The sequence below is a fragment of the Azospirillum lipoferum genome (assembly GCF_024170005.1).
Classification (GTDB): Bacteria; Pseudomonadota; Alphaproteobacteria; order Azospirillales; family Azospirillaceae; genus Azospirillum; species Azospirillum lipoferum.
Genome location: NZ_JALJXJ010000004.1, coordinates 1 through 55,710, shown reverse-complemented (window position 1 = coordinate 55,710; position 55,710 = coordinate 1). Strand labels below are relative to the sequence as shown.

Below are 55,710 nucleotides of genomic sequence, written 5' to 3'. Positions count from 1 at the left end.
ACCGCCGAGCCTGCCCGCCGGACAGCATCAGCTGCCCGGAACGGAGGATCGGGCAAACGGATGGTCCTATGGCCGCGCTTTTTGGTCGTTACGCGAGGAGGACCCTTTGGCCACCCAGGAACTTCAGGAACAACCCCGACGCAATACCCCTGAGTCTCGGCGGGGCCCAGGTTCCGTCTCCCCCGGGATCTCCTATGATCTGTCGGCCAGCGCCGCCAGCGCCGTGCGCCGGACCACGGGGCTGTTGCGCCGGCACAAGCTGCTGATCGGTGCGGTGATAGTGGTCGGCACCGGGTTGGCGGCCCTGGTCGCCTTCCGGATGACGCCGCTCTACACCGCCGAAACGCTCATCATGGTCGAGCACCGCAAGAACACCGTCCTCAATTTCGAGGGCGTGGTGTCCGACATGACCCCCGACATCAGCGCGCTGCAAAGCGAGGTCGCGATCCTGAAGTCGCCGGCCTTCGCTGAAAAGGTTGTAGCGAAACTCAAACTGATGAGCGATCCGGAATTCAACGCGTCGCTGCGTCCCCCGCCCCCCGGCTGGGTGTCGGCGCTGAACCCGCGCAACTGGATTCCCGACAGCTGGAAGCACGGCAACGACGTGCCGCTGTCTCCGGAGGAGATCGAGCGCAACCACATGACCTCCGTGGTCAATGCAGTGCTCGACAACACCTCTGTCCGGCCGCAAGGCCGTTCCTACGTCATTGCCGTCAGCTTCGACAGCGAGGATCCGCGCAAGGCGTCGCTGATCGCGAACACCATGGCCGACCTCTATCTGGTCGACCAGCTGGACGAGAAGTTCAAGGCGTCCAAGCGCGCCACCCAATGGCTGGAGGAACGGCTGACCGACCTGCGCAAGGAAGCGCAGACCACCGGCGACGCGGTGGAGAAGTACCGGACCCAGCATGGTCTGACCACCTCGTCCAACAACGAGAGCACGGTGGTCGGCCAGCAGCTGAGCCAGCTGAATGCCGACTATATCCTGGCCCGCACCAAGCGGCAGGAGGCGGAGACCAAGCTGCGCGACGTCACCGCCATGGCGAATTCGCCGCGTGGCGCCTCGGCGGTCGGCGACGTGATGGGCTCGCCGCTGATCCAGGCGTTGCGGGAACGCGAGGTCGACCTGCAGCGCCAGATCGCCGACGCCACCAACCGCTACGGCAGCAAGCATCCGATGCTGCAGGCCCTGCAAAGCCAGCTGCGCGATCTGCAAGGCCAGATCAAGGCCGATGTCGGCAAGATCGTCTCCAATCTCAGCAACGAGGTGGAGCTGGCGAAGGGGCGCGAACAAGGGCTGAAGGCCAGCCTGGATCAGGCCGAGGCCAAGCAGAACGAGCAGCAGCAGGCGACCGTCGGCCTGCGCACGCTGGAACGCGACGCCAACACTGCCCAGTCGATGTACGAGGCGCTGCTGACCCGTTCGCAGCAGATCGCGGCACAGACCGACATGCGCCAGCCGGACGCCCGCGTGGTGTCGGAGGCGGCGATCCCCCTTGACCCGTCGCAACCCAACCGCAAGCTGATCCTGCTGCTGGCGCTGGTGACGTCGGGCACGCTGGGCGTGCTGCTGGCCATGCTGCGCGAACGGTCAGACGGCGGCTTCCGCAGCCCGCACCAATTCGAGATGGCGACCGGCGTGCGCAGCCTGGGTATCGTGCCGCGCATCCCGCGCTTCGGCGGCTCGCCGGCGGCTTACGTGGTCGACAAGCCGATCTCCGCCTTCGCAGAATCGATGCAGAACCTGCGCACCTCGCTGCTGCTCGCCAATCCGGACGGGCGCCACCGGGTGATCCTGTTCAGCTCCTCCGTTCCGGGAGAGGGCAAGAGTTCCGTCGCGGCGGCCTTCGCCCGCACCTGCGCCAACGCCGGCCAGCGGACGATCCTGGTCGACTGCGACCTGCGGCGGAAGAGCCTGCACGAGATGCTGGGCATGTCCAACGGCCGCGGCCTGTCGGAGGTGCTGGCCGGCACCGCGACGCTGGAGGAGGTGATCCAGGTCGATCCCCGCACCGGCCTGCACGTCATCCCCGCCGGCCATGGCCGCACGCTGCCGCAGGACACGCTCGGCTCGTCGGGCATGCACCAGCTGCTGTCGCGCCTGTCGGTCAACTATGACCGCATCGTGCTGGATTCGCCGCCGGTGCTGGCGGTATCGGAAGGCAAGCTGCTGGCGGCCCTCGCCGACCAGACGGTCTTCATCGTCCGCTGGGGCATGACCAAGCGCGGCACCGCGATGGCCGGCCTGAAGGAGGTGATCGAGGCCGGCGGCGAGGTGGTGGGCGTCCTGTTCAGTCAGGTCGATACCCGGCGCCACGCCCAGTACGAGTTCCCGGACAGCGGGCGCTACCACGGCTACCGCCGCTACTACGCGAACTGAGGACAATCCCCCTTTCCCGCTCTCGGCTGGCCGGAGGCCGGTCCGATTGGCCGGCCGAGGCGGGAGAAGGGCTTTTCACTGCGCGTCACGATGTTTTCAACCACCGAAGAGCCCATGAATGTCGGCTGGACACCGCATCTTCCGGAACATCCGTGCCCTTGCCGCCGCGAAAGCGGCGACGATGGCGAGCGGGCTGGTCACCGCCGCCTGGACCGCGCGGGTTCTGGGACCGGACAGTTTCGGCGTGCTGGGCTTCGGCACCTCGCTGATGGCCTATGCTGCGCTGTTCGTGAACATGGGGCTGTCCACCTACGCCATCCGTGAAATCGCCCGCAATCGCGAGCAGGAGGACCACCGCGATCGGGCGGCCGAGTTGTCGGAGCATGTGCTGACCCTGCGTACCGTGCTGGCCCTGGTGGTCGGCGCCCTCTATGCCGCCTTCGTCCTCTCGCTGGATAAGCCAATGGAGGTGAAGGCGGTTCTTCTGGTGCAGGCGGTCCAGCTGCTGGGGAACGCCCTGGTGCTCGACTTTGTTTACCAAGCGACCGAGAAGATGGGGGTGATCGCCACGCGCGAGATCGGCACCTCCATCGGCTCGATGCTTCTCGTCTTCCTGCTGGTGCGTGGGCCTGAGGACGCCATCACCGCGGCCGCCATCACCGGCGGTTCCATCACCGTCAACGCGCTGGTGATGATTGGCCGCTTCCGCCGCGACTTCGGCCACCTGCGCCCCAGGGTCGACCTGAAGGTGTGGCGGGAGATCCTGACGGCGGCGACGCCGATGGCGGTCGGCGTCTTCGCCTGGGCGATCTTCACCCATCTCGACGTGGTGATGCTGGGTTTCCTGGCTCCGCACACCGAGGTCGGCTGGTACAGCGCGGCGGTGAAGATCCAGACGCTGGCCAATCTGGTCGGCAACATCGTGATGAACGCCTTCCTGCCGCAGCTGGCAGCCGCCTATGGCGAGCTTGGGCCGATGCGCGACCGGATGCGGGCCTATGCCTCCGTCATGCTGGCGGTCGGCGGGCTGGTCATCGCCGGCGGCTTCGCCCTGGCGCCGTCCATCCTCGGCACGCTGTTCGGCGATGCCTACGCCCCGGCGACGCTGGCGCTGCGCCTGCTGATGCTGGCCTCGGCGGTGGTCTACGCCAACATGATCCTGGGCAATCCGCTGCTCGTCTGGCACCGGCAGACCGGCTACATGGTCGCTATGCTGTCGGGCGGCGCGCTGAACGCCCTGCTGAACATCTGGTGGATCCCCCGCTACGGCATCGAGGGTGCCGCAATGGCGACCTTCACCGCGGAGCTGGCCGCCACCGTCGCGATCGCCTGGATCCACCGGCAGGCGGTCGGAGAGTTGTATGGCGGGATCGCCGCACGGGCTCTGCTGTGCGCCGGTGCGGCGATCGCCGCCGCATTCGCGCTCGACCGCGTCGCCGCTCCGCTGTTCGACCGCATGCCGGCACTGGTGCATTTCGTCGCCGGCAGCGTGGCGATGGTCGCGGTCTATGGGGCGGTGGCGGTGCTGACGGGATTGGTCCACCTGAAAAGGTTGCGCCGGCTGACCAGCGCCACAGCCTGAGGGGGCGGGACGTGGCCGGATGGATGGTTCAACCCTCAATTCTGCAAGGCCGGGTAGATAGACACCGGCAGCCGGAACAGAATGCGCCTATTGCACCACTTTCGAACGTCTCTGTTGGTGCCTCCAAGCATTCATTTAGCCGCGACGGGGGTTAGTACCATTAATACGGTGGAGAGCGGCAATCATAGTCTTTTCATCGGACGGTGATTTCTGGAACACTTCGCGCTGCACAACGCCGGTAACGAGGTACTTCATCGTCACGGCGAAGTCACAATAAGAAAACAATTTCGAATTTCGAGGTTTCTCCGTCTGCATGCTTGGCAACAGGGCATGACACGCGGGGCGTCTCCAAACTCTCGGCAGCCCGCCACCGGTGGCGGGGCCTCAGCAAACGGCAGGAGCGACGATGCTTCCCAAGACTTTTTCCGATCGTAACGTCTGCGTCCTCGGGCTCGGCTATGTCGGCCTGACGCTGGCGGTGGCGATGGCGGACGCCGGCTTCCAGGTGCATGGGGTCGAGGTGCGGCAGGACGTGCTCGACAAGCTCGCCCAGGGCAACCCGCACTTCCACGAGCCGGGCCTGACGGAGAAGCTGCGCCACGTCATCGCGCGCGGACGGCTCACCTTCAGCCGCAATCAGGAGGATTGCGGCAAGGCCAGCGTCTTCATCATCACGGTCGGCACGCCGCTGAGCAAGAACGGCCGGGTCCGCACCGACATGATCGAGGCGGCGACCCGTCAGGTCGCCGCCAGCCTGCATGACGGCGACTTGGTCATCCTGCGCTCCACCGTGAAGCTGGGCACCACCCGCAACATCGTGGCGCCGATCCTGCGCGCCACCGGCAAGCAGTTCGACATCGCCTTCTGCCCGGAACGCACCCTGGAAGGCCAAGCACTGCTGGAACTGAACCAGCTGCCGCAGATCATCGGGGCGGAGAGCCTGGACGTCGCCACCCGTGCGGCGCAGATCTTCGGCTTCCTGACCCCGACCACCGTCAAGGTCTCCACCCTGGAGACGGCGGAGCTGATCAAGCTGGTCGACAACACCTACCGCGACGTCACCTTCGCCTTTTCCAACGAGATCGCCAAGCTGTGCAACGCCATGGAGATCTCGGCGGTCGAGGTGGCGCGTGCCGGCAAGCTTGGCTATCCGCGCACCAACCTGCCGCTGCCCGGTCCGGTCGGCGGCCCCTGCCTGGAGAAGGACCCCCACATCCTGATCGAGGCGGCGCGCGAGGTCGGGGTGGAGATGGCCATCACCGCCGCCGGCCGTCTGGTCAACGAAAGCCAGCCGGTCGAGGTCGCTGACTTCCTCGGAAAGCTCGCCAATTCGATGCAAGGCTTCCCGCAGGCGCCGACCATCAGCCTGATGGGCCTCGCCTTCAAGGGCCGGCCGGCGACCGACGACCTGCGCGGCACCATGGCCAAGCCGGTGCTGGAGGAACTGCGCCAGCGCTTCCCCACCGCCCGCCTGCGCGGCTTCGACGCGGTGGTGCGGCCGGACGACATCCGCTCCTTCGGGCTGGAGCCGGCGGCCAACATGGCCGAGGCGGTGTCCGGCGCCAATCTGGCGGTGATCCTGAACAACCACCCGGTCTTCACCTCCATGCCGCTGCCCGATCTGGCCCAGCGGATGGATCGTCCGGGCGTGATCTACGACTTCTGGAACAACTTCAACAGCCGCGATGTCGACCTGCCGGACGGCACCGCCTACGTGGCGCTCGGCAGCCATGGCGCCGCCCGTTACGCGCATGTGGCCTGAAGAAATCCGGGCGTGAAGGGCTTTGGCCAAGCGGTTTGGGAAGAGGAATTTGACCGATATGAAACACTATCTCGTCACCGGCGGCAGCGGCTTCATCGGCGCCGCCCTGGTCCACCGTCTGGTCCATGACGGCCACCGCGTCCGCGTGCTGGACGACAACTCGCGCGGTCATACCGGGCGGCTGGCCGGCGTGCTGGACGACGTGGAGTTCGTCCAGGGCGACATCCGCGACGCGGTCGCCGTGCGCGAGGCGGTGCGCGGCGTCGACGGCGTGCTGCATCTGGCCGCCGTCAACGGGACCAAGCATTTCTACGAGAAGCCGGAGGTGGTGCTGGACGTCGGCGTGCGCGGCATGCTGAACGTGCTGGACGCCTGCCGCGCCGACGGGGTGGGCGATCTGGTCGTCGCCTCCTCCTCCGAGGCCTACCAGACCCCGCCGATGGTGCCGACACCGGAGGACGTGCCGCTGGTGGTGCCGGACGTGCTGAACGCCCGCTACAGCTATGGCGGCTCCAAGCTGATCTCGGAGCTGCTGGCGGTCAACTGGGGCCGCAGCGGCTTCGACCGTGTGGCGATCTTCCGTCCGCACAATGTCTACGGCCCCGACATGGGCTGGGAACATGTGGTGCCGGAATTCTCCCGCCGCGCGGTGGAGGCGATCGCCGGCCACCCGAGCGGGGCGGTGCCCTTCAAGATCCAGGGCGACGGCCGCCAGACCCGCGCCTTCGTCCATATCGACGACGCCATCGACGGCATCGTGACGGTGATCGACAAGGGCGCGCATCTCGGCATCTACCATGTCGGCAACCCGGAGGAGGTCACCATCGCCGACCTCGCCCGCCAGACCGTCGCCTGCCTCGGCCGCGAGGCCCAGGTGCTCCCCGGCCCGGCCGCCCCTGGCGGCACCGACCGCCGTAGCCCCGACATCGCCAAGCTGACCGCGCTGGGCTTCACCCCGCGCATCCCGCTCTCCGCCGGCCTGCAGGGCGTGGTGGAGTGGTACGCCGAGCGTGCGCGGGCTGACCTGGGTCGCATGGGGCAGGCGGCGGAGTAGGGGGGAGGTGACGCGCAGTCACGTTCCCATGCGTCATCCCCGCAGAGGCGGGGATGACGGCCGATGAGGCATTCGTTCGCACGCAAGATCTCAAGGAGACGGCCCGCATGGACCGCAACAGCCGCATCTTCGTCGCCGGCCACCGGGGACTCGTCGGATCCGCCATTCTGCGGCGGCTGACCGAGGCCGGGCACACTGACCTCGTGATCCGCGACCGCTCGCAGCTCGACCTGACCGATCAGGCGGCGGTGCGCGCCTTCTTCGACCGCGAGGGCATCGATCAGGTGATCCTGGCCGCGGCGAAAGTGGGCGGCATCCTCGCCAACGACCGCTTCGGCGGCGATTTCATCCGCGACAACCTGCTGATCCAGAACAACGTCATCGACGCCGCCTGGCGCGCCGGCGTGAAGAAGCTCCTCTTCCTCGGCTCCTCCTGTCTCTACCCGAAGCATGCGGAACAGCCGATCAAGGAGGAGGCGCTGCTGTCCGGCCCGATGGAGCCGAGCAACAAGCCCTACGCCGTCGCCAAGATCGCCGGCATCACCATGTGCCAGGCCTACCGGCGCCAGTACGGCTTCAACGCGATCTGCGCCATGCCGTCGAATCTCTACGGCCCCGGCGACCATTTCGATCCGGAGACTTCGCACGCCCTGCCGGGCATGATCCGCCGCTTCCACGACGCCAGGATGGCGGGCGACCCGACGGTGACGCTGTGGGGCACCGGCAAGCCGCGGCGCGAGTTCCTCTATGTCGACGACATGGCGGACGCCTGCCTGCACCTGATGGACCATTACGACAGCGAGGAGATCATCAATGTCGGCCCCGGCGACGACATCGCCATCGCCGACCTCGCGGCACTGATCCGCGACACCGTCGGCTATGCCGGCACGCTGACCCACGACCTGAGCAAACCCGACGGCCACCCGCGCAAGCTGATGGACGTGTCGCGCCTGTTCGCCACCGGCTGGCGCCCGAAGGTGTCGCTGGAGGAGGGGCTGCGCCGCACCTACGACTGGTTCCTGGAGAATGCCGCTCCGGAGCGCCGCCCAGTCCCCAAGCAGGCAGCGGAGTAAAGCCCGATGCCGGACGATTCCATCCATCTGCGGCCGCCGGCCTTCGACCGGCCGGCTTCCAAGGCTTCAGCGGGCGCGCTGTCCCTGGCGGACGTGCCCGTGCCGGAAGAACTGCTGCTCGTGGCGCAGAGCTATTGGCCGGAACCGGCCGGCAGCGCGCCGATGATGACCGACCTCGCCACCGCCTTCGCGGCGGCCGGGGCCGAGACCACGGTGCTGACAGCGCGTCCCAACTATCCCGGCAACACGGTCTATGACGGCTACGCCGACGGGTCGCAGGACAGCAGGACGGTGGACGGGGTGCTGATCGAGCGTCTGCACACCATCCCGCCGGCCGGCGGCGGCATGAAGGCGCGGCTGATCCATGAGGGCGTGCTGCATGCCGGCTTCGCCGCCGCCCGCGCCCGCGGCCGGGTCGGGCGGCATGCCGCGGTGCTGTCGCTCTGCCCGTCGATCCTGTCGGTGGCCATCGCCAACCGCTTCAAGGCACCGGGCGGCCGCCACGTCGCCATCGTCCACGACATCCAGTCCGGCCTAGCCGGGGCGCTGGGGATGGGCGGCAAGGCGGCGGTCAAGGCGATCCGCGCCATGGAGCGCGCGGCGCTGAACCGCGCCGACGCCATCGTCGTCCTGTCGGAGCCGATGCGCGGCGTGCTGGAGGAGCTGGGCGTCACCCGGCCGATCCACGTGATCCCGCCCCATGTCGATGCCGACGCGGTCTATCCGCTGCCGCGCCCCGACCAGCCGCCGACCGCACTCTACAGCGGCGCCTTCGCCCGCAAGCAGGGGCTGGAGCAGGTGCTGGACATGGCGGGTCACTTGGCGGCGCTGATGCCGCAGGCCCGCATCAAGCTGCGCGGGCAGGGCGGGCTGGAGGAGGAGCTGAAGTCGCGCGCCCGCGCCATGGGGCTGGGCAACGTGATCTTCCAGCCGCTGGCGCCGAAGGACCAACTGAACGAAGCGATGGCGGAGGGCGACGTCCATCTGGTGCCCCAGCGGCCCGAGGGGGCGGCCTTCGCCATGCCCGGCAAGGCTGTGACCATCCTTGCCGCCGGCCGGCCCTTCGTCAGCACCTGCCTGCCCGGATCGGCGCTCGCCACGCTGGAGGCGCAGGTCGGCGCCTTCCTGTGCACCCCGCCGGAAGAGCCCCGCGCCATGGCCGAGGCGGTGGCATCCCTGCTGTCGGACCCCGCCCGCGCCACCGCCATGGGCCGCCGCGGCCGGGCCTGGGTGGAGGCGAACGCCACCCGCGCCGTGGCGCTCGACCGCTACGCCCGCCTTCTGTTGGGAGACGCAGCATGAAGAAGCCCGCGCTGGTCTTCAGTTGGGAGATGTTCGGCCCCTACCACATGGACCGGCTGGAAGCGGTCGGCCGCCGGCTGGGCCATGTCTATGATGTGATCGGGCTGGAGGTTGGGTCGAAGTCGCACACCTATGCCTGGGATTCGACCGGGTCGGGCCAGAATTTCCGCAAGATCACCCTGTTTCCCGGCCAGTCGAAGGCCGACCTGTCGAAGGCCGCGGTCTACCGCGCCCTGCTGCGCGAATGCCGGCGCGCCGACGCGCGCTATGTCTTCCTCTGCCATTACGAGGACCCGGACGTCTTCGCGCTAGCCCTGACCATGCGGCTGATGGGGCGCAAGGTCATCAACATGAACGCGTCGAAGTACGACGACAAGCCGCGCATCCTGTGGCGCGAGATGGTCAAGAGCGTCTTCTACTCCCCTTATCAGGCCGGGATCGGCGGAAGTCACCGCACGGTGGATTACTTCCGCCTGCTGGGACTGCCGAAGGACAGACTCTATATCGGGTATGACACGCTGTCGCTGGACCGCATCCGTCGGCTGTCCGGTATGGAGCCGGCCCCTGGGGGAGTACCCTTCGCCGACCGCCACTTCACCATCATCGCGCGCTTCGTCCCGAAGAAGAACTTGTTCCGGGCGGTCGAAGCCTACGACATTTACCGGCGGCTGGCCGGTCCGGCCGCCCGCCCGCTGCACCTCTGCGGGTCCGGTCCGCTGGAGGCGGAATTGCGGGCCGAGGTGACGCGGCGCGGGCTGGACGGGTCGATCATCTTCCGCGGCTTCCTTCAGGAGAAGGGGATCGCCGAGACGCTGGGGTCGACGCTCTGCCTGCTTCTGCCGTCGCTGGAGGAGCAGTTCGGGCTGGTGGTGAACGAGGCGCTCGCCATGGGCGTTCCGACCATCCTGTCCGACCAGTGCGGGGCGCGCGACGTGCTGATCCGCAGCGGGTTGAACGGCCACATCGTGGAGCCGGACAACCCCGAGGGGCTGGCGCGCTACATGCTGTCGGTGGCGGGGGACGAGGACGAATGGCGCCGCCTGAGCCTGAACGGGCGGCCCTTCCAGGCGTTGGCCGACGCCAGCTTCTTCGCCCTGTCGGTGGAGAAGGCCGTGGTGGCGCTGGGCGGCCCCAAGGCGGAGCGCAGCGCGGACACGGACTATGTGTCCGACTATTCCGCCGACCCGGAGGGTGGCCAGCACGGCCGGTCGACCGGAGCGGCATTGACCGGGAGTTGACGATGGAACGGAACGCGCGCACCCATGTGGTCGTCTCCGGGCGCCTGCCGCCGCCGGTGGACGGGATGAGCCGGGTGACGGCCCTGGTGCTGGAGCGTCTGCAGGACCGCATGCGGGGGCGCGGCCGCGTGGAGGTCGCCGACCTGTCGCCCGGCTGGAACGGTGGCGGCGCCGCCTATCATCTGCGCAAGATGACGCGGGTGTTCGGCGCCATCGGCCGGCTCGCCGCGGGACTGCGCAAGCCCGACCGCCGCTTCTACATGCCGGTGGATTCGGGTTGGGGCGCGCTCTACACCGCAGCATTGGCCGGGACCGCGCGGCTGTTCGGCTATGAACGGGTGCTGCACCATCACTCCTTCGCCACCATAGCCAAGCCGACCTGGCGGATGCGGCTGCTGACCCGCATCGCCGGCAGCGACTGCACCCATGTGCTGCTGTGCCCGGCGATGCAGATGCGTTTTCAGTCGGTCTATCCGGCGGCGCGCAGCTGCATGACCATGTCGAACGCCATCTTCTCCGTTCCGGACGCCGCCCCGCGCCCGCGACGCGACGGTCCGCTGCGCATCGGTCACCTGTCGAACCTGTGCAGCGAGAAGGGGTTGGACACGCTGTTCGCCCTGCTGCGCGCCCTTCAGATCGAGGGGGTGGACACCAGGCTGGTGCTGGCCGGTCCGGGGCTGAAACCGAAGGACAACGCGATGATCGCCGCCGGGCTGATGGCCTTCGACGGGGCGGTGGAGTATCACGGCCCGGTCCACGGCGAGGCCAAGGATGCCTTCTACCGCGACATCGACGTCTTCGTCTTCCCAACCCGTTACCGCAACGAGGCGCAACCGCTGGTGCTGTTCGAGGCGATGGCCGCCGGTGTTCCGGTTCTGGCCTATGAGCGGGGTTGCATCGGTTCCGACATCCCGGCCGACGGGCTGGTGCCGCAGAATGCCGACTTCGTGAAGGCGGCGCTGCCGATCCTGGCCGCCTGGGCCGACGACCGCGAGGCGCTCGCCGCCGCCTCGGCCCAGACGCTGACCCGCGCGCGTGTCGCCTACGAGACCAGTCGCACCGGCCTGGACCTGCTGCTCGACCGCATCGCCGGCCCGCATCCGGCAGCCGCGGCGGCCGCCGTGCCGGCCAAGCGCCGCGTGGCGGGGTAGGGGGGAGGCAACGGGGGAGGAGGTGCTACGCCCCACCCCCCGGCGGCATCCCCAATGGCAATGCCGTTTCGAACTTGATTTCCTTCAGGGCGAAGTTGGAGCGGATGCGGACCTGAAAGGGCAGCTGGAAGACGAACTCCTCCAGAAAGCGGTTGTAATCGGCGATCGCCCGCACCGCGACCCGTAGCAGATAGTCCGCATCGCCCGACACCGCGTAGCATTCCAGCACTTCCGGCCGCCTGCGCACCGCGTCGATGAAGACGGCGGCGGTTTCGGCCGAATGATGGTCCAGCGTCACATGGGCGAAGACGCATTCGCCGACCGACGCCGCTTTCGGATCGACCAGCGCCGTGTAGCGCCGGATCACCCCGGTTTCCTCCAGCGACTTCAGACGGCGCCAGCAGGAGGACGGCGAGGTGCCGACGCGGTCGGCCAGCTCCTGCACCGTCAGGCGCGAATCCTCCTGCAAGGCAACCAGGATTCTGATGTCGATTTCCGATAGGACGGCGGACAACGGAAAATTTCTCCGATCCTAGTGGCTTAGAAGGGAAATCCTGCCAAAATCATAGGTGCACCTGCCCCACTTTGAAAGCTATTTCCACCGACAGTCCGGCATACTGATCGCAGAATGAACCAAGGGAGAGGCGATCATGGCCGACATGTGGGAAAACCCGATGAAGACCGACGGGTTCGAGTTCATTGAATTCACCGCACCCGACACGGTGGCGCTGGGCCGCCTGTTCGAGCAGCTGGGCTTCACCGCCATCGCCCGCCACCGGTCCAAGGATGTGACGCTCTACCGCCAGGGCGATGTGAACTTCATCGTCAATGCCGAACCGTCGGGCTTTCCGCGCAACTTCGCCGCCCAGCACGGCCCGTCGATCTGTGCCATCGCCTTCCGTGTCGCCGATGCCGCCTTCGCCTACCGCCGCGCGGTGGACCTCGGGGCTTGGGGTGTGGAGAACCGCGTCGGCGCGATGGAGCTGAACATCCCCGCCATCAAGGGCATCGGCGATTCGCTGATCTACCTCGTCGACCGCTATGGCGAGCGCGGCAGCATCTATGAGGTCGATTTCGTGCCGCTGCCGGGGGTGGACCAGCATCCGATGGGCGCCGGCCTGACCTACATCGACCATCTCACCCACAACGTCCACACCGGGCGGATGGAGGAGTGGGCCGACTTCTACACCCGCCTGTTCGGCTTCCGCGAAATCCGCTATTTCGACATCGAAGGCAAGCTGACCGGCCTGCGGTCGAAGGCGATGACCAGCCCCTGCGGCAAGATCCGCATTCCGATCAACGAGTCAGCCGACAACAAGTCGCAGATCGTCGAATATCTGCGCGACTACAAGGGCGAGGGCATCCAGCACGTGGCGCTCGGCACCAGCGACATCATCCACACGGTGGAGACGATGCGCGGCATGGGCACGCCGTTCCAGGACACGCCCGACACCTATTACGAACGCATCGACAGCCGCGTTCCCGGCCACAACCAGGACCTGAAGCGCCTTCAGGCCAACCGCATCCTGGTCGACGGGGCTCCGACCGAGGGCCAGGGACTGCTGCTGCAGATCTTCACCCAGAACGTCATCGGTCCGATCTTCTTCGAGATCATCCAGCGCATCGGCAACGAGGGCTTCGGCGAGGGCAACTTCAAGGCCCTGTTCGAATCCATCGAACTCGACCAGATCCGCCGCGGCGTGCTGAGCGAGGATGCCGCCTGACGCCTGACCGCTAGGCGATTTTGCTGGCAAGGTTCCGAACGCCGTCCGGTCGCAGCGCCGGGCGGCGTTTTCGCGTTCAAAAAGCCCATTTTGGTTATAATTTCCATAATAATGCTTATGCGCTTCAGCTTTGTAAGCGCAATGTCAGAATGTCAGTCCCTCGCAACATAGAACTGTCAGTCTTCCGTCAGGTTCCTTGTCATCTCGTCATCAGGCAAAAGGGAATGGCCCGGCGAACGTCCCGATAGGCACTGTATGGGTAATGAGGTCTCTGCCGGCTGTCCAATGGTGAAGGAGAAAGGCAGGTGGCTCGATATGGGAGGCCGGGACCGCATCGGGCTGAAGGCGGAGCGCGATGGCTGTGGTCGTGCTCGGTGCCGTGCAGAGCAGCGTGCCCCCGAATCGCAATTGCATGAACCGGTGAATATGCCCGCACACGATCCGCTCGACGGCAGGATATTTCCCGACGATGGCGGCAAGCCGTTCGCCTCTTCTGCAGCAATACTCGTCAATGTAGGGGATTCCGCTGAGGAAGGGATGCTGATGCATCATGATGATGGTGGGCCGGGCCGGTTCCGATGCCAGCGCCTCCTCCAGCCAAGCCGCGGCGGCGTCATCCATGTCCCCATGGTGGTGGCCAGGGATGGTCACATCCAGTCCGATCACCCGGACGGGACCACGGTCTCGAACGTTGAAATGGAGCGGCCCCGTTGCGGGCAGGTAATCGTGATGGGCGAAGCTTGACCGGAAAGCCTCGCGTTCGTCGTGATTGCCGGGAATGAGCAGCAGTGGCGGCTGGAGTTCTCCAAGCAGTTCCCGTGCGACGGCATACTCGGCCATCGTTCCCCCATCCACCACGTCACCGCTCAGAAGCACAAGGTCGGGCCGGGGCGTCAGGCGGTTGATCTGTTCAACCGCCGTCCGGAACATCCCGTTCGAGTCCGCAACTCCCTGATAGAGAACGCCATGCGGTTGCAGATGCGGGTCCGACAGCTGTGCAATGATCATGGTGCGCCATTCCCAGGCATCGGATGATGCTTGAGCCAAGCACGCATCCCCATGACCTGTCCAATGGCAAGCTTGCTGGTGATGATGAGGGCCAGGACCGGCATGCCATATGCCCTATCCGTCCGCCGGCGCTCACTCCGGACGGGCGGGCGCGTGGACTGGACGCGGAATCGAGGCTCCCGGTTCCATTCGTCCGGTGTGATGCGGTGACGGCGCTCGGGACGGCTGTCCGCAAGTCGACACTCCCAAAAAGACAGCCTGCGCTCCTTCATCTACAAACATGCTGGCGAACAGAAACCGCAAAGCCCGAGTCAGCCGGGCAAAAACTGCCGGTCAAATTCTGCCGCTTCTGCCGAAGAGGCGGAGTTTCATTTTTCACTGATTCGCCTAAAAAACAATCGTCCGTTTTTTGTCTCATTCATGCCACGGGAAACCCCCTCATTCATAATTTCCTAACCATAAGTGTTAGTACCCGATTAAGGCTAACAGACGAGCCTGCGGAACGAGGCGATACCCATAAAGCGGAGTTCCAAAATGGCTACCACCAATACCGACGGCACGATCCAGGTCACCTTCGCGGTCAATGCCTGGGGCACGGCGGCCGGCGGAAAATGGCCGCATTTTCAACTGCTTCTGGACGGCACCAGCATCGGTGACGCCACCGTTTCCTCCGCCACCCAGTCGCGTTACGTCTTCACCGCCAACGTGCCGGCCGACAAGGCGCACGCGCTGCAGCTGGTCTATGACAACGACGATACGGTTAACGGCGTGGACCGCAACCTGTTCGTCAAGTCGTTCGAGGTGAACGGCAAGACCATCCTGTCGATCGATCCGTCGGTCAAGTACGACACCGGCAAGGTTGACGGCCTGAACGTCATCGCCGGCCAGACCGAGATGTATTGGCCGGGCGCGCTGAACGTGCCGCTGCCCGCCACCCTGTTCCCGTCGGTCGCCACGGCGCCGAGCGCCGAGACGGCCGCCACCATGACCACGATCATCAAGGTCAGCGCCTATGGCATCAGCGCCGCCGGCCAGGCCCCGCACTTCAAGCTGCTGGTCGACGATCAGGTGGTCGGCGACGCCTGGGTCAGCGCGACCTCGCCCACTGATTACACCTTTACCGCCAAGGTGGACCCGAACGAGGCCCACAAGATCCAGATCTGGTACGACAACGACGCCACGGTGAACGGCGTCGACCGCAACCTGTTCGTCAAGTCGATCAACATCGACGGTCAGACCATCGCGTCGACCTCCGACATGGCCTCCTACGACAAGGGCCCGGTAGACGGCAAATTCGTCGTCGCCGGCCAGGAAGGCCTCTATTGGGGCGGCGCCCTGACCTTCGGCGTGCCGGAGGAATATTTCGGCGGCGCCTATGTCCCGCCTCCCCCGCCGCCGCCGAGCAAGTCGGTGGACATCGTCGTCAATGCCTCCGGCACCTCGGCCGGCGGACAGGCGGCGCATTTCAAGCTGCTGGTCGACGGGCAGGTGATCGGCGACGCCAAGGCGACCGCCACCACCGCCGGCTACAAGTTCACCACCGACATCGACCCGACCAAGGCCCATTCGGTCCAGGTCTGGTACGACAACGACGCCACCATCAACGGCGTCGACCGCAACCTGTTCGTCAAGTCGGTCTCCATCAACGGCCACACCGTCGCCGTCACCGACAGCATCGTCACCTATGACAAGGGTGCGGTCGACGGAAAGGACGTGGTCAAGGGCCAGGAAGGCCTCTATTGGGGCGGCGCTCTGAACATCAAGGCCGGCACCGACCTGTTCAGCGACACGCCCTCCACCGGGACGCCGATCCCGACCCCGCCGACCAAGCCGGCCTTCTACGTCGCCACCAACGGCAAGGACAGCTGGTCGGGCAAGCTGGCGGCCCCGAATGCCGACGGCACCGACGGTCCCTTCGCCAGCCTGGAGAAGGCGCAGGCCGCCATGCGGGCCAACCCGACCATCGACACCACCTATATCCGCGGCGGCGAGTACCACCTGACCAAGACGCTAGAGCTGACTTCGCTCGACAACGGCCACAGCTTCCAGAACTATCCGGGCGAGAAGCCGATCCTGAGCGGCGGCGAAGTGGTGAAGAGCTTCACCAGCGAGGGCAACGGCCTCTATTCGGCCAAGCTCGGCACGGCCAGCAACCTCGACCTGATCGTCGGCGACGTGCGCCAGCATCTGGCCGAGAAGTTCGCCTATGACGCCTCCGACGTCACCAGCGGCTGGCACTTCGCCGACGCAGCCTCGGGGGGCCCCAGCGGCTGGTCCATCCGCTCGCACGGCACCGACGTGACCAGCGCCGATATCCAGCCGGGCACGCTCATCCAGATCATGGATGCCGAGCGGCTGGGCGACACGCTGGGCACCATCGCCAGCTTCAACGCCTCCACCCGCACCATCATGCTGAAGAACGGCGCCTCCCTGCCCTTCGCGGAAGGCACCACCTACAAGCTGCTGAACAACGCCTCCTACGTCGATCAGGCGGGCGAGTTCGCCTGGCGGACGAGCGACGGCGCGCTGCTCTACAAGGCGGCCAGCTCCGGCTTCGCCTCCACCGGCGTGGAGGTGCCGCGGCTGGGCACGCTGGTCCGCCTCAACGGCGCCAGCGACGTCACCATCGACGGGCTGACCTTCAAGAACACCACCACCGGCGGCAACGCGCTCGACCTGCTGAAGGCCAGCGGCAACCACATCAGCGACAACAGCTTCCTGAACGTCGGCACCGCCATCCATCTGGGATCCGGCTCGTCCAACAACCAGATCGCCCACAACACGCTGAACCATCTGGCGGAGAACGGCATCGAGATGGACGGCCGCAGCAACGGCAACAGCATCTATGGCAACACGATCAGCAACATCGGCGAAGTGCACAAGGCGGTGGCCGGGATCATCGGCACCGGGGTGGACAACAACCTGATCTCTAACAACGACATCGACCACAGCGCCCGCTATGGCATCTCGTTCAAGGATTACGGCGGCACCACCAACACGGTGAACCACAACAACGTCATCCAGTTCAACAACATCTCCTACACCGGTTTGGAGACCGCCGACGGCGGCGCCATCGAGATCCTGGGCCGGTCCAGCGTCGACACCGGCATGATCATCCAGGGCAACCGGATCGAGCATGCCAACGGCCTCGCCACCAGCAACCAGGACACCTGGCTGCCCGGCCAGAAGGGCTTCGGCATCTATCTGGACGACATGGCCGGCGGCATCACCGTCAAGGACAACTTCATCAAGGACGCCGACTGGGCTTCGGTGCAGATCCATGGCGGCGACAACAACGTGGTGACCAACAATTTCTCGGTCATCGCCAGCAACAAGGAAGACTTCATCCGCATCGAATGGCAGCCGGTGCACGGCACGGCCGGCGACCCGCACAACAACACGATCACCAAGAACGTGGTGATGGGCACCCTGCCGCTGGACGACTACACCGAGCTGCTGAGCGCCAACGACTTCGTCATCGACAACAACCTCGTCTACAACGTGCCGAAATACGGCGACCATGACGTGATCGGCAAGCCGATGTTCAACAACGCCTATTGGGGCGACTATTCGCTCCAGGCCTCCTCGCCGGCCTTCGCCATGGGCATTCACGACCTCGCCTGGGCGAAGATGGGGGCTGACGGCGTCGCCGCGGTCGGGCTGGAACATTTCTGGGACGGCGTCTGATCGCCGGTACCGATAGACGATCCTGATAGCCGGCGCATCGGGGGTACGCCCTCGATGAGCCGGCCCCTGTCGTGGGCGGAGCCTGTTTTGCTCGAAGGTCGAGCAACGGAGGCTCCGCCCACATGCATTTCGGCAACCCATTCCCAAGACGGCGTGAGCGCCAGGCGCAAGCGCAATCGGCGCAGCCTTGCCCCCTGCTTGGCGTCGGTGCTGCAGCGCACCATATGCATGCGGCATCCCGCCGCAGACGGAGCGGGGCGCATTCCCATTCCAGATTGGACGGACCGAGACAGTTTCCGATGACGCAAGCGACGTGGACCGCAGGAGCCGTGGCGAAGACCCTGGGGGCCAGCCTCCTGCTGTGGACCGCCTGTTGTATGACGGTACCCGCCCTGGCCCAAGGAGCACAGGACGACAGGAAGCCCAAGTTCGGCCCGGACGCCCTGCCGATCACCCGCTCCGCCGATTTCGTCCGCACCACGCCGGCACCGGATTACTGGGCGCTCAGCCCCTATTACGTGCCGCAGACGACCGGCGCCTCCTGCTCGGTGGCCAGCGTGGTGATGATGCTGAACGCGCTGCGCGGGCTGCCGGGGCTGGCGTCGGAACGGCTGGTGACCGCCAAGCAGCTGCTCGACCGGCTGGACGACGACCATTGGCGCGAGGCGACCGACGACGATGGCGAAGGCATCTCCTTCGGCGAGCTGATCGCCTATGTCCGCCGCAGCCTGAGCGCCTACGGCATCGACGCCGAGGTGGAGGTCTGGCGCCCGCGCGACACCTCCCCCGCCACGCTGGCGGAGCTGCGCCGCATCCTGTCCGACAACGAGCGCAACGCCGACGATATCATCCTGCTGGCCTTCGATCAGGGCACGCTGACCGGGGACGTCGGCCTCGGTCACATCGCCCCGCTGGGCGCCTATGACGCGGCCAACAGGCGCGCGCTGGTGATGGACCCCGACCGGACATGGTACGTCCCCTACTGGACCAGCGACGCCCGGCTGCTGGAGGCCATGCTGAAGCCGGACCACGCCGACCCCGAGGGCAGCGGGTTGATCCGCGTCCGCGGCCGCCGGGTTTCAGGCTAAGCCCCCTCTACTTCACCTCCTGGCTGGTCAGGTCGGAGGGGTTCTGCGACCGGGTCGGCTCGTTCGGCTGGTCCGGTTCGCTCGCCCACTGGTTCGGGCGAGGCACCGGGTTGCCGTTCAGGTCAGGCGGCGCCCGGCGCACGTCGGCGAGCGCCTGCTGCAATTCCTGGCTGCCGGTCGCAGCGGAGCTGGACGGGTTCGGCGGCTTGGTGCCCTGGGCCGTGGGATGCGGATCCTGGCTCTGCTGGACCTTGCCGTCGCGGGCGAGCGCGTCGCCGGCGGACTCCTTCGATCCGGACTCGACAGCTGCTGCCCCTGGCTGGTCGGCTCCGGGCTGCTGCTGGCTCTGCTGCTGATCCGGCTGCTGCGCCGTGGCGCCGAGCAACGGCAGGCCGGACAGGAGCCCCGACAGCAGCAGGGCGGCGGCGATCTTGCGCATGGCGCATCCTTTCTTTTGAGCAGTCGGGCCTTTCGGGGAAAGCCGTTGGAGTCCGAAACGCGGCGGCACCAAACCGCCGCGGGCGCGTTGTACCGGAGACAGAGTCCGGCTTCGGCCGTCCGGTCCCAGCCCATCAGGAACACCGACAATGCCAAGCGAGTTCCCGTCCTCCGCCACCTCACCACCGACCTCCACGGCCTCGCCGCCCGACCGCGCCGAACGGCGCAGCGTCGGCGTGGTGGTGGAGCGGCGGCGCGTCGACAATCCCTGGATCGAGGCCTGCTGGCAGCCGGTGATGCTGGTCCCGGCCGACCCCACCCTGCCCGACTGGAGCGTGCTGGCCGAGGGGCCGGACTGGACCCGCCATTATGCCGGCACCGCCGAGATCGCCCTGTTCCCGACCGAGGCCGAGAACTACAAGCACAACCTCGACGGCGGCAGCCCCAGCGCCTACGTCATCCTGCGGCCGGGCGGCCCGGCACCGGGGGTGCGGCTGCTGGCGGTCACCGCCGACCCCGGCGAGATCGATGCCCATGCCGAAGCCGGCGACGACGTGATCGAGGCGCTGCCGCTGCCGATCCCGCTGGTCCTGTGGATGGACGGCTTCGTCGCCCGCCACCATGTCGAGCGCCCCTTCCACAAACGCAAACGCGACCGTGCCGATCCGGAAGCCCTGGCACAGCACCGCAGGACCGGACTGCCGCAGGGACCGGCACGGCATGGCTGAGCGGGAGGAGGAGGAAGGCTTCCTCGGCCGCTGGTCGCGAATGAAGCGCGAGGCGCGGGCAGAGGAGCCGGCCGCTTCGCTGGTGCCGAAGCCGGAGCCGATGGAAACGGCCGAGACGGAGGTGGTGGAGGAGGCGCCGGAACTGCCCCCGCTGGATAGTCTGGGTTCCGACAGCGACTACACCGGCTTTCTCCGCCGCGAGGTGCCGGCGGAACTGCGCCGTGAGGCTCTGCGCAAGGCTTGGGTGAGCGATCCGGTCATCGCCGGCTTCCGCGGCTTTGCCGAATATGACTGGGACTACAACGCGCCGGGCTATGGCGCCCTGCGGCCCACCGACGACATCGCCCGCCTGCTCGAGGCCGTGCTGCCGGATGAGAAGCGGGAGGAGGAAGAGACGGTTGAGGAGGAGATGGTGGTGGCTGGGCAGGTGCCTGACACCGCCACCACTTGCCCCCACCCCGACCCTCCCCCGCTGGGCGGAGGAGGGAGATTGGCAGCTGAGTTGAAAGAGGAACAGAGTTCCCTCCCCCGCCCAGCGGGGGAGGGTTAGGGTGGGGGTCTAACCACGCACAAACACGCTCAAATACAGCGCCCCCCATCCACCTCCAGGCACACGCCGGTCAGAAAGTTCCCCTCGTCGGAGCACAGGTAGAGCGCCGCGTTGGCGATGTCCCCCGGCGTCGACAAACGCCCCAGCGGGATGCTGCTGAGGAACTGTTCGCGGCGTTCCGGCGTGTCCTGCCCCATGAAGCGGTGGAGCATGCCGGTCTCGCCGGCGACGGGGGCGATGGCGCAGACCCGGACATTGTCGGATGCCAGCTCCGCCGCCATCGACTTGGTGAGCGTGATGACGGCGCCCTTGGAGCCGTTGTACCAGGTCAGGTTCGGCCGCGGCCGCAGCCCGGCGGTGGAGGCGATGTTCAGGATCACGCCGCCGCCCTGGGCGCGGAACACCGGCACGGCGTGGATGGCGCTGTGATAGATCGACTTCACGTTGACGGCATAGATGCGGTCGAAGGTGGCCTCGTCCACGTCCAGCATCGAGCCATAGCGGTGGGTGTAGCCGGCATTGTTGACCAGGATGTCGAGCCGCCCGAACTCGCCGAGTGCTGCAGAGACGATGGCCTCGTAATCCTCGCCCACCGCGACGTCGGCGCGGACGGCCAAGGCCGTCTCCCCCAGGCTGTCGGCGACGCGGCCGGCGGCGGCCTCGTCCAGGTCGGCGACGATGACGCGGGCTCCTTCGGCGGCGAAGCGGCGGGCGATGCCCTCGCCGAAGCCCGATCCCCCGCCGGTGACGACGGCGACCTTGTCAGACAAACGCATGAGCGGTTCCTTCCCGGCTGTGCGCGGCCGTTGGGCGCGTGGACTCCGTTCAACAGGAAACCGGCACCATCGGCCGCATCGTGAACACGGCGAAGAAAGCATGATAGCGCGAAGCCGCCCGCTGGGGCAGCCGCCATCATCCGCTACATCATTTTGGAGAGATATAGGAGAGAATGGCGCGAGTGACGGGACTTGAACCCGCGGCCTCCGGCGTGACAGGCCGGCGCTCTAACCAACTGAGCTACACCCGCGCGATGGCTCCCGGTGCTGGACTCGAACCAGCGACAAGCGGATTAACAGTCCGCTGCTCTACCAACTGAGCTAACCGGGAACGGAGGCCCGCCTTATATGGCCGATGACGAATCCTGGCAAGCGGAAAAAAGCAAAGCTCAGCATTTTTTCCGGAAGAGGCCGATTTCGCGCCCTGCGCCTGTGACAAGGCACACCAACCGCAGCCATTGGTTGCCGGCGGACAGGCTTGCTCTTGACAGTTCGAGGCATCTCAGGCTTTTTCTCGCCCTCCCCTCCCCACCATTGCCGCAGGCCCCGATGTCCGAGGTCGTCCCCTTCGCCGCCGCCCGCGAGGCGCTGCTCGCGCGCCTGACCGAACAGCTGCCGCCCTCGTCGGAATGGGCGGGCCGGCTGATGCTGATGCCGGAGGGGCGCCGGGTGGAACCGATGCCGGCGGCCGACGCGGTGGACTCGCTGCGCGCCTTCCGCGCCGGTCTGGGCGAGGCGATCGGCGCCGCCGCCTGCTCGGTCGGCGGGGTGTGGGTCGGGCGGGAGGATTGCCTGGATTGGGACGGGCTGCTTGCGCCGCTGGCGGTCGCCGCCGCCTATGTGGTCGGCCGTACCCAGTCGGCCGGCGGCTTTGCCGCCGAGCTGTTCCGCTGCAAGGATGCGTTGGCGGGATGGGGCGTGCGCGGCCTGCGCGGCGAACCGGCGGTGGCCCGCGCCGCCGGTTATGCCGTGGTGTCGGTCAGCCGGCGCCTGGACGACAACGAGATTGTGCTGGACCGGGTGATGGACACCTTCGCCTTCGTCATGCGCAGCCTGGGCGAACCGACGGTGGCGAGTGCGGACATGGACCGCCGGCTGGTCAAGCGGGCGGTGCCGCTGCGGCGATAAGGGGGGCGGTGAGGGGCTAACTTACTCTCAGCCCCTTATCCTCACCCGCGGGCGCGTTCGATCTCCACGCCGACACTGGCAGCGTCGGGGAACACGTCCAGCTTTTCCACCCGGACCTTGGCCATCGTCACCCGCGCGTCGGCAAGGCAGCGCTCGGCGATGCGTTCGGCCAGCGTTTCCACCAGCGTGACATGGCCCTGGGTGACGACGCCCTTGACGATGGTCGCCATGTCCTCGCCGGTGACGCCGGGGGCGATCACCTCAAGGTCCAGGTTCAGGCGGATGCGCTGGGACTTTAGCCGTTCATGGGCATAGACGCCGATCAGCGCGTCCATCACCAGATCACGGACGAAACAACGGGTGGACAGCACCGCCGGGGCCGAGCGCGGCACCGGGGCGGTAACGGTGGCGAAGAGCTTGTTCATGGGCGACAGCCCTAACACGGCAACGCCACCGCTGCCAAGCAACCGTCCCCGGTGGCGCCTATGTCAGACGGACAGGTCTGGGACGGACTCAGTGCATTTCCGAACGGATGCGCTCGCGCAGCACGTCGATCGGGCGCAGATCCTCGCCCTCCTCGTAATGCCAGAAGGTCCAGCCGTTGCAGGCCGGCAGCCCGGCCATCGCCGCACCCACCTGATGGATCGAGCCGCGATGGTCGCCGCGCGGGCCGGAACCGATCAGCGTGCCGTCGGCGCGCACGCGGGCGGCGACGCGGCGGCGCTGGTCGAACAGGGTCGAGCCGGGGCGCAGCAGCCCGCGCTCCACCACCCAGCCGAAGGGGATGCGCGGTGCGGCGCGCTTCGGCGGGGTGTCGAGGATCGCCGCCTCCGGCGCTTCCTCCACCGCGTCGATGCGGGCCTGGGCGGCCTTGACGTAGGTGTCGTCGCGCTCCAGCCCGATCCATTTGCGGCCCAGCCGCTTGGCGACCGCACCGGTGGTGCCGGTGCCGAAGAAGGGATCCAGCACGACGTCGCCGGGGCGGGACGAGGACAGGATCACCCGGTACAGCAGCGATTCCGGCTTCTGCGTCGGGTGGGTCTTCTTGCCCTCCTCGTCGCGCAGGCGCTCGCCGCCGCTGCAGATCGGCAGCAGCCAGTCGCTGCGCATCTGAAGATCCTCGTTGAGGCTCTTCATCGCGTCGTAATTGAAGCGATAGCGCGCATCCTTGTCGCGGGCCGCCCAGATCATCGTCTCGTGGGCATTGGCGAAGCGGGTGCCGCGGAAGTTCGGCATCGGATTGGTCTTGCGCCAGACGATGTCGTTCAGAATCCAGAAGCCCAGATTCTGCAAGGTGGCGCCGACGCGGAAGATGTTGTGGTAGCTGCCGATCACCCACAGCGAGCCTTCCGGCTTCAGGATGCGGCGGGCCGCCGCCATCCAGTCCTGGGTGAAGCGGTCATAGGCTTCGAAATCGTCGAACTTGTCCCACTCGTCATCCACCCCGGCGACGCGGGTGTGGTTCGGCCGCAGCAGCTCACCCCCCAACTGCAAGTTGTAGGGCGGATCGGCGAAGACGAGATCGACCGACGCGGGCGGCAGATCGTTCATGAGAGCGATGCAATCGCCGACCAGGATACGGTTTTCAGGGAGCATGATGCGACCGGCAAAGAACTGAGACTCGGCCGGACAATGAGTCGCGGCCGAGTCGCCGTCAACAGCTTTCTTTGCCAAGTGACGACGGCTCAGCCGCTTAGCGCCTTTTGGCGTTTCACTGGTGCAAAACTGACTCGGTGATGCGGCGTGACACCATGGCGGGTCAATGCTTCCAGATGCTCGGGTGTCGGATAGCCGGCGTTTCGGTCCCATCCATAGTGTGGATACTGGACCGACAACCGCAACATCTCGCTGTCGCGCGCCACTTTAGCGAGAATAGAGGCGGCGGCGATGGACTGGCTGCGGCTGTCGCCCTTGACGACCGCCACCCGCTCGCACGCGATGTCCGGGGTGAATTTGCCGTCGATCAGCGCCGCGTCGGGAGCCGGGCCGGGCAGCGCCTGATAGGCCCGCTTCATCGCCAGCAGCGTCGCCTTGTGGATGTTCAGCTCGTCGATCTCCGCGGCCGACGCCTCGGCGATGGCGAAGGCCAACGCATGAGTCCGGATCGCCGGCTCGATCTCCTCGCGCAGGCGGCGGGTGACGGCCTTGCTGTCGTCGATTTGCGCGGCGATCTCCGGCGGCAGCCCTTCGGGCGGCAGGACCACTGCGGCGGCAACCACCGGGCCGCAGAGCGGGCCGCGCCCCACTTCGTCGATGCCACAGACGCGGCGGCCGGGGCCGAAGCCGGCCTCCAGCGACAGGTCGGGGCGCTGCCGGGGGACGGCGGCTTTGCGGGGCGCTTTGGCAGGCATGGGCGGGCAGCCTTCCGGGCAGCAGGGGAATACGGATCGGGATGGGGCCGCTTGATAACCGGGCGGGAGTCCCGGCGCAAGACCGGGCCGGTTGGCAGCCATTCGCGTCAACCAGCCTCTTGAGAAGCGGCGCATGGCTGCGCTATGGATGCGCCCCGCAAAGCCGGACCACGCCATCACCTGAAGAGCAGGCCATGACCGACACCATCCAGACCGCCGCCGACTGCCCCTGCCGTTCCGGCAAGCCGCTGGACGCCTGCTGCGGACCCTATCTGGCCGGCATGCCCGCCCCGACGGCGGAGGCGCTGATGCGCTCGCGCTATTCCGCCTTCGCCACCGGCAACATCGATTACCTGCACGACACGCTGCTGCCCAGCACCCGCGACGACTTCAACCGCGAAGAGATCGAGACCTGGGCGAAGAACAGCGTGTGGACCGGCGTGGAGATCCGCTCGACCGAGGCCGGCCAGCCCGGCGACAGCGAGGGGATCGTGGAGTTCGTCGCCCGTTTCAGCATGAACGGCAAGCCGATGACCCACCACGAGACCAGCCGCTTCACCCACCAGGACGGCCGCTGGTACTATGTGGACGGCCAGCTGGGCGCCCGCCCGCGCAGCGGCCCCAAGGTCGGCCGCAACGACCCCTGCCCCTGCGGCAGCGGCAAGAAGTACAAGAAGTGCCACGGCGCCTGACCGGCTCCCACATTGAGTCGCGGCTGAGTCGTCACGCTGCACCTGCACAAAATACGGCCAAATTGCTCCGCTCCGCCTGCCCCACAGGCGGCGGCGGTGCTTTTGTTGTGCGCGTATGGGGAAAATTCGCAATCCTGATTGAATTATGGGTCGGAACCGATCATCCTTCGCTCGCCCTGTTCCGGGTCTCCCTCTTTGGTTCTTGCCGGGGCGGGGTTTAACACGACAGATGAGACGATACTGATGTTCGACCGTCCGCAGCGCTCTTCCTTCCGCGCTCCTGAAATCACCCAGCGCGACATCCGCGCCACCGTCAAGTGGTTCAACGCCACCAAGGGCTTCGGCTTCGTCACCCCTGACGATGGCTCGCCCGACGCTTTCCTGCACTCCACGGTTCTGCAGTTCTGCGGACACGACAGCCTGCCCGAAGGCGCCACCATCACCTGCGACCTGTCGCGCGGCCCGAAGGGCCCGCAGGTCGCCACCATCCACGCGGTCGACACCTCGACCGCCGCTCCGAGCCGTCCGTCGCGCGCCCCGCGCGAGCGTGACAGCTGGGGCAACGACGGCGGCTACGGCGGCGGCAACAGCTACGGCGGCAGCCGCGGCGGCTACGGCGCCGACAGCTATGGCGATTCGGACAGCGGCGAAGTCGTCGACGGCACGGTGAAGTGGTTCAACGTGTCGAAGGGCTTCGGCTTCATCGCCCCGTCCACCGGCGGCAAGGACATCTTCGTGCACATCCGTGCGCTGGAGCGGTCGGGCATCAACGGCCTGGACGACGGTGCGCAGGTTCGCGTCACCATCCGCCAGGGCGCCAAGGGCCCCGAGGCTCAGCGCATCGAGATGGCCTGATCTCTCATCGGTCGTTGTGATGTGAAAAAGCCCCCGCTCCACCGGAGCGGGGGCTTTTTCATTGCCGATTTCCACTCACTCCAGATGGTCCAGCGGCAGGCGGGTCTCGAACTTCACCTCCTTCAGGGTGACGCTCGATTTGACGTGCGACACCGCGGGGATGGAGAAGATGCGCTCGCTGAGGAAGCGGCCGTAATCCTCGGTGGTCGGCACGACGATACGCAGCAGATAGTCGGCGTCGCCGGTGACGGCGAAGCATTCCAGCACCTCCGGCATGCCGGCGATGGCGGTTTCGAACTGTTCGACCGCATTCTCCTTGTGGCGTTCCAGGGTGACATGGGCGAAGACGCATTCGCCCAGCCCCAGCTTGCGCGGGTCGAGTTGCACCGTGTAGCGGCGGATGACGCCGATGTCCTCCATCGACCGCACCCGGCGCCAGCAGGGGGAGGCTGACAGGCCGACGGTGTCGCCCAGCTCCTGCATGGTCAGGCGGGCGTTCTCCTGCAGGGCCGCCAGGATACCCTTCTCATGCCGGTCGAGCTTGATCGCCGCCATTGGCGCCTTCTCCGTCCATCCAATCGTTGCATCTGCAAACATAAGCAGAGCCACCGGCCGGTGCGAGCCCTTCCGTGCAACCAATCCCCCCTTCCGGGTGTTGGCCCGGTGGTGGGTGCGGATCGGCAGGCACGAGGAGGACAAGCGTGTTCGATTGGATCGTCGGTATGGTGGAGCAGACGGGCTATCTCGGCGTCGCTCTGCTGATGTTCGCGGAGAATCTGTTTCCCCCCATCCCGTCGGAGCTGATCCTGCCGCTGGCCGGCTTCACCGCCGCGCGCGGCGACCTCGGCCTGCCGATGATCATCGTCTCGGGCACGGCGGGCGCCGTGCTGGGGGCGCTGTTCTGGTACGGGATCGGCCGCTGGGTCGGCAGCAGCCGGCTGAAGCAGTGGGCCGCCCGCCATGGCCGCTGGCTGACCATCGCGCCGGAGGAGGTGGACGAGGCCGCCGCCCATTTCCGCGAGCATGGCGGCCGGGCGGTGCTGATCGGCCGGATGATCCCGGCGGTGCGCACGCTGATCTCGATCCCCGCCGGGGTGTCGAACATGGCGCTGACGCCCTTCCTGCTCTACACCACCATCGGCACCGTGATCTGGACGAGCTTCCTCGCCACCGCCGGCTATCTGCTGGAGGACCGCTATCAGCAGGTCGCCGGCTGGCTGAACCCGGTCTCCAACATCGTCGCCGCCGTGGTCGCCCTCTGGTACGTCTACCGCGTCGCCACCTTCGGCCGGCGGACGAGCCAGCAGCCCGCGGAATAAAGCCCAAGCCCTTTTCCACCCAGAGGAAAAGCTCCCCGTCCCGGCTGGACGGTCCGGCTCTCCCCATGCTCTGACTGGCTTGTCCGACCGCCAGCGGGAGCCGATTCCATGAGCCAAACCCCGACCATCATCCTCGTCCATGGCGCCTTCGCCGACGGCTCCTCCTGGGGCCGGGTGATCCCCCGCTTGCAGGCGGAAGGCTTCGCGGCGGTCGCGGTGCAGAACCCGCTGGTCTCGCTGGAGGACGATGTCGCCCATGTCCAGCGCGCCATCGACCGGAGCAAGGGGCCGGTGGTGCTGGTCGGCCATTCCTGGGGCGGTGCCGTCGTCACCCAGATCGGTGAGCAGGAGCGGGTGAAGTCCCTGGTCTACATCGCCGCCTTCGCCCCCGATGCCGGGCAGTCACCGAACGACACGCTGAAGCCCTTCCCGCCGTCGGCCGGGCTGACAGGAGTGTCGGTGGACAAGGGCCGCTTCCTGACCCTGACGCTGGAGGGTATGGCCCGCAACTTCGCCCAGGATCTGCCGGCGGAGGACGCTGCCCTGCTGGCCGCCACCCAGGGGCCGGTAGCGGCGGCCTGCTTCGCCACCAAGGTCAGCGCCGCCGCCTGGAAGACCAAGCCCTCCTGGTATGTCGTCGCCAGCCAGGACCGCATGCTGCCGCCGGACTTCCTGCGCGCCACCGCGTCGCGCATCGGTGCCCGGACGGTGGAGGTCGACAGCGGTCATGCTCCCCACCTGTCGCGCCCGGATGCAGTGGCGGCGGTGATCGTCGAGGCGGCCCGCACTGCCTAGATCGGATCGCGTAAAATCGGAATCGATTTGAAGCGTGAATCCGATCGTCAAACAGAAAGCTATAGCGCCGTGCGTTTAATATGAAACGCACGGCGCTATAGCTATGGGCTACTGTCGCCCGGCGGAACCAGCCGGAACGCCAATCCGTCGCAAACCAGTTCAGTAGGTGAAGATCGCCGCCAGTTCGAAGACAGTGCTGTCCTTGTTGCCCCGCAGAAGCTGCTTGCCGCCGTCCCCGGCGAAGAACTGGCCGACCGCCGCCGAGACCAGCAGGTTGGGCGTCGCCGCCCAGTCGGCCGCGAGGTTGATCTCGTTGCCGACATGGCCGCTGGTGATGCCGGCCGGCTTGCGGTCGAAGCGGAAGTCGTACAGCAGGGCGGTCAGCGTCAGCGTCTCGGTCGGTTGGACGGCGAACTGGACATTGTGGACCTTCACGTTGCTGTTGGAGGTTGGGAAATACTGGCCGTTGATCTCGCCCTGAAGCCAGCTGCCCCAGCGCGGCGCGCCCAGATGGAGCGGGTCGAACCCTTCGCTCTTGGCCGTTCCCGGATTGTCGCCGCTGAACTGGCTGTAGCGATAGCTGGCGCGCGGCGTCCAGGTCACATCAGTGAAGGTATACGCGGCCTCGCCATACCAGGCGGAGGCATCCAGCTGGACACCGGCGCGGCTGTTGTGCTCCTTCACATATTCCGACGACAGGGTCAGGCCGGGAACCGACGGAATGGTGAGCCCGAGGGCACGCAGGTTGTAGATGTCCATGCCCTTGCGGGTCGGCAGGTTCGACTGGTCGATGCGCATATAGGAAGCGCCGAGCGAGCTTTTGCCTTCCGCCCCGCCCTCCGCTCCGAAGCGCCATTCCAGATTGCCGCCATAGATGATGTCGGTGTTGCTGTTCCTGTCGCTCTTCAGACGGAACAGGTCGGCATGGACCGGTGCGATGTCGAACTTGGCGACGGCGGTGCCGGTGTTCCAGCCACGGCGCGGCCCCAGCCAGTAGGTGCCCTGCCGCTGCGAATCCAGCGTGCCGTCGCCGATGATGAAGCTGTCGCCGATCACGAAGTTCTGCCGGCCATAGGCGAGATCGACGGCGTCCTTGCCCAGGCTGGACAGCAGATCGCCGCTCTTCCAGCCGACATAGAGGTTGTCGAGGTCGGTGCGGCCCTGGCGGCCCTGGGTGAAGCCGCCGGCATCGCCGTCGCCGCCCGTCCCGCTCGACACCGCACGCACGCCGCTGTAGAGGGTTCCGGCGCCTTCGGTCACATAGGTCAGCTTCAGGCTGGGGGCGATGTAGCCTTCGGCCCAGTTGCGATCCTTCTGCACCTTGCCGTCCGGTGTGACCACGCCGGCGCCGAGATTGGCGTTCCTGACGCTGATGGCGCCGAGGCCGGCGGTCAGGCCGCCTTCCAGCGTGACTCCGTTCTGCTCATGGAGCGTCACGTCGGCATGTGCGGCGGCGGTCAGCGCCAGCAAAACGGTGCCGGCAAGGCAGACCGACGTGAAAGGGCGCGCACCGGTCCGTGGCGCGACGCGCAGGGCGTTGCACATGAAGCACTCTCCGTTCGTGATGTCTTGATTTTTTGCGCCGGTTCGGGCGGAACGGCTTGCTCCGCCCCCGGACTTGGGTGTGGACGGTTCAAGCACCTGCGCCTGAACCGTCACTCACACGTAGAAACTAGGCTTTTGATTCTCCGTGTGATTCACGCTTCAAGCGATTCCGCTTGAACCGATCACACTTTAGGGTCAGGGCAAAACTCAGCCCCCGACCACGCCCTTGATCTCGACGAATTCGGCCAGACCGAACTCGGCATATTCGCGCCCGTTGCCCGACTGGCCGTAACCGCCGAAGGGCACGGCCGCCGACCAGGGCGGATCGTTGACATAGATGGTGCCGGCGCGCAGCCGCCGGGCCACCGCCGCGCCATGGGCCGGGTCGCCGGACTGCACATAGCCGGCCAGCCCATAGACGGTGTCGTTGGCGATGCGGATCGCCTCTTCCTCGTCCTTGTAGGTGATGATCGACAGCACCGGGCCGAAGATCTCCTCGCGCGCGATGGTCATCTCGGGCGTGACGCGGCCGAAGACGGTCGGACGGACGAAATAGCCGCGCTCCAGCCCCTCCGGCCGGCCGGGGCCGCCGGCCAGCAGTTCCGCACCTTCGGCGATGCCGGTTCCGATCAGGCTCTGGATCTTGCGGAACTGGTTGCCGTTCGACACCGGGCCATGGGTGGTCGCCGGGTCGAGCGGGTCGCCGACCACCGCCTTCGCCGCCGCCTGTTTCGCCAGTTCGGCCACCTGCTCATAAAGCGCTTCCGGCACCAGCATGCGGGTCGGCGCGTTGCAGGACTGGCCGCTGTTGCCGAAGCAGCGCTCGACACCGCGGGTCACCGCCCTGGCAAGGTCGGCGTCGGCCAGGATGATGTTGGGCGACTTGCCGCCCAGCTCCTGGGTAACGCGCTTGACGGTGTCGGCCGCCATCTTCGCCACCGCGATTCCGGCCCGGGTCGAGCCGGTAAAGGATACCATGTCGATGTCCGGATGGGCGGAGATCGCCTGCCCGACCTCCGGCCCGTCGCCATGGACCAGATTGAACACGCCGGCCGGCACGCCGGCCTCGTGGATCACCTCGGCGAACAGGGCGGCGCTCAGGGAAGCCAGCTCGCTGGGCTTCAGCACCATGGTGCAGCCGGCGGCGATCGCCGGCCCCACCTTGCAGGTGATCTGGTTGATCGGCCAGTTCCACGGAGTGATCAGACCGACGACGCCGACCGGCTCGCGCAGGATGCGCTGGAAACCGCGATCCTCCTCGAAGGGGAAGCTGCGGGCGGTCTCGATGGCCTGGGCCAGATGGGCGACGCCGATGCCGGCCTGAACCTGGCAGGCGAAGCCCTGGGGTGCCCCCATCTCCTGCCGGATCGCGTCGCCGAACTCCTCGATGCGGCGCTTGTAGACAGCGAGGATGGCGGACAGCAAGTCGATGCGCTCGGCCGGCGTGGTCCGGGAGAAGCTGTCGAAGGCCGTCCGGGCCGCCGCCACCGCGCGGTCGACATCGGCCGAGGTGCCGAGCGCCACCTGGGCGACCGCCGTTTCCGTCGCCGGATTGATCACATCGATCAGACGGGAGCCTTGCGGCTGCACCCACTGTCCGCCGATGTAGAACCGGGTGGTATCAACCATGATCGTCATCCATGAGAAAGGGAACTTGAGGGGGTCTGGATCGTCCCCGCTTTCGCCAGGGCCCGGGAGCGGGCCCGGGCGAAGGCGGCGGCGGACAGCAGCAGGATGATGCCGCCCTCGGTGGCGACGGCCCCATAGCCGCCGAGGAAGTCGATGGTGTAGCCGGCCAGCATGGGACCCAGCGCCGCACCGCCGCCGATGATCATATTCGACAGGATCACCATGTTGCCATCATCGTCGCTGTCGGCCAGCGAGGCCAGCAGGAGCGGCAGCAGGAACGACCACAGCACCTGGAGGAGGACGATCACGCCGGCGAAGACCAGATGGTCGGCGACCAGTTCGATCACCCCCAGGCAGAGCACCAGCAGCAGGTAGCTGGCGAGGACGAAGCGGTTGTGATGGGCCTTGCCGCCGACATGGGAGGCGAGAATGGAGCCCAGGATGCCGGCCGTCATCGCCAGCGACGACAGCATGCCGATCCCGGCATCGGTGAAGCCCAGTTCGGCCCCCGGAATGCCGACGAAGGCCCAGGCGCCGCCGACCGCGACGTAGAAGCCGAAGATCGCCACCAGCGTCCAGCGCGCCGCCTTCAGATTGTGCCGCTCGCCGCCGCCGTTCAGGGACGGCAGCAGACCGCGGCCAAAACCGCCGATGACCGCCAGCGACAGCAGCGCCGCCGCCGCGAGGCAGCCATAGACGCCGCCGATGCCGGTGCGGACGAACAGGTCGGGCAGATAGAGCAGTCCGACCGCCGCCGCCACCGTCTGGCCGCCGCTCCAGTAGGCGAAGGCTTTCGGCGGGTTGGCCGAACGGGCGGCCGACACCAGCGCCACCACCGACAGGACGCCGCCGGCCGCACCGGCGACGATGCGCGCCGGCAGGAACAGATCCACCGAGGTGAACAGCGCCGAGGCGACGTTGGCGAGGATGAAGAGGATGGTCGCCAGCAGGGCGACGATGCGCGGCGACAGGATGCGCAGCAGCCTCATGGCAGGGAAGGAGACCAGCGAGGCGCCGGCCAGTTCGCATCCCATGATCAGGCCGATGGTCCCGGCCGACCAGTCGAGCTGGCCGGCCATCTGGCCGGTGACCACCGGCGAGACGAGGAAGCTGTAGGGGCCGACGATGCCGAACAACGTGATGGCGGCGGTCGACAGCGCGCTGTCGGCGGGTTGGGCGCCGTCCTGCGGCGCTCCGGAATCGATGGACATGAGGCGGCACTCTCTCGATGGGGGAGTCGGTGCACCGGGGCTCCGGCCGCAGCCGGAGAACCCGGATGCTGCGAGGCGGCATGATCAGAGGCCGATGGCGGTCCGGCGGCCAGGAAGCCGCGATGGATCGCGCCGTCAGCGGATCGCCGAACGCAGTCCGGGAAGGCTGCATGCCGGTCCGGCCCGAAGGTTCCGCGCAATCGGGAGAGGAGTGATGGCCGCGAAAGACCGAAGGGTCGAAGACCTCATGATGTGTCTCCCAAAAACTGTCTGCTCAGCTGCCTGTTCAGTGGCATTCGCTGCCGCCCGGACGCTCATGATCGCGGCCGGGCCGGAATGACCTTTGCTGTCGTTTCGTCCGCCGGATCGTTGTCCGGGAACGGGGACTCCCCACCCCGAAGGACAGGATAGGCCCGGATGCGAAGCGGCGCGACCGCCCCGTCATTTCAGTCGAAAAAGAGTCCGGAGGCCCGTCGAACCGGGGGCTCCGTAAAAATCTGGTCGTTTGACCAAATCGTTTGACCAACATGCAGATGGGGTGCTATCGGTGTCAAGCGAAACATGAACAAAAAATGGCGCCGCCCGGTGTTCGGGCAGGACGCGCATCCCCCAGCAGATTTGGGGAGCTGACAGGCAGGCGGCCCGGAGACGGGCGGATCGACAAGGGATTCACGATCATGACTGACGAGAGGACTGGAACGCCGGCTCCCTGGCAGATGGACGCCACGGATCTCGCCGCCCGGATCGCCCGGCGGGAGCTGTCCGCACTCGACGCGGCGCGGAGTTGTCTGGAGCGGCTGGACGCCGTCAACCCGGCGATCAACGCCATGGTGGGCGACCTCGGCGCCGGCGCGCTGGAGGAGGCCGGGCGGGCGGACCGGCGGGCCGAGGCTGGCGAACCGCTTGCTCCGCTGCACGGGGTGCCGGTCACCACCAAGATCAACGTCGATCAGGCCGGCGTCGCCACCACCAACGGCGTTGCCGCCTTCACCGGCCTGATCGCCGAGGCCGACAGCCCGCCGGTCGCCAACTGGCGCAAGGCCGGCGCCGTCTTCATCGGCCGGACCAATGCGCCGCCCTTCTCCGTGCGCTGGTTCACCGACAACGAGCCGCATGGCCTGACCCTCAACCCCTGGGATCCCGCCCGCAATGTCGGCGGGTCCAGCGGCGGAGCCGCCGCCGCGGTCGCCACCGGCATCGGCCCTCTGGCCCATGGCAACGATCTGGCCGGCTCCGCCCGGCTGCCTGCCAGCGCCTGCGGCATCTACGGCATGCGCCCGACCACCGGCCGGGTCCCTGCCTTCAATCCGACCGGCAAGGGCGAACGCTCCCTCTGTCTGCAGATCGGCTCGTCCCAGGGCGTCCTGGCACGCTCGGTACGCGACATCCGCCTGGGGCTGGAGACGATGGCGGTGCGCGATCCGCGGGATCCGCTGTGGGTGCCGGCGCCGCTGGCGATGGAGGGCGACGACGCCAGGGTCCGCGTCGCCCTGTTCACCGGGGCGCCGGACTATGCCATCGACCCGACCGTTCGCGACGTGCTGCGGCTGGCCGGCGACTGGCTGAGCAACGCCGGATACACGGTGGAGGAAGCCGCACCGCCCAGCTTCGCCGAGATCGCCCGGCTATGGATGGCGATGCTGGGCACCGAGATGCAGGGCCCGGCGATGCAGCAGGCGATGGCGCTCGCCGACGAGCCGCTACGCCGGTCGCAGGCGCTGACCGCCGGCCTGTCGCCCCGCCTGTCGGCCGAGGAGATGCTGGCCGCCTTCACCGCCCGCGCCACCTATCAGCGCGCGTGGCAGCTGTTCTTCGAGCAGTATCCGCTGCTGCTGATGCCGACGGCCTGGGCCCTGCCCTTCCCCGTCGGCTACGACACCGTCGGCGAAAGCGAGGCGCTGGAGGTCCTGCGGGCGCACAGCCCCTGTTGCGTCACGGCCTTCCTCGGCGTTCCGGCGATCTCCGTCCCGGTGGTGCGCGCGCCACTGCCGGTCGGTATCCAGCTGGTGGGCGCCCGGTTCCGCGACGGCCTGTGCCTGACCGCCGCCGAGGCGCTTGGGCAACGCATTGGTCCGATCCTGCCGATCGACCCGAAGGGATGAAGCGCATCCCGATAAATCCTGGCACGAACTAGTCATTTGACCTAGTTTCGGTTCCCTGCCGGCCGACCGCGCCGGAATGTCCGGTCCTGCGCGCGTTTCCCGTGTGCGGCCCGCGTCGACCCAAGGAGGAAACCGAAGGTGTTACGGAGAGCGAAGAGTGAGGCCAAGCGCGAAACCATCCTGCAGGCGGCGATCGCCGTCATCGCCAAGGAGGGCGTGCATGGCGCCACCACGCGCAAGATCGCGGCGGAAGCGGGAATCAATCTCGCGACCCTGCATTACCAGTTCGAAAGCAAGGAAACGATCCTGCTCAGCGTGCTCGGTCATCTGACCGCGCGCTATCGGCAGGAACTGGACATGACCTTTTCCAGGCCGGAGCCCTTGCGGGACCGGATCGACCATCTGCTGACCTTCATCTGGGGCGAGGTTCAGCGCGCACCGGAAGAACAGCTGACGCTCTACGACCTCACGCTCTACGCCCTGACGACCGCCGGGTCGGAATGGATGGGGAAGAAGAAGTACGAGGAGCTTCTGCTGCTGTACCGGGATGCGCTCGCCTCTTCCACCGAGATCACGACCGGCTCACTGGACATCGACCTCGACGCCCTGGCGAATTTCATCTTCACCGGTTTCGTCGGCACCGTCCTCCAGTGGCTCGCCACCGCCAACACGCCGCGGGCCCGCCAGCAAATCCAGAATCTGATCGTCGCGGCCCAACGCATGCATCTCTGACAACCCGCGAACCCTTCGGAGACACCATGGGCAACACCCCGATCCACACCGCTTCCCGCCAAACATCCCCTGGTCACGTCGCCGTCATCGGCGCGGGCTTCGCCGGACTGACCGCCGCCCGCGCCCTGAAGGCCGCCGGGCACCGCGTCACCGTCCTGGAAGCCCGCGACCGGGTCGGCGGACGCATCAACACCAAGGTGGCGCAGGACGGCACGCCGGTGGATGTCGGCGGCCAGTGGATCGGTCCGGGCCAGAATCGCGTGATCGCGCTGGCCGAGGAGCTGGGGGTCGAGACCTTCCCCTCCTACGAGGCGGGGGAGAATCTCTGCCTTTACGGGGGCAAGCTGATGCGCTTCGCCGGGCTGCTGCCGCCGCACGAGCCGGCCGGCCTCGCCGATGCCGAGGCGATCTTCGGCGCCCTCGACACGCTGGCGGCGACCGCCGACACCGAGCGCCCATGGGAGACACCCAATGCCAACGAGCTGGACGGCATCACCTTCGAACAGTGGATCGTCCGCACCGCCAACACGCCGGAGGCCGCCTTCTGGATGCGCTTCCTGGCCAATTCGGTGCTGGCGGCCGATGCCCGCGAACTGTCGATGCTGCATGTGATGGTCTACATCAAGGCCGGCGGCGGGCTGGCCAGCCTGATCAGCATGTCCGGCGGCGCGCAGGAGCGGCGCTTCACCCATGGCGCCCAGCATCTGGCCGAGCGGCTGGCCGACAGCCTGCGCGACGACATCCGCTTCAACTGTCCGGTCACCGCCATCATCCAGGACGGGAGCGGCGTCACCATGGAGCATGCCGGCGGCACTCTGCGGGCAGACCGCGTCATTGTCACCCTGCCCCCGGCGCTCGCCGGCCGCCTGCGCTACAGCCCTGCCCTGCCCGGCCAGCGCGACCACCTGACCCAGCGCATGCCGATGGGGGCCTGCATCAAGATCCAGTGCTTTTACGACACGCCCTTCTGGCGCGAGGACGGGCTGTCGGGCATGGCGGTCAACCAGGACGGCCCGATCAGCCTGACCTACGACAACTCGCCGGCGTCCGGCCTGCCCGGCGTCCTGGTCTGCTTCATCGAGGGCGACGACGCCAAGGACTGGACCGGCCGCAACGCCGGGGAGCGGCGGGCCGCCGTGCTCGACGCCCTGGCGCGGCTGTTCGGCCCGCGTGCGCTGGAGGTGCGGGAGTTCATCGAGCAGTCCTGGCTGGAGGAGGAATATTCGCGTGGTGGCTATGCCGGCTTCATGATCCCCGGCGTCTGGACCCGGCTAGGCCCGGCGCTGACCGCCCCCTGCGGCCGCATCCACTGGGCCGGCACGGAGACCGCCAGCCGCTGGGCCGGCTACATGGACGGCGCCATCCGGTCCGGCGAGCGCGTCGCCGCCGAGATCCAGACCGCCCTGGCGACGGCCTGACGGCAGGAATGGGAGATCACGACATGGTGGACAGCGCGAAACTGGCGCGCCTGCGCGAACGCTACGGCAACGCCTCTCCGGCCGACTTCTTCGATCCGCAGTTCCGGCAGGTTGCCGAAGCGGTCTTCCGCGGGGCCGAGGCGCCGCGCCAGCCCTATTGCGATGCCGGCACCCTGCTGGATGCGCCGCTGCGCACCGATCTGGCGGCTCTGCCGGATTTCGGCGGCATCGACATCGCCCTGGTCGGGGTGCCGCTCGACCTCGGCGTGACCAACCGGGCCGGCTCCCGCTTCGGGCCGCGGGCACTGCGCAACACCGACCGCATCGGCCCCTACGATCATGTGCTGAAGCTGGCGCCGGCCACCCTGGTGGAGATCGCCGACATCGGCGACGTCCCCTTCGCCAACTATCTCAGCCACGACAGCTGCCATCACGACATCCAGGCCTTCTATGCCCGACTGGCGGAGGCCGGTGTCATCCCGCTGTCGGTCGGCGGCGACCATTCCATCACCGGCTCGATCCTGAAAAGCCTGGGCCGCAACCGCCCGGTCGGACTGGTGCATTTCGACGCCCATTGCGATACCAGCGGGGTCGGCGACGGCGCCCGCTTCCACCACAGCGGTCCCTTCCGCACCGCCGTTCTCGACGGCGTGCTGGATCCGGACCGCAGCATCCAGATCGGCATCCGCGGCAGCGCCGAGTTCTTCTGGGAATTCTCCTACGAGTCCGGCATGACCGTGCTGCATGCCGAAGACGTCGAGGAAATGGGCGTCAAGGCGGTGATCGCCAAAGCCCGCGAGGTGGTGGGCGACGGCCCGGTCTACGTCTCCTTCGACGTCGACTGCCTCGATCCGGTCTATGCGCCCGGCACCGGCACGCCGGAGGTGGGCGGCCTGACCTCGCGCGAGGCGCTGGCGATCCTGCGCGGCCTGGATGGGCTGGATGTGGTCGGTGCCGACGTGGTGGAGGTGGCGCCGCAATACGACCCCACCAGCAACACCGCCCAGGTCGGCGCGCAGATCCTGTTCGAGGAACTGTGCCTCGCCACCCGTGCCCTGCGGAACCGCCGGCAGGCGCGCTGATCGTTGCCGAGGACCCTGACCGGCCGGGGATGCTGCCGCGGCCGGTCAATATTCCGCCAAAGGCGACGCCATGGCTTCACAACTTGTCCGATTGCCGGCCATCCCGCCAGAGTGAAACGATGGACGCACCGTCGCCGGCCAAGGATGGCTCCGCACCGTCCGGCAATCCGCCCACCTTCGCGGGCCGCAGTTTATCCGGTTTCATCGACAGGTAGCGGACACAACTCACGCGCAGGAAGGATGCGAGGTTCTGGACGGCCCCATGGGCCTCCAGAACCTCGTCGTACAGCGACAGGATCAGGCGGTTCGTCGTCGTTCCCTGTTCCGCGGCGATGTCGGCGAGGACGTTCCAGAACAGGTTCTCCAACCGGATGCTGGTGACCATGCCGTGGATGCGCACCGACCGCGACCGTGCTTCGTACAGGATCGGATCGGTGTTGACGAAGATCTGGCACATTCGCCCGCCTTTCCTTGAAGGTGGTGTCAGGGACCGTGCTGTCAGGGACCGTAATGTCAGGTTTGGCCGAAGCCGATTCCGGCCCGACCAGTCTGCATCTTTCTGGCCGTCGTCCGCTGAATGCCGTGCTGGCTCAGCTTCCGGTACAGCGTGCTGCGCGAGATGCCCAGGACCGCGGCGGCATCCGACAGGTTTCCGCCGGTCGCCGCAATCACCTCCTCGATGGTCCGCTGTTCGGTCACCGTCAAGGCCATGGCCGCCGGAACCGCCGTCGGAGCCGCCAGCGGAACCGAGGTGATGGGGGTGGATGCCAGAACGGGCGGGACCGGAGAGCCGAGCAGAGGCCACCCCTCGCCCATCCCGCAGGCACAGGCGTCGCGCAGTTCGTCCGGAAGGTCGTCGACATCGATGCTTCCACTGGTGGACAGCAGGACCGCACGTTCGACCGCGTTGCGCAGCTCCCGGACATTGCCCGGCCAGTCGTAGCGTTGCAGCAGATCCAGTGCCGCCGCGGTGAAGCGGACAGGCGCCCGGCCATGCCGCTCCGCCAGCTGGGCATTGAAGTGGGAGATCAGGCGCGGCACGTCGCCATGCCGTTCCCGCAAAGGCGGCACCCGCAGTGCCGTCACGGCGAGGCGGTGATAGAGGTCGCGGCGGAACCGGCCGGCGGCAACCTCCTGCCGCAGGTTGCGGTTGGTCATGGCGAGCAGCCGCACCGACACCCGGCGCGGGACATTGTCGCCGATGCGGTACAGCACCCCCTCCTCCAGCACCCGCAGCAGGTAGGGCTGGAGATCGAGCGGCAGCTCGCCGATCTCGTCGAGGCAGAGCGTGCCGCCGTCCGCCAGTTCGAAGCGGCCGATCCGCCCCTCCGCCGCCGCACCGGTAAAGGCGCCGCGCACATAGCCGAACAGCTCGCTGCCCAGCATCTCGCGCGACACGGCGCCGCAATTGAACGGCACGAAGGGACCGCCGGCGACGGCGCTGTGGCCATGGACGGCGCGCGCGAACAGCTCCTTGCCGACGCCGGTCTCCCCTTCGATCAGGATGGGGACCGGCAGCGGCGCCAGACGCTCCCCCTGGCCGATCACCATGCGCAGGCTGTCACTGGCCCCGACGATGTCGGCGAAGCGGGAACGGGCATGGTCGGACTCGTCCGGCACCGCCCGGCGCCCGACCGAAGACCGGGCAGACGCCGCCGCGGGAATGACCAGCAGCGTCCCCCGCCGCTCGCCGTCCAGCATCAGCGGCCGGACCCAGTCGGAGGGAACCGGCAGCCGGCAGCCGGTTCCCTCCCCGGCCCCGCCTCCTACCCCGATCCCGGGGATGGGCAGCCTCGTCCCCCGGCTCAGCTGCGGCAGGTCGGATCCGAAACTGGCCTTCAACAGGTGCGCCGCCTTGCGGCTTGCATAGAGAAGGCGCCCGCGGGCATCCAGCGCGATCAGCCCCTCGCCGGCATATTTCTGGCTGTCCTCCAGGCAGGCTTCGAGCAGCCGCACATGCTCGGCCTCGGTCTGGCGGGCGAGGTTCCACTCCACCTGCCGGGCGGCGACGACGGCCAGCGCCAGGGCCTGCCCGCTGAAGCTCTGCTTCAAACCGGAGATGTCGAGCAGGCCGACGATGGACCCGTCGACGGGATCGTGGATCGGCGCTCCGGCGCAGCTCCATCCCTTGATGCCGGCGCAGTAATGTTCCGCCGCCTGGACCAGGACCGGCTGCCTGGAGGCGAGCGCCGTGCCGATGCCGTTGGTGCCGGCACAGGTCTCGCCCCACTGGCCGCCGCAGGCAAGGCTGATGTCGCGTGCCGAGGTCAGCGTCGCCCGGTCGCCGGCGGCATCCAGCACCACGCCGTTGGCGTCGGTGATCAGCATCACCGTCCGGGTTCCGGCCAGCAGATCCGCCGCCTCCGCCAGGGTCGCCGCCGCGGCCTGAAGCAAATCGCGGTTGTCTCGGCGCAGGGCCTCGATATGGTCGCTGCCCACCACCGGTGCGGCATCCGCCCGCGCATCGACCAGGAAACTCTGACAGCGCGCCCAGGATCGGATGACCACGTCGCGCACCGGCAGATTGTCGCGCCGCGAGCCGGAAACGAAGTCCTCCCACGCCTTCATCGTCACCGTTTCGCCGTCGCCCGGCGCGTGGAGCGTCAGATTGGACGAAGCAACGGCCAGACGGCCGATGCCGGCCCGTTCATTGGCCAACATAGTCCCTCCCTGCTTCCCGGCGTCTTCGCGGTTGCTTCCCGATGCGCCGCCCGATGCGCCGATTGTCCTTGGACAAGGGATGCGGAGACTCTCTCCGAAATCCTCCGCATCAAGGATTGTTTGTATAGAAAACCATAAGCCGAACCGAAGCGGGAGCGGTAGTAGCGGAATACTCTATGGCCTTTTTCCTGCCTTTCTCCCCGAAGGTGGAGGTGAGGTGTTGCGGCCGGGCGGGATCAGGTCCGCCCGTACCGCTCCATTCCGCCGCCGCGGGCCGGGCCGGCGGTGGGATCGACGTCATCGGGGATGTCGGCGATCAGGGTGTGGGTGGTCAGGACCAGCTTGGCGACCGATACCGCATTCAGCAAGGCCAGCGTGGTGACCTTGACCGGATCGATGATGCCGGCCGCGAACAGGTCGCCGAACCGGCCAGTGCGGGCATCGAAGCCGGAGCCATCGGGAAGCTCCGCGATCCGCGCGGCGACTCCGGCCCCATCCAGCCCGCCATTCTCGGCGATGCAGACCAGGGGCTGCACCATCGCCCGCTGCACCAGCTTTATCCCGGCGTGCTCGCCCTCCCCCACATCCGCAGCCAGCCGGTCGAGCAGCGGGGCGACGCGGGCAAGCGCGGTGCCGCCGCCGGGCACCACCCCCTCGGCCAGAGCCGCACGGGCGGCGGCGAGTGAATCCTCCAGAAGCTGGGCGGTGCGCTTCTGTTCCACCGGGGTGGCGCCGCCGACCTCGATCAGGGCGGTGCCGTGCGTCAGCTTCGCCAGCCGCTGGGACAGCTTGTCCCGCTCGATGTTGGGCGGCGCCTCCTCCCACTGGCGCTGGACAAGGGCGCGGCGGGCGGCCAGCGCGTCCGGATTGCCATGACCGCGCAGGAGGGTGGTACGGCCGGCGGACACCTCGATGCGGTCGGCGCCCCCCAGATCCTCCGCCGTCACGCCGTCGAGGCGCCCACCCAGATCGCGGGCGATCACGCGCCCGCCGGTCAGGATCGCGATGTCCTCCATCATCGCCTGACGCCAGTGGCCGAATTCCGGCGGATTGATCGCCACCACCGTGGCGCGCCCGTCGCGGCGCAGTTCCATCAATGCGGCCACCACCTCCGGCGCCACGTTGTCGGCCATGATCAGCAGCGGGCGGTGCCCGGCGGCGATGCGGTCGGCAAGGCGCAGGATCGGCGCAGGATCGGTGATCTTGTGGTCGGTCATCAGGATGTAGGGCCGCTCCAGCACCGCGGTCTGGCCGGTGGGCTCGGTCGCCATATGGTGGGACAGGAAACCGCGGTCCAGCACCATGCCCTCCAGCACATGCAGGGCGGTCGGCGCGCCCGGCTGGCCGTATTCAATGTCGATCACCCCTTCCATCCCGACCCGACGCAGGGCGTCCGCCACCAGCCGGCCGAGCGTCGGATCGGTCGCCGCGACGGTCGCCACCTGCTCCAGCCGGGCATGGCTTTCCAATGGCCGGGCCATCTGGCGCAGCCGGTCGACGACGAAGCCGCAGGCACGCTCCATACCCTCGACGAGTTCGACCGAACCATGTCCATCCGCCAGCACAGCGACGCCGTCCTGGATCAGCGCATCGGCCAGCACGGTGGCGGTGGTGGTCCCGTCGCCGGCCACGTCGTTGGTCTGCTTCGACACCTCGCGCACCACCTGGGCGCCCATATTCTCGAAGCGGCAGGGCAGTTCGATCTCGGCGGCGATGCTGACGCCGTCGCGGGAGATCATCGGCGTGCCGATGGGACGGTCGATGATCGCGTTCGTCCCCTTCGGCCCCAGCGTGCCGCGCACCGCCAGCGCCAGCTTGCCCACCCCGCGGGCAAGCGCAGCCCGCGCCTCGGCACGGTGCAGCATCATCTTCGGCATGGCGTCTGTCCCTCCCATTCTTGATTTTGCGGTTTTGAAAAAGAGGCGGAGCCCGCCGGACCTGAAGCAGGCCCCGCCTTCCCGAGATCACTCGTAGGCTAGCGCGTCATCCATGTTGCCGAAGAGGACGACGGTGTCCTCGTCGATCATGACCATGCGGCCATAGTGGGTGGAGGTGGAGATCTCGAAGATGTGCGGGGTCATCTCGCGGCCCAGCGCCTCGCCGATCTCGCTCATTTTGAACTCGATCTTGCCTTCGCCGTCGATGCGGATCATAGCCGGCAGGTAGGTGACGGTGATGCCGGGCTTGCTCTCCATCACCTCGGCGATGCAGCGCGCCTCGACGCTGTCATTCATCGTCACGCCGCATTGGTGGGAGATGGTGCCGTCCTGGGTGATGTCCTTCAGCGGCTTGAAAAGCTGCTGCACGGTGGTGACGCTCATGGTTTTCGTCCTCTTCTGGCGGAGATGCGGGAAGGATCACTCGGCAGCGGCGTCAGTGACCGCCGCGGCCTGCCCAACCTCGACCGGCGGCAGGGCCGGCAGGTCGGCATCGATGCCGATCTCGCGGCCGATGGCGGCGACACGGTCGCGCGCCCGCTCGAAGGCGTCCGCGAAGCTGGCCGTCTTGACCCGCGGCAGCGACCAAAGCGGCTGAAGCTGCAAGGCCGCCTTCACCGCCAGCCCGCCATGATGGGTGAACCAGCTTTGCAGCATGGTCCGGTTGTCCTCGCCATGAACCGGATCGCGCAGCAGCAGGGCGAACAGCTCCACCGCGTTGGCAAGGTTCCTCTCATAGTCGGCCTCCGCCGCCGAGATGACCGACGGGGTGGAAAAGTCGTTCTGCGCCGCGGCCACCTGCATGACGAAGCCGCTGCGGAACAGCTCGCCGACCAGCGGTTCGAAGACGAGGTTGACGGCGAAATACTGCTCCAGGAAATCGGTGGCGGCACGGATATGCTCCACCGCCTCGCGGCAGGGCTGCCAGATCGGGTCGTCCAGCCAGTGCGCCTTGCCGGCGTCGAGATCGAAACCGCCGATGTCACTGCCGACCTCGGCCAGATAGAGCGTCAGATCCTGGGCGAAGCGCAGCTTGTAGGAGGCGTTGGTCAGAATGGCGTTGTTGACCATCTGGGTATAGCCATAGCGCTGCGCCCGCATCAGCGCGGTGCCCAAGCCATACTCGGCATGCTTGAAGGCGCCGACATGGTTCTGGAGCACGGCGACCCAGGCCTTGTCGAAGCGCTGGGGCGCCCCGGCGCGCCGCGCGTTCTCCACGACGTTCTGGATCATGCCGACGATGGTGGACTGGCGCTGGTAATGGGTGCGTTCCCATTCCTGGTCGGGCGCGCGGAAGCCGTGCCAGTCCGCGCATTTCAACGCCGTCCAGTCCTTGGAATATGTGGGCGTGCCGTCGCCGAAGGAGATGATCCAGTTCTGGAGCAGATAGCGCTCCGGATCGGGCTGGACGTCGACGGTCACGTCCTCGTAATGGGTCGCCTTGCGGCCCTTCGGTTCGAAGTAGTTGTAGCGACGGCTGTCGGAGCCGGGAAAGACCTTGGCCCCGGCGGCGGCAGAGGCGGCTGTGGTTTCCTGCATGGTCATCGTCGTTCCTCCCGTGTTTGCACGAGCCCGTCTCAGCGGGTCGCGGGGGTGAATTTGTCGAAATAGACGCGCGCGGAATCGACGCCGGCCATTTGCAGGACCGGCAGCACCGCGTCGATCATAGGCGGCGGCCCGCAGGAGAAGACGTCGGCCTCCTCCACCTCATCCATCTCGGACAGGTGCCGGCGCAGCACCTCGTGGATGAAGCCGGTCTCGCCGGTCCAGCCATCGCCCTCCTCGGCATGCGACAGGGCGGGGATGAAGGCGAAGTCCGGCAGGCTGCGGGCGAACTCCTCGAACAGGTCGAGATGGAACAGGTCCCGCCGGCTGCGAGCGCCGTAGAAAAAGCGCACCGGCCGCGTCTCGCCGCTGGCGGCCTGATCGCGCAGGATCGACAGCAGCGGCGCCATGCCCGACCCGCCGCCGACCAGGATCATCGGCCCCTCCCGCCCCTCGCGGCGGAAACAGGTGCCGTAGGGGCCGCGGACGCTCACCCGGTCGCCGACCGAAAGGCCGCCGTCCAGTTGGCGCGAGAAGGCGCCGTCCGGGTATTTCTTGATGATGAACTCCAGCCGGCTGCCGTCCGCCGGCGGGTTGCCCATCGAGAAGGAGCGGGTCAGGCCGATGCCGGGCAGCGTGATGTCGACATACTGGCCGGCCCAGAACTTCATCGGCTGGTCGAGGTCCAGCGCGATGGCGACGATGTCGTGGGTCAGCGGCTCCACCGCCGCCAGCCGCGCATTGAAGTCCTTCACCGGGATGGAGCGGGACAGCAGATCCTCGTCATAGTTCAGCAGTTCCACCGCCACGTCGCTGTAGGCCAGCGAGCGGCACAGCAGGATGTGGTTGCTGTCACGTTCCGGATCGGAGAGTGCGAAGGTGGAGTATTTCAGCATCTCGACGTCGCCGTCGATCAGCAGGCATTTGCAGGCGGAGCATTGCCCCTCCTTGCAGCCATGCATCAGCGAGACGCCCTGGCGGAAGGCCGCGTCGAGGATGGTTTCCCCTTCCGCGACCTCCATTTCGATGCCGACCGGCTCCAGCCGCACCGTGTGGACGGCCGGGCTGTTCTGTAGCGCTTGTGCGGTCATGGTCTGTCGATCTCCGCGGTGATGTCCGCCTGTAAAGTCCGCAAGGGTTCCCGTTCCCCCTCTCCATCGGGAAAGGGGGGCGGGCCCGAGTGAATGGGCGGGGGATCAGACCCGGCGGATCTTGAAGCCCTTGCGGTATTCCTCGACATGCGCCTGCCGCTGTTGCGGCGTCATTTCGCGGAGCGCCAGCAGCGGGCTGCGGATGGTGTGGCCGCGCACATGGTCGAGCGTCCACATGTCCTTCTCCTCGAAGGACAGATGCGGCTGGGCGATCAGCGTCTTCCCGTCGGGACGGACGAAGCCCATGTCCTGGATGGCGTCGGCGAGATCCCAGCCGTCATAGACCTCCTCCCACTGGCGCCGGCCGGAGAAGCGGCCCATCGCCGGGGTCGGGCGGCCCTGGTATTCGGCGGCGAAGGCTTCCTTGTGGGTCCAGCGGTCGACCTCGGAGGCGTAGGTGAAAAGCTCCCCATCCACCTCGTCGATCGTGAAATCCTCACGGATCACGCAGGGCACCAGGCTCGACCAGCAGCGGTGCGGATAGACGTAGCCGGTGTCGGCGAAGGTGATCGGCACGCTGCCGGGCTTGCTGAGCTTGGCGTAATTCTCCCACCAGATGCCGAACTCGTCGTACCAGCCCGGATACTTGCTCTCGAACCACTCGAAGTCGCGTTCGGTCATCGCCTCGATGCGCCAGAAATTGGCCCACCAGCCGGCCGAGAAAAACTGGGCGATCTTATGGACGTAGTTCTTCTTGACGATGCTGTCGAAGGCTTCGTGAACGTCGTCATGGTGGATCTTGATGCCGTATTTCTCCAGCGGCAGCAGGTAGGTGCGGTAGTAATCCTCGAAGATCCAGCGATGCCACAGCTCGGCGTAGGATTCCTTGTTCTTGTCGCGGTGCTTGGTGCCGTATTCGATGATCGTGCCGATGGCGGCGTCGACGATCATGTGGTTCTGCCAGAAGGAATAGCGGATGTCGCGTTCCAGCAGCAGATGGTTGTCCGGCTCCTTCAGCACCGACATCAGCATGGAATGGCCGTTGCCGATGTGGCGGGACTCGTCGCTCTGCACCGACAGGAAGACGGTGGGCAGGGCATAGTCGCCGTTGCGCGCCGCTTCCGACGGCATGGCGACGAACAGGGTGTTGGTGAAGGCGGTCTCCGCCACGACCTGCAAATAGATGTTCGACGCGGTGATGGCGTCGCCGGTCAGGAAGGCCTCACCGAACTGCCGGCCGATGGTGGTGGCGTAGCATTTGCCGAACGCCTTCTCGGTGATGTCGAAGCCGGCCGGGTCGATGTAATTCTCCATGTACCATTTCTTGAGGTTCATCTGGATCGTCGAGTGCCGGAACTCGTCGATCATCTGCATGGTGAAACCGGTGCGCAGGTCGTCGCCCGGCGCCAGCTGGCCGAGCGTCGCCATCGAGCGTGCAGCCGAGATTTCCGGGAAGGGGATGATCGCCAGGAACAGCTTCATCCATTCGATCCAGCGCGGCTCGACATTGCGGAACATGTCGCCGCGCAGCGCCGCGTCCAGCGCGCCATAGACGCGGTTGTCCTTCTCCTCCTGCATCGGGAAGTAGGAGCGAAGGACCTGCTTCATCGGGTCGCGCGGCGCCTTGGAGATCTTGTAGTCGGTCGGGAAGGCCATCGCCTCCTTGACGTAGGACGGCGTCCAGCCGAGATCGGCGACGCGGCGCGCCGCCTCGGTGATGCCGATGCCTTTCTGGCTGGTGATCTTGTTCAGCGTCAATCCATCCGGCATGTCGTCTCTCCCCATGATTTTGATGATGTTGATCCGGGCCTGAAGGATCGCGTCGGCCATGCATGCCGGATGACGGGACACCGGCAGTGTTAAGGGCGGGATCGGTCGGACCGGGGCCGCGCAACGGCGCGGCGATGATGGTCCGCAGCTTCAGGCCGTTTGCGACCGCCGAACCGGGGCGGCTGCAACGCCCACCCCATAAAGCAACCGGCGTGCCAGAATGCTGGAGACCGCCGGATGGACGATTTTAAAGAATGTGCGTGTGACATATTGTCTCATGATGGGACGATCTGTCGCTCCGCGGTGTCCCAAAATGAAACAGTTGGGACAGCGCCCTCCCACGATACCGCACAAAACCCGCCTTTCCCTTTATCCTGGGCGACCTCCCACAGCGTGGCACGCCCCTTGCTCAATCCTCGTCGACGGCGCCGCACCGGCTGGTCCGATGTATCGGCGCCCAAAGGCTTCGCCCGAGATTTCGAGAGGATTTCCAAACGATGAGGCATGCGATGCACGCGAGGATGTCGCCGCACCGCTGGGTGATGTTGCTGCTCCTTCTGTCCATTCCCTTTTCGTCCTTCACGCGGAAATCCGCGGCGGCGGATGGCGAGACGCTGTTCCGCCAGCAATGCGGAACCTGCCATTCGGTGAAGAAGGACGACGGGCCGCGCGCCGGGCCGCCGCTCTACGGCGTCATCGGCCGCAAGGCCGGCAGCGTGGACGGCTTCGACTATTCCGATGCGCTGCGGGGCGCCAGCTTCGCCTGGGACGCCGGGCATCTGGAACACTGGCTGGCCAACTCCAACCAGTTCGTCCCTGGCAGCTACATGAACTACCGGCAGGACGACGACAGCATCCGCAAGAGCATCGTCCAGTTCCTGGAAACCAGCGCCAAACGGTAACGCCCTCCCTCAACGACCTCATGGGAAGCATCATGGCCAAGATCATTCACATGATGGTGCGCGTCCTCGACGAACAGCGGTCGCTGGACTTCTACGCCAAGGCCTTCGGGCTGGAACCGGCCGAACGGCTCGGCTTCGACGGCTTCACGCTGATCTACCTGCGCAACGCCGAAAACGACATGGAACTGGAGCTGACCGTCAACCACGACCGCGCCGCGCCCTACACCCACGGCGACGGCTACGGCCACATGGCGGTGGCAGTGGACGATCTGGAGCGCGAGCACACCCGGATGTCGGCCCTGGGCTTTCCGGTGACGCCGGTGAAGGAGTTCGCCCCCGGCGGCACCCTGCTGGCCCGCTTCTTCTTCGTCACCGATCCGGACGGCTACAAGACCGAGGTCCTGCAACGCCACGGCCGCTACCGGTAAGTCCGGGTTTCAAAAACAACCAAACTCATGGGAAGGAGACGTCGATCATGCGCGTTCTCGACAAGCGGACACGGTTCAACAGGCGGAACTTTCTGAAGACCTCCGCCGCGTCGGTGGCGGCGGCCGGTGCGGTTTCCGGCGGCGTGGTGTCGATCGGAGCGACCCCGGCCTGGGCCGAGGGGCTCACCGCCATCAAGCCCGATGCGGCCAAGACCCTGCTGGTGATGGTGCGCGACCTCTACCCGCACGACCGGCTGGGCGATGCCTATTACGAGAAGGCGCTGGCCTCGATGGACCAGGCGGCGGCAAAGGACGCCACCCTGGCGGGCCAGTTGAACGACGGCGCGGCGAACCTCGATGCCGCCGCGCGCAAGCTGCGCAACACGCCCTACGCCGCCATCAAGGCGGAAGCGGACCGTGTCACCGTGCTGAAATCCATTGAGACCACGCCCTTCTTCCGCAAGGTCCGCGGCGACATGGTCGTCGCCCTCTACAACCAGCCGGAGGTGTGGGCGAAGCTCGGCTACGAAGGGGCGTCGGCCGAATATGGCGGCTACATCCACCGCGGCTTCGACGATCTGGACTGGATCAAAGACGCCTGACGGCTCCACCCGTCTGCCGCACTGAACGCCCGAAAAAATGGGGAGGACCGAGACATGGTTGCGAAATTCGCGATGGATGACGACAGCGTCGTGGTGGTAATCGGATCGGGGGCCGGCGGCGGCACCCTGTCGAACGAACTGGCCCAGAAGGGCATCAAGGTCGTCTGTCTGGAGGCCGGCGGGCGCCACGAAATCCAGGATTTCGTGAATGACGAATGGAAGAGCTTCTCGCAGATCTCCTGGCTGGACAAGCGCACCACGTCGGGAAGCTGGCGGGTGGCTAAGGACTTCCCCAACCTGCCGGCCTGGATCGTCAAGGCGGTCGGCGGCTCCACCGTCCATTGGGCCGGCGCCTCGCTCCGATTCCAGGAGCACGAGTTCAAGGCACGCACCACCTATGGCGCGGTGGAGGGCGCCAACCTGCTCGACTGGCCGGTGACGCTGGCGGAGATGGAGCCCTATTACGACAAGGCCGAGTTCAAGATGGGGACCACCGGCACCAACGGCATCCCGCGCCTGCCCGGCAACAACAATTACAAGGTGCTGGCGGCCGGCGCCAAGAAGCTGGGGTACAGCGAGTTCCACACCGGCAACATGTCGATCAACAGCAAGCCGCGCGACGGACGCGGCGCCTGCCAGCAGATCGGCTTCTGTTTCCAGGGCTGCAAGTCGGGGGCGAAATGGTCGACCCTCTACACCGAGATCCCCAAAGGCGAGGCCACCGGCAACCTGGAGGTCCGGCCGAACGCCCAGGTGCTGAAGATCGAGCATGACGCGAAGGGCAAGGTCAACGCCGTGCTCTATGCCGACAGCACCGGCGCCATGCATCGTCAGAAGGCCCGCATCGTCGCGGTCGCCGGCAACTCGATCGAAAGCCCGCGCCTGCTGCTGAACTCGGCCTCGACGATGTTCCCGGACGGGCTGGCCAACTCGTCGGGTCAGGTCGGGCGCAACTACATGCGGCACATGACCGGATCGGTCTATGCGATGTTCGACCGGCCGGTGCACATGTACCGCGGCACCACCATGGCCGGCATCATCCGCGACGAATCCCGCTTCGACCCGCGGCGCGGCTTCGTCGGCGGCTACGAGATGGAGACGCTGTCGCTCGGCGTGCCCTTCATGGCGGCGTTCCTCGACCCCGGCGCCTGGGGCCGCGACTTCAGCTCGGCGCTGGACGCCTACGACCATATCGCCGGCATGTGGCTGGTGGGGGAGGACATGCCGCGCGAGACCAACCGCGTCACCCTGCACGCGACGGAGAAGGACAAGTTCGGCCTGCCGATCCCCAACGTCAATTTCGACGACCATCCCAACGACATCGCCATGCGCACCCACGCCTATGGCCGCGGGTCGGCGGTCTATGACGCGGTGGGTGCCACGCGGACCATCCACACCCCGCCCTACCCCTCCACCCACAATCTCGGCACCAACCGCATGAGCGCCAACGCCCGCGACGGCGTCGTCAACAAGTGGGGACAGGCGCATGACGTGAAGAACCTGTTCGTGTCGGACGGCAGCCAGTTCACCAGCGGCGCGTCGGAGAACCCGACCCTGACCATCGTCGCACTGGCGATCCGGCAGGCCGACTACATCGCCGACCAGATGTCCAAACGGGAAATCTGACAAGCCGCAAAGCAACGCGTCCCCGGCGTAAATGCGCCGGGGACGCGTTGCCATGCGCGGCCTACCGGTCGACAGACCGGTAAGGCGCGGTCGAAGCCCGGGGGATCAGGGTGGGCGGAGCCACCCGCATGCGGTCATTGACCGACTTCGCACCCCGGGACAGCAAATCCAGAGCCTCCGCCGCGATCCTGTCGAAAGGGACGCGAACGGAGGTCAGCGGCACGGACAGCCGGCTGACGATGGGAATGTCATTGTAGCCGACCAGGGAAACATCCTCAGGAACCGACAGGCCAAGCTTGACCAGCGCCGACAGCGCGCCGATCGCCGTGTTGTCGTTCATGGCGAAAATGGCGGTCGGCCGCGCGGCACCGCTCATCAGGCGTTCGGCAGCCTCGGCACCGGAGTCGATCCCGAAGGTCGATTCGACGATCCAGTCCGGGTCGATCGCGGCGCCGGCCTCCGTCATCGCCCATCGGTAGCCGGCGAGCCGGCCGCGGCTGCTCGAAGCGTAGTTGGGCCCTGCGATGATGCCGATGCGGCGATGCCCGAGATCCAGGAGATGCCGGGTGGCGAGATAACCGCCGAGCTTGTCATCCCCCACCGACGACATGCTGCGGCCATCGCTTCGCAGAGCCAGGACATAGGGAACGCCACGGGTTTCCAGCTGGACGGGAAAGTCGTCATCCTCGCGCGCCGTCGACAGCACCAACCCGTCCACGCCGCGCTGGAGGAGGCTTTTGGCCGCGGCGCGATCCGCCTGCGGCTCGTCATCGGTCGTCGCCACGATGGCGAAGCGCCCGGTGCGGGCGCAGGCATGCGCCAATGCTTCGTAGAGCATCGCCATGACCGTGTCGGTCAGCCTCGGCACGATGACGCCGATCGTGTTGGTGTTCCCCCGGCGCAGGCTGGCCGCCGAAACGTCCCGCACATAGCCGAGGTCCGCCGCCACCTGCCGGACACGGCGGGCCGTTTCGCTGTCGGATCGGGGCAGACGCTCGTCGAGGATCCGCGACACGGTGGATTTCGACACCCCCGACGCGGCGGCGACGTCATGCAGCGTCACACGGCTTTGCTTCTCTGGTGACTCGTCGCGGCTGAACACAGCGCGTCCTTCGTGATCCGTTGTGGGAGCAAGATAACGCTTGACTCCCCAATTATTCAAGACATACCGTGGGAACGTTCCCGGTAACGATCCAATCAGCAACTGGCCAGGGTCGCCTCTGGGAACGTTCCCCAACGCAGACAACGATCCTCTAGGGAAAGCACCACAACCATGGCTATTGATTGGAAGGGTCTGAACCCCGCACCCGTCACGCTGTTCAAGGACAACGGCGACGTCGACTTCGACGGCAACGCACGCCTGGCCAAGTGGATGGCGTCGATTCCCGGCGTGAAGAGCCTGGTCATTCTCGGCCATGCCGGTGAAGGCACCTTCCTCACCCACGACGAGCAGCTGGAACTGATCCGCGTCTACAAGGACGCGACGCCGCTGCCGGTCGTCGCCGGCATCACCGGCGAAGGCACCAAGGTCGCCGAACTGGAGGCCAAGGAGAAGTTCGAGGCCGGCGCCACCGGCGCCCTGGTCTACCCGAACCACGGCTGGCTGCGCTTCGGCTATCAGAAGGGCGCCCCGGTGGACCGCTACAAGGCCGTTGCCCAGTCCGGCCTGGAATGCATCCTGTTCCAATATCCGGCCGTGACCAAGGCCAACTACGATCTGGACACCCAGCTGCAGATCGCCGCCGTGCCGGGCGTCACCGCCACCAAGAACGGCGTGCGCGACATGAAGCGCTGGTACGATGAAATCCCGGCGCTGAAGAACGCCTTCCCGAACCTCGCCATCATGTCGTGCCATGACGAATGGCTGCTGCCGACGATGTTCGACGTCGACGGCCTGCTGGTCGGCTACGGCAACATGGCGCCGGAGCTGCTGATCGAATATCTCGCCGCCGGCAAGGCGCAGGACTATCCGCTCGCCCGCAAGTACCATGAGCAGCTGCTGCCGATCACCCGCGCGGTCTACCATCGCGGTTCGCACATGGAAGGGTCGGTTGCGCTGAAGCACGCCCTGCGCGCCCGCGGCCTCATCGACAACGTCAATGTCCGCGAGCCGCTGAAGCCGCTGGGGGATGGTGCCGACGAGGAAATCCGCGCCGCGGTGAAGGCGTCCGGTCTGACCGTGATCCAGAACGCTCTCGCCGCCTGAAGGCCGGGGCCACCCCGACGGTGGCCTCTCCTTCGTCCCGTTACGCAATCGGCGGCGATCCGGGATTATCGGGATCGCCGCCGCGGACCCAACTCCGGGGGACCTCCGGCAGCCAAAGACTGCCAGCAATAAAAACAAAAAATCAGGCTTGAGAGGAAACGCCATGCTCATGCAGACATCCGGGGATGTCGCCACCACTGCCCGCAACGCCGCGCCCGACGCGTTCGATGGACAGGCGGACATCAGTGCCCGGCTTGAACGGCTTCCGATCACCCGGCGGGTGTTCTGGACCCGCAACATCATCGGTGCCGCCACCTTCTTCGACGGCTACACGGTCATCGCCATCGCCTATGCCATGCCGGTGCTGGTCCGCGAATGGGGACTGGGGCCCGAACAGACCGGCCTGATCCTGTCGATGGGGTATCTGGGCCAGCTGATCGGCGCGGTCTTCTTCGGCTGGCTCGCCGAGCGGATCGGCCGGCTGAGCGTCCTTCTCTTCACCATCCTGCTGTTCGTCAGCATGGATGTCGCCTGCCTGTTCGCCTGGGGCGCGGCATCGATGATGGTGTTCCGTTTCATCCAGGGCATTGGAACGGGCGGCGAGGTGCCGGTCGCCAGTGCCTACATCAACGAATATATCGGATCGAAGGGGCGCGGCCGCTTCTTCCTGCTCTACGAGGTGATGTTCCTGCTGGGCCTCGTCGGTGCCGGCCTGATCGCCCGGGCGCTGGTTCCGGCCTATGGCTGGCAGGCGATGTTCCTCGTCGGCATCATTCCCGGCATCATCCTGATCCCGTTCCGCTTCTTCATGAGGGAATCGCCGCGCTGGCTGGCCTCCAAGGGCCGTTACGAGGAAGCCGACCGCATCGTCGGCCAGCTCGAGGCGAGCGCCACGGCCGCAGGACACAGCTTAGAACCCCCGAAGCCTGTCGCCACCCGCGCGAAGGCCGGCTCCAACTGGCGGGAGCTGTTCTCCGGCTTCTACCGGCGCCGCACCTTCACCATCTGGGCGATGTGGTTCTGTTCCTATCTGGTCGCCAACGGCATGATCACCTGGCTGCCGACGCTGTATCGCCAGACCTTCAATCTGCCGCTCGAGACCAGCCTGCTGTACGGGCTGCTGACCTCGGTCGCCGGCGTCGTCGCTTCGGTCGCCTGCGCCCTGCTGATCGACAGGGTCGGGCGCAAGCGCTGGTACATGATCGCCTTCTTCGCCGCTCCGCTGCCGCTTCTGGTCCTCGCCTTCCTCGGCGCCACGTCACCGCTCGAGGTGCTGATTCTCGCTGGGCTGGCCTATGCGATCCTCCAGACCATCACCTTCTCGCTTTATCTCTATTCCGCCGAGCTTTATCCCACCCGCATGAGGGCGCTCGGCACCGGGCTGGGCAGCGCATGGCTGCGCCTCGGCTCCTCCACCGGCCCGATCCTGGTCGGCGTTCTGATGGGGTCGGCCGGTGTCCAGTATGTGTTCGCGACCTTCGCCGCCGTGTCGCTGGTCGGCGCGGTCATAACCTCCCTCTTCGCGATCGAGACCAAGGGCCGGGTTCTGGAAGAGCTGTCGCCCTGAACGGGCCGGAACCACCGGCAAGGCCTGGGGTGGCGGGTGGATGGTGCGATCACCCATTCGCCACATGTGCCGCTGCTGCCCGGCCTCACCGGCTGCTGTATGCTGGGGAGGCAGCGGACCCGCAACTGGCACAAACCGCGCCTGCTTCAATCGGAAGGATGAGCATAATGTCAGAAGCCGTCGATGCAAAGATCGCCAGCCTTCCCGACTGGCGTGGGGCTCTGCTCACCCGCATCCGTCGGCTGATGAGGGAGGCCGTTCCGGACGTGGTCGAAGAGGTGAAGTGGCGCAAAGCGACCAACCCCCTTGGTGTGCCCACATGGTCGCATACCGGCATCATCTGCACAGGCGAGACATACAAAGACAAGGTCAAACTCACCTTCCCCAAAGGAAGCATGCTCCACGACAAGCACGGGCTTTTCAACGCCAGCTTGACAGGGGTACGGCGTGCGGTCGACCTCTTCGAAGAAGACGATCTTAATGAAAGAGCGTTACAGGATCTCTTTCGGGAGGCAGCAACTGTAAATTCCGCTGCCTCCCGTTCCCGTTGACGATGACGTTCAATCCGCTATGGCGAGGTCGGCTACGACGTCCCTCGATCCGAATTTCAGGCACGAAGCTTTGAGCCCGACATAACGCCAGCCATCAACCCCCGACATCAACCCCAACCATCAACCGAGGTTGATGTCGGGGAGCGAGAGGACCGTGCCGTTGTAGACGCCGAGCAGGCGCACCTCGGTGGCGGCCACCTGGCCGTCGCCGTTGGTGTCGACCACCTGGTACAGAGCGGAGCTGGTGCCGTTGTTGGCCAGAACCAGCGTGCTCGCACCAGCCGACGAGTTCGTCAGCGTACCCAGCGCCGTACGGAAGCTGGCGAGGTTCGCATCCGTCAGGCTGCCGCTGACGACCGAGGTCAGGCTCACCAGCTCGTTGGAGCTGACGTTCACGCCGTTGGTCGCAGCGGACGCCGTCGTG

The 55,710-nt window shown here is 66.9% G+C and carries 49 protein-coding genes and 2 tRNA genes; 29 read left to right on the top strand and 22 right to left on the bottom strand.

Features of this window, described 5'->3' with window-relative positions; genetic code table 11:
• The first annotated feature begins 223 nt into the window (after positions 1 to 223).
• The 8 genes from J2848_RS10345 to J2848_RS10310 all read left to right on the top strand — a co-directional run bounded on the left by J2848_RS10345 (position 224) and on the right by J2848_RS10310 (position 11,542).
• On the top strand, positions 224 to 2,380 hold the full coding sequence (locus tag J2848_RS10345; RefSeq protein ID WP_246193790.1) for a GumC family protein: 2,157 nt from the start codon (positions 224 to 226) through the stop codon (positions 2,378 to 2,380).
• 118 nt (positions 2,381 to 2,498) lie between these two features.
• On the top strand, positions 2,499 to 3,962 hold the full coding sequence (locus J2848_RS10340; RefSeq protein WP_149230940.1) for a flippase: 1,464 nt from the start codon (positions 2,499 to 2,501) through the stop codon (positions 3,960 to 3,962).
• A gap of 406 nt (positions 3,963 to 4,368) precedes the next feature.
• Positions 4,369 to 5,724, top strand: a complete 1,356-nt coding sequence (locus tag J2848_RS10335; protein ID WP_149230939.1) for a nucleotide sugar dehydrogenase — start codon at positions 4,369 to 4,371, stop codon at positions 5,722 to 5,724.
• A 58-nt stretch (positions 5,725 to 5,782) separates the two neighbouring features.
• Entirely contained in the window at positions 5,783 to 6,778 is a 996-nt protein-coding gene (locus tag J2848_RS10330; RefSeq protein WP_149230938.1) for an NAD-dependent epimerase/dehydratase family protein, read from the top strand.
• Between the two features lie 107 nt (positions 6,779 to 6,885).
• Positions 6,886 to 7,851 carry a GDP-L-fucose synthase family protein gene (locus tag J2848_RS10325; RefSeq protein ID WP_149230937.1) on the top strand — a complete coding sequence of 322 codons (966 nt, stop codon included), beginning with the start codon at positions 6,886 to 6,888 and terminating at the stop codon, positions 7,849 to 7,851.
• 6 nt (positions 7,852 to 7,857) lie between these two features.
• Positions 7,858 to 9,153, top strand: coding sequence for a glycosyltransferase family 4 protein (locus tag J2848_RS10320; protein WP_149230936.1), 1,296 nt, complete (start codon positions 7,858 to 7,860; stop codon positions 9,151 to 9,153).
• Positions 9,150 to 10,391, top strand: coding sequence for a glycosyltransferase family 4 protein (locus tag J2848_RS10315; RefSeq protein ID WP_149230935.1), 1,242 nt, complete (start codon positions 9,150 to 9,152; stop codon positions 10,389 to 10,391). Before J2848_RS10320 ends, J2848_RS10315 begins: the two co-directional genes overlap by 4 nt.
• A gap of 2 nt (positions 10,392 to 10,393) precedes the next feature.
• A complete protein-coding gene (locus tag J2848_RS10310; RefSeq protein ID WP_149230934.1) occupies positions 10,394 to 11,542 on the top strand; it encodes a glycosyltransferase family 4 protein in 1,149 nt (382 codons plus the stop codon).
• A gap of 25 nt (positions 11,543 to 11,567) precedes the next feature.
• Here J2848_RS10310 and J2848_RS10305 read toward each other — a convergent pair whose 3' ends face one another.
• Positions 11,568 to 12,056 carry an Lrp/AsnC family transcriptional regulator gene (locus tag J2848_RS10305; RefSeq protein WP_149230933.1) on the bottom strand — a complete coding sequence of 163 codons (489 nt, stop codon included), beginning with the start codon at positions 12,054 to 12,056 and terminating at the stop codon, positions 11,568 to 11,570.
• Between the two features lie 136 nt (positions 12,057 to 12,192).
• Here J2848_RS10305 and hppD point away from each other — a divergent pair, with 136 nt between their 5' ends.
• Positions 12,193 to 13,266 carry a 4-hydroxyphenylpyruvate dioxygenase gene (gene hppD / locus J2848_RS10300; protein WP_149230932.1) on the top strand — a complete coding sequence of 358 codons (1,074 nt, stop codon included), beginning with the start codon at positions 12,193 to 12,195 and terminating at the stop codon, positions 13,264 to 13,266.
• Between the two features lie 210 nt (positions 13,267 to 13,476).
• Here the strand turns inward: hppD and J2848_RS10295 are convergent, their stop codons facing one another.
• Positions 13,477 to 14,274, bottom strand: coding sequence for a phosphodiesterase (locus J2848_RS10295; protein ID WP_149230931.1), 798 nt, complete (start codon positions 14,272 to 14,274; stop codon positions 13,477 to 13,479).
• 534 nt (positions 14,275 to 14,808) lie between these two features.
• Here J2848_RS10295 and J2848_RS10290 point away from each other — a divergent pair.
• Both J2848_RS10290 and J2848_RS10285 read left to right on the top strand, forming a co-directional pair.
• Positions 14,809 to 17,961, top strand: a complete 3,153-nt coding sequence (locus tag J2848_RS10290) for a carbohydrate-binding domain-containing protein (RefSeq protein WP_149230930.1) — start codon at positions 14,809 to 14,811, stop codon at positions 17,959 to 17,961.
• A 299-nt stretch (positions 17,962 to 18,260) separates the two neighbouring features.
• On the top strand, positions 18,261 to 19,049 hold the full coding sequence (locus J2848_RS10285; protein ID WP_246193789.1) for a phytochelatin synthase family protein: 789 nt from the start codon (positions 18,261 to 18,263) through the stop codon (positions 19,047 to 19,049).
• Positions 19,050 to 19,056: 7 nt separating this feature from the next.
• Here the strand turns inward: J2848_RS10285 and J2848_RS10280 are convergent, their stop codons facing one another.
• Positions 19,057 to 19,488, bottom strand: a complete 432-nt coding sequence (locus J2848_RS10280) for a hypothetical protein (RefSeq protein WP_149230928.1) — start codon at positions 19,486 to 19,488, stop codon at positions 19,057 to 19,059.
• Positions 19,489 to 19,636: 148 nt separating this feature from the next.
• On the opposite strand from J2848_RS10280, the gene J2848_RS10275 reads away from it, so the two are divergent.
• Both J2848_RS10275 and J2848_RS10270 read left to right on the top strand, forming a co-directional pair.
• Complete coding sequence (locus tag J2848_RS10275) at positions 19,637 to 20,215, top strand: DUF3305 domain-containing protein (protein WP_149230927.1); 579 nt, start codon at positions 19,637 to 19,639, stop codon at positions 20,213 to 20,215.
• A complete protein-coding gene (locus J2848_RS10270) occupies positions 20,208 to 20,765 on the top strand; it encodes a DUF3306 domain-containing protein (protein WP_170307017.1) in 558 nt (185 codons plus the stop codon). Before J2848_RS10275 ends, J2848_RS10270 begins: the two co-directional genes overlap by 8 nt.
• Before the next feature lie 29 nt (positions 20,766 to 20,794).
• Here J2848_RS10270 and J2848_RS10265 read toward each other — a convergent pair whose 3' ends face one another.
• The 3 genes from J2848_RS10265 to J2848_RS10255 all read right to left on the bottom strand — a co-directional run bounded on the left by J2848_RS10265 (position 20,795) and on the right by J2848_RS10255 (position 21,872).
• Positions 20,795 to 21,541 carry a glucose 1-dehydrogenase gene (locus J2848_RS10265; protein ID WP_149230925.1) on the bottom strand — a complete coding sequence of 249 codons (747 nt, stop codon included), beginning with the start codon at positions 21,539 to 21,541 and terminating at the stop codon, positions 20,795 to 20,797.
• Positions 21,542 to 21,715: 174 nt separating this feature from the next.
• Positions 21,716 to 21,792, bottom strand: a tRNA-Asp gene (locus tag J2848_RS10260).
• A 4-nt stretch (positions 21,793 to 21,796) separates the two neighbouring features.
• A tRNA-Asn gene (locus tag J2848_RS10255) sits at positions 21,797 to 21,872 on the bottom strand.
• A gap of 218 nt (positions 21,873 to 22,090) precedes the next feature.
• On the opposite strand from J2848_RS10255, the gene J2848_RS10250 reads away from it, so the two are divergent.
• A complete protein-coding gene (locus J2848_RS10250) occupies positions 22,091 to 22,669 on the top strand; it encodes a hypothetical protein (protein ID WP_246193788.1) in 579 nt (192 codons plus the stop codon).
• A 41-nt stretch (positions 22,670 to 22,710) separates the two neighbouring features.
• Here J2848_RS10250 and J2848_RS10245 read toward each other — a convergent pair whose 3' ends face one another.
• The 3 genes from J2848_RS10245 to rnhB all read right to left on the bottom strand — a co-directional run bounded on the left by J2848_RS10245 (position 22,711) and on the right by rnhB (position 25,020).
• Positions 22,711 to 23,094, bottom strand: coding sequence for a dihydroneopterin aldolase (locus J2848_RS10245; RefSeq protein WP_149230923.1), 384 nt, complete (start codon positions 23,092 to 23,094; stop codon positions 22,711 to 22,713).
• Positions 23,095 to 23,182: 88 nt separating this feature from the next.
• On the bottom strand, positions 23,183 to 24,265 hold the full coding sequence (locus tag J2848_RS10240) for a site-specific DNA-methyltransferase (RefSeq protein ID WP_149230922.1): 1,083 nt from the start codon (positions 24,263 to 24,265) through the stop codon (positions 23,183 to 23,185).
• A gap of 89 nt (positions 24,266 to 24,354) precedes the next feature.
• The gene (gene rnhB, locus J2848_RS10235) at positions 24,355 to 25,020 is read right to left on the bottom strand and encodes a ribonuclease HII (RefSeq protein WP_149230921.1); all 666 of its coding nucleotides are present in this window, start codon (positions 25,018 to 25,020) and stop codon (positions 24,355 to 24,357) included.
• A 194-nt stretch (positions 25,021 to 25,214) separates the two neighbouring features.
• On the opposite strand from rnhB, the gene J2848_RS10230 reads away from it, so the two are divergent.
• Complete coding sequence (locus tag J2848_RS10230; RefSeq protein WP_149230920.1) at positions 25,215 to 25,712, top strand: YchJ family protein; 498 nt, start codon at positions 25,215 to 25,217, stop codon at positions 25,710 to 25,712.
• A 243-nt stretch (positions 25,713 to 25,955) separates the two neighbouring features.
• A complete protein-coding gene (locus J2848_RS10225) occupies positions 25,956 to 26,567 on the top strand; it encodes a cold-shock protein (RefSeq protein ID WP_149230919.1) in 612 nt (203 codons plus the stop codon).
• 75 nt (positions 26,568 to 26,642) lie between these two features.
• Here J2848_RS10225 and J2848_RS10220 read toward each other — a convergent pair whose 3' ends face one another.
• Positions 26,643 to 27,122, bottom strand: coding sequence for an Lrp/AsnC family transcriptional regulator (locus J2848_RS10220; RefSeq protein WP_109110365.1), 480 nt, complete (start codon positions 27,120 to 27,122; stop codon positions 26,643 to 26,645).
• 146 nt (positions 27,123 to 27,268) lie between these two features.
• Here J2848_RS10220 and J2848_RS10215 point away from each other — a divergent pair, with 146 nt between their 5' ends.
• Positions 27,269 to 27,886 carry a DedA family protein gene (locus J2848_RS10215; RefSeq protein ID WP_170307016.1) on the top strand — a complete coding sequence of 206 codons (618 nt, stop codon included), beginning with the start codon at positions 27,269 to 27,271 and terminating at the stop codon, positions 27,884 to 27,886.
• 108 nt (positions 27,887 to 27,994) lie between these two features.
• Positions 27,995 to 28,681, top strand: a complete 687-nt coding sequence (locus J2848_RS10210; protein ID WP_149230918.1) for an alpha/beta fold hydrolase — start codon at positions 27,995 to 27,997, stop codon at positions 28,679 to 28,681.
• 159 nt (positions 28,682 to 28,840) lie between these two features.
• Here the strand turns inward: J2848_RS10210 and J2848_RS10205 are convergent, their stop codons facing one another.
• From J2848_RS10205 to J2848_RS10195, 3 genes are all read right to left on the bottom strand, one after another.
• Positions 28,841 to 30,226 carry an alginate export family protein gene (locus J2848_RS10205; RefSeq protein WP_149230917.1) on the bottom strand — a complete coding sequence of 462 codons (1,386 nt, stop codon included), beginning with the start codon at positions 30,224 to 30,226 and terminating at the stop codon, positions 28,841 to 28,843.
• Between the two features lie 207 nt (positions 30,227 to 30,433).
• Positions 30,434 to 31,855 (bottom strand): aldehyde dehydrogenase family protein, encoded by a 1,422-nt coding sequence (locus tag J2848_RS10200; RefSeq protein WP_170307015.1) that lies wholly within the window; start codon positions 31,853 to 31,855, stop codon positions 30,434 to 30,436.
• Between the two features lie 5 nt (positions 31,856 to 31,860).
• Positions 31,861 to 33,066 carry an MFS transporter gene (locus tag J2848_RS10195; RefSeq protein WP_246193787.1) on the bottom strand — a complete coding sequence of 402 codons (1,206 nt, stop codon included), beginning with the start codon at positions 33,064 to 33,066 and terminating at the stop codon, positions 31,861 to 31,863.
• Positions 33,067 to 33,743: 677 nt separating this feature from the next.
• On the opposite strand from J2848_RS10195, the gene J2848_RS10190 reads away from it, so the two are divergent.
• From J2848_RS10190 to speB, 4 genes are all read left to right on the top strand, one after another.
• Positions 33,744 to 35,168, top strand: a complete 1,425-nt coding sequence (locus tag J2848_RS10190) for an amidase (protein ID WP_149230915.1) — start codon at positions 33,744 to 33,746, stop codon at positions 35,166 to 35,168.
• Positions 35,169 to 35,306: 138 nt separating this feature from the next.
• Positions 35,307 to 35,900, top strand: a complete 594-nt coding sequence (locus J2848_RS10185; protein WP_149230914.1) for a TetR/AcrR family transcriptional regulator — start codon at positions 35,307 to 35,309, stop codon at positions 35,898 to 35,900.
• 26 nt (positions 35,901 to 35,926) lie between these two features.
• Positions 35,927 to 37,318, top strand: coding sequence for a flavin monoamine oxidase family protein (locus J2848_RS10180; protein WP_149230913.1), 1,392 nt, complete (start codon positions 35,927 to 35,929; stop codon positions 37,316 to 37,318).
• A 23-nt stretch (positions 37,319 to 37,341) separates the two neighbouring features.
• A complete protein-coding gene (gene speB / locus J2848_RS10175) occupies positions 37,342 to 38,400 on the top strand; it encodes an agmatinase (RefSeq protein WP_149230912.1) in 1,059 nt (352 codons plus the stop codon).
• A 76-nt stretch (positions 38,401 to 38,476) separates the two neighbouring features.
• On the opposite strand, the gene J2848_RS10170 is transcribed toward speB, so the two are convergent.
• The 7 genes from J2848_RS10170 to J2848_RS10140 all read right to left on the bottom strand — a co-directional run bounded on the left by J2848_RS10170 (position 38,477) and on the right by J2848_RS10140 (position 47,404).
• The gene (locus J2848_RS10170) at positions 38,477 to 38,857 is read right to left on the bottom strand and encodes a ribbon-helix-helix domain-containing protein (protein WP_149230911.1); all 381 of its coding nucleotides are present in this window, start codon (positions 38,855 to 38,857) and stop codon (positions 38,477 to 38,479) included.
• Between the two features lie 56 nt (positions 38,858 to 38,913).
• Positions 38,914 to 41,061 carry a sigma-54-dependent Fis family transcriptional regulator gene (locus J2848_RS10165; RefSeq protein WP_149230910.1) on the bottom strand — a complete coding sequence of 716 codons (2,148 nt, stop codon included), beginning with the start codon at positions 41,059 to 41,061 and terminating at the stop codon, positions 38,914 to 38,916.
• A 236-nt stretch (positions 41,062 to 41,297) separates the two neighbouring features.
• A complete protein-coding gene (locus tag J2848_RS10160; RefSeq protein ID WP_149230909.1) occupies positions 41,298 to 42,938 on the bottom strand; it encodes a molecular chaperone GroEL in 1,641 nt (546 codons plus the stop codon).
• 87 nt (positions 42,939 to 43,025) lie between these two features.
• Entirely contained in the window at positions 43,026 to 43,382 is a 357-nt protein-coding gene (locus tag J2848_RS10155) for an MmoB/DmpM family protein (RefSeq protein ID WP_085086548.1), read from the bottom strand.
• Positions 43,383 to 43,418: 36 nt separating this feature from the next.
• Entirely contained in the window at positions 43,419 to 44,543 is a 1,125-nt protein-coding gene (locus J2848_RS10150) for an aromatic/alkene monooxygenase hydroxylase subunit beta (protein WP_149230908.1), read from the bottom strand.
• 32 nt (positions 44,544 to 44,575) lie between these two features.
• The gene (locus J2848_RS10145; RefSeq protein WP_149230907.1) at positions 44,576 to 45,634 is read right to left on the bottom strand and encodes an NADH:ubiquinone reductase (Na(+)-transporting) subunit F; all 1,059 of its coding nucleotides are present in this window, start codon (positions 45,632 to 45,634) and stop codon (positions 44,576 to 44,578) included.
• A gap of 105 nt (positions 45,635 to 45,739) precedes the next feature.
• Positions 45,740 to 47,404: an aromatic/alkene/methane monooxygenase hydroxylase/oxygenase subunit alpha gene (locus J2848_RS10140; protein WP_149230906.1), complete on the bottom strand. Its 1,665-nt coding sequence runs from the start codon at positions 47,402 to 47,404 to the stop codon at positions 45,740 to 45,742.
• Between the two features lie 509 nt (positions 47,405 to 47,913).
• Here J2848_RS10140 and J2848_RS10135 point away from each other — a divergent pair.
• Genes J2848_RS10135 through J2848_RS10120 form a run of 4 tightly spaced genes read left to right on the top strand, consistent with a single transcriptional unit; the run spans position 47,914 to position 50,962 of the window.
• A complete protein-coding gene (locus J2848_RS10135; protein WP_149230905.1) occupies positions 47,914 to 48,306 on the top strand; it encodes a c-type cytochrome in 393 nt (130 codons plus the stop codon).
• Between the two features lie 32 nt (positions 48,307 to 48,338).
• Positions 48,339 to 48,734: a VOC family protein gene (locus J2848_RS10130; protein WP_149230904.1), complete on the top strand. Its 396-nt coding sequence runs from the start codon at positions 48,339 to 48,341 to the stop codon at positions 48,732 to 48,734.
• A gap of 47 nt (positions 48,735 to 48,781) precedes the next feature.
• Entirely contained in the window at positions 48,782 to 49,336 is a 555-nt protein-coding gene (locus J2848_RS10125; RefSeq protein ID WP_149230903.1) for a twin-arginine translocation signal domain-containing protein, read from the top strand.
• 54 nt (positions 49,337 to 49,390) lie between these two features.
• Positions 49,391 to 50,962: a GMC family oxidoreductase gene (locus J2848_RS10120; protein ID WP_149230902.1), complete on the top strand. Its 1,572-nt coding sequence runs from the start codon at positions 49,391 to 49,393 to the stop codon at positions 50,960 to 50,962.
• A 61-nt stretch (positions 50,963 to 51,023) separates the two neighbouring features.
• Here the strand turns inward: J2848_RS10120 and J2848_RS10115 are convergent, their stop codons facing one another.
• Positions 51,024 to 52,025 (bottom strand): LacI family DNA-binding transcriptional regulator, encoded by a 1,002-nt coding sequence (locus J2848_RS10115; RefSeq protein WP_246193786.1) that lies wholly within the window; start codon positions 52,023 to 52,025, stop codon positions 51,024 to 51,026.
• A 210-nt stretch (positions 52,026 to 52,235) separates the two neighbouring features.
• Between J2848_RS10115 and J2848_RS10110 the strand changes: the two genes are divergently transcribed.
• From J2848_RS10110 to J2848_RS10100, 3 genes are all read left to right on the top strand, one after another.
• On the top strand, positions 52,236 to 53,168 hold the full coding sequence (locus J2848_RS10110; RefSeq protein ID WP_149230900.1) for a dihydrodipicolinate synthase family protein: 933 nt from the start codon (positions 52,236 to 52,238) through the stop codon (positions 53,166 to 53,168).
• Positions 53,169 to 53,337: 169 nt separating this feature from the next.
• Positions 53,338 to 54,735, top strand: a complete 1,398-nt coding sequence (locus tag J2848_RS10105) for an MFS transporter (protein ID WP_246193785.1) — start codon at positions 53,338 to 53,340, stop codon at positions 54,733 to 54,735.
• A 167-nt stretch (positions 54,736 to 54,902) separates the two neighbouring features.
• On the top strand, positions 54,903 to 55,286 hold the full coding sequence (locus tag J2848_RS10100) for a DUF1801 domain-containing protein (protein ID WP_246193784.1): 384 nt from the start codon (positions 54,903 to 54,905) through the stop codon (positions 55,284 to 55,286).
• A gap of 120 nt (positions 55,287 to 55,406) precedes the next feature.
• Here J2848_RS10100 and J2848_RS10095 read toward each other — a convergent pair.
• Positions 55,407 to 55,710 (bottom strand): hypothetical protein (locus J2848_RS10095; protein WP_253568622.1); only part of this gene is annotated, 304 nt, incomplete at its 5' end.

What these genes read in the sequence shown, in the direction of transcription:
- J2848_RS10340 (WP_149230940.1), top strand. Translation starts at nt 2,499, where the DNA reads ATGTCGGCTGGACACCGCATCTTCCGGAACATCCGTGCCCTTGCCGCC.
- J2848_RS10335 (WP_149230939.1), top strand. Translation starts at nt 4,369, where the DNA reads ATGCTTCCCAAGACTTTTTCCGATCGTAACGTCTGCGTCCTCGGGCTC.
- J2848_RS10330 (WP_149230938.1), top strand. Translation starts at nt 5,783, where the DNA reads ATGAAACACTATCTCGTCACCGGCGGCAGCGGCTTCATCGGCGCCGCC.
- J2848_RS10325 (WP_149230937.1), top strand. Translation starts at nt 6,886, where the DNA reads ATGGACCGCAACAGCCGCATCTTCGTCGCCGGCCACCGGGGACTCGTC.
- J2848_RS10320 (WP_149230936.1), top strand. Translation starts at nt 7,858, where the DNA reads ATGCCGGACGATTCCATCCATCTGCGGCCGCCGGCCTTCGACCGGCCG.
- J2848_RS10315 (WP_149230935.1), top strand. Translation starts at nt 9,150, where the DNA reads ATGAAGAAGCCCGCGCTGGTCTTCAGTTGGGAGATGTTCGGCCCCTAC.
- J2848_RS10310 (WP_149230934.1), top strand. Translation starts at nt 10,394, where the DNA reads ATGGAACGGAACGCGCGCACCCATGTGGTCGTCTCCGGGCGCCTGCCG.
- hppD (WP_149230932.1), top strand. Translation starts at nt 12,193, where the DNA reads ATGGCCGACATGTGGGAAAACCCGATGAAGACCGACGGGTTCGAGTTC.
- J2848_RS10295 (WP_149230931.1), bottom strand. Translation starts at nt 14,274, where the DNA reads ATGATCATTGCACAGCTGTCGGACCCGCATCTGCAACCGCATGGCGTT.
- J2848_RS10290 (WP_149230930.1), top strand. Translation starts at nt 14,809, where the DNA reads ATGGCTACCACCAATACCGACGGCACGATCCAGGTCACCTTCGCGGTC.
- J2848_RS10285 (WP_246193789.1), top strand. Translation starts at nt 18,261, where the DNA reads ATGACGCAAGCGACGTGGACCGCAGGAGCCGTGGCGAAGACCCTGGGG.
- J2848_RS10280 (WP_149230928.1), bottom strand. Translation starts at nt 19,488, where the DNA reads ATGCGCAAGATCGCCGCCGCCCTGCTGCTGTCGGGGCTCCTGTCCGGC.
- J2848_RS10275 (WP_149230927.1), top strand. Translation starts at nt 19,637, where the DNA reads ATGCCAAGCGAGTTCCCGTCCTCCGCCACCTCACCACCGACCTCCACG.
- J2848_RS10270 (WP_170307017.1), top strand. Translation starts at nt 20,208, where the DNA reads ATGGCTGAGCGGGAGGAGGAGGAAGGCTTCCTCGGCCGCTGGTCGCGA.
- J2848_RS10265 (WP_149230925.1), bottom strand. Translation starts at nt 21,541, where the DNA reads ATGCGTTTGTCTGACAAGGTCGCCGTCGTCACCGGCGGGGGATCGGGC.
- J2848_RS10250 (WP_246193788.1), top strand. Translation starts at nt 22,091, where the DNA reads ATGTCCGAGGTCGTCCCCTTCGCCGCCGCCCGCGAGGCGCTGCTCGCG.
- J2848_RS10245 (WP_149230923.1), bottom strand. Translation starts at nt 23,094, where the DNA reads ATGAACAAGCTCTTCGCCACCGTTACCGCCCCGGTGCCGCGCTCGGCC.
- J2848_RS10240 (WP_149230922.1), bottom strand. Translation starts at nt 24,265, where the DNA reads ATGCTCCCTGAAAACCGTATCCTGGTCGGCGATTGCATCGCTCTCATG.
- rnhB (WP_149230921.1), bottom strand. Translation starts at nt 25,020, where the DNA reads ATGCCTGCCAAAGCGCCCCGCAAAGCCGCCGTCCCCCGGCAGCGCCCC.
- J2848_RS10230 (WP_149230920.1), top strand. Translation starts at nt 25,215, where the DNA reads ATGACCGACACCATCCAGACCGCCGCCGACTGCCCCTGCCGTTCCGGC.
- J2848_RS10225 (WP_149230919.1), top strand. Translation starts at nt 25,956, where the DNA reads ATGTTCGACCGTCCGCAGCGCTCTTCCTTCCGCGCTCCTGAAATCACC.
- J2848_RS10220 (WP_109110365.1), bottom strand. Translation starts at nt 27,122, where the DNA reads ATGGCGGCGATCAAGCTCGACCGGCATGAGAAGGGTATCCTGGCGGCC.
- J2848_RS10210 (WP_149230918.1), top strand. Translation starts at nt 27,995, where the DNA reads ATGAGCCAAACCCCGACCATCATCCTCGTCCATGGCGCCTTCGCCGAC.
- J2848_RS10205 (WP_149230917.1), bottom strand. Translation starts at nt 30,226, where the DNA reads ATGTGCAACGCCCTGCGCGTCGCGCCACGGACCGGTGCGCGCCCTTTC.
- J2848_RS10200 (WP_170307015.1), bottom strand. Translation starts at nt 31,855, where the DNA reads ATGGTTGATACCACCCGGTTCTACATCGGCGGACAGTGGGTGCAGCCG.
- J2848_RS10195 (WP_246193787.1), bottom strand. Translation starts at nt 33,066, where the DNA reads ATGTCCATCGATTCCGGAGCGCCGCAGGACGGCGCCCAACCCGCCGAC.
- J2848_RS10190 (WP_149230915.1), top strand. Translation starts at nt 33,744, where the DNA reads ATGACTGACGAGAGGACTGGAACGCCGGCTCCCTGGCAGATGGACGCC.
- J2848_RS10180 (WP_149230913.1), top strand. Translation starts at nt 35,927, where the DNA reads ATGGGCAACACCCCGATCCACACCGCTTCCCGCCAAACATCCCCTGGT.
- speB (WP_149230912.1), top strand. Translation starts at nt 37,342, where the DNA reads ATGGTGGACAGCGCGAAACTGGCGCGCCTGCGCGAACGCTACGGCAAC.
- J2848_RS10170 (WP_149230911.1), bottom strand. Translation starts at nt 38,857, where the DNA reads ATGTGCCAGATCTTCGTCAACACCGATCCGATCCTGTACGAAGCACGG.
- J2848_RS10165 (WP_149230910.1), bottom strand. Translation starts at nt 41,061, where the DNA reads ATGTTGGCCAATGAACGGGCCGGCATCGGCCGTCTGGCCGTTGCTTCG.
- J2848_RS10160 (WP_149230909.1), bottom strand. Translation starts at nt 42,938, where the DNA reads ATGCCGAAGATGATGCTGCACCGTGCCGAGGCGCGGGCTGCGCTTGCC.
- J2848_RS10155 (WP_085086548.1), bottom strand. Translation starts at nt 43,382, where the DNA reads ATGAGCGTCACCACCGTGCAGCAGCTTTTCAAGCCGCTGAAGGACATC.
- J2848_RS10150 (WP_149230908.1), bottom strand. Translation starts at nt 44,543, where the DNA reads ATGACCATGCAGGAAACCACAGCCGCCTCTGCCGCCGCCGGGGCCAAG.
- J2848_RS10145 (WP_149230907.1), bottom strand. Translation starts at nt 45,634, where the DNA reads ATGACCGCACAAGCGCTACAGAACAGCCCGGCCGTCCACACGGTGCGG.
- J2848_RS10140 (WP_149230906.1), bottom strand. Translation starts at nt 47,404, where the DNA reads ATGCCGGATGGATTGACGCTGAACAAGATCACCAGCCAGAAAGGCATC.
- J2848_RS10135 (WP_149230905.1), top strand. Translation starts at nt 47,914, where the DNA reads ATGCACGCGAGGATGTCGCCGCACCGCTGGGTGATGTTGCTGCTCCTT.
- J2848_RS10130 (WP_149230904.1), top strand. Translation starts at nt 48,339, where the DNA reads ATGGCCAAGATCATTCACATGATGGTGCGCGTCCTCGACGAACAGCGG.
- J2848_RS10125 (WP_149230903.1), top strand. Translation starts at nt 48,782, where the DNA reads ATGCGCGTTCTCGACAAGCGGACACGGTTCAACAGGCGGAACTTTCTG.
- J2848_RS10120 (WP_149230902.1), top strand. Translation starts at nt 49,391, where the DNA reads ATGGTTGCGAAATTCGCGATGGATGACGACAGCGTCGTGGTGGTAATC.
- J2848_RS10110 (WP_149230900.1), top strand. Translation starts at nt 52,236, where the DNA reads ATGGCTATTGATTGGAAGGGTCTGAACCCCGCACCCGTCACGCTGTTC.
- J2848_RS10105 (WP_246193785.1), top strand. Translation starts at nt 53,338, where the DNA reads ATGCAGACATCCGGGGATGTCGCCACCACTGCCCGCAACGCCGCGCCC.
- J2848_RS10100 (WP_246193784.1), top strand. Translation starts at nt 54,903, where the DNA reads ATGTCAGAAGCCGTCGATGCAAAGATCGCCAGCCTTCCCGACTGGCGT.